The organism is Streptomyces sp. PKU-EA00015 (assembly GCF_013387495.1).
In the GTDB taxonomy this organism is placed as follows: domain Bacteria; phylum Actinomycetota; class Actinomycetes; order Streptomycetales; family Streptomycetaceae; genus Streptomyces.
On the sequence record NZ_JABZEE010000011.1, the window covers coordinates 57,672 to 114,742 of the forward strand.

At 69.1% G+C, this 57,071-nt stretch carries 53 protein-coding genes, 1 pseudogene and 1 riboswitch (1 of these 55 only partly in view); of the genes and pseudogenes, 29 read left to right on the forward strand and 25 right to left on the reverse strand.

Translation table 11 applies throughout. From position 1 onward, the window contains the following. Positions 1-488, reverse strand: partial view of a histidinol-phosphate transaminase gene (gene hisC / locus HW130_RS10880; RefSeq protein ID WP_177149279.1) — the start only. 592 nt of this gene lie to the left of the window's left edge; the window shows 488 of its 1,080 coding nt (coding positions 1-488); the start codon lies at positions 486-488; its stop codon lies off the left edge, out of view. Positions 489-848: 360 nt separating this feature from the next. Here hisC and HW130_RS10885 point away from each other — a divergent pair, with 360 nt between their 5' ends. The 3 genes from HW130_RS10885 (at position 849) to HW130_RS10895 (ending at position 4,190) form a co-directional block, all read left to right on the forward strand. After that, positions 849-1,961: a LacI family DNA-binding transcriptional regulator gene (locus HW130_RS10885; protein ID WP_177149280.1), complete on the forward strand. Its 1,113-nt coding sequence runs from the start codon at positions 849-851 to the stop codon at positions 1,959-1,961. Between the two features lie 158 nt (positions 1,962-2,119). Continuing rightward, positions 2,120-3,217, forward strand: a complete 1,098-nt coding sequence (locus HW130_RS10890) for a metallophosphoesterase (RefSeq protein WP_375256527.1) — start codon at positions 2,120-2,122, stop codon at positions 3,215-3,217. A gap of 148 nt (positions 3,218-3,365) precedes the next feature. After that, complete coding sequence (locus HW130_RS10895; protein ID WP_177149282.1) at positions 3,366-4,190, forward strand: hypothetical protein; 825 nt, start codon at positions 3,366-3,368, stop codon at positions 4,188-4,190. 208 nt (positions 4,191-4,398) lie between these two features. On the opposite strand, the gene thiC is transcribed toward HW130_RS10895, so the two are convergent. After that, the gene (gene thiC, locus HW130_RS10900; protein WP_218183383.1) at positions 4,399-6,174 is read right to left on the reverse strand and encodes a phosphomethylpyrimidine synthase ThiC; all 1,776 of its coding nucleotides are present in this window, start codon (positions 6,172-6,174) and stop codon (positions 4,399-4,401) included. Further along, a riboswitch (TPP riboswitch) is annotated at positions 6,167-6,299 on the reverse strand. (Overlaps the previous gene by 8 nt.) A 71-nt stretch (positions 6,300-6,370) precedes the next feature. On the opposite strand from thiC, the gene HW130_RS10905 reads away from it, so the two are divergent. Then, a complete protein-coding gene (locus HW130_RS10905) occupies positions 6,371-7,699 on the forward strand; it encodes a YibE/F family protein (RefSeq protein ID WP_177149283.1) in 1,329 nt (442 codons plus the stop codon). A gap of 22 nt (positions 7,700-7,721) precedes the next feature. On the opposite strand, the gene HW130_RS10910 is transcribed toward HW130_RS10905, so the two are convergent. From HW130_RS10910 to HW130_RS10925, 4 genes and pseudogenes are all read right to left on the reverse strand, one after another. Then, positions 7,722-8,156, reverse strand: a complete 435-nt coding sequence (locus HW130_RS10910; protein WP_177149284.1) for an SsgA family sporulation/cell division regulator — start codon at positions 8,154-8,156, stop codon at positions 7,722-7,724. Positions 8,157-8,298: 142 nt separating this feature from the next. After that, a pseudogene (locus HW130_RS10915) lies at positions 8,299-9,070 on the reverse strand (IclR family transcriptional regulator). 263 nt (positions 9,071-9,333) lie between these two features. Continuing rightward, on the reverse strand, positions 9,334-9,555 hold the full coding sequence (locus HW130_RS10920) for a DUF5326 family protein (RefSeq protein WP_177149285.1): 222 nt from the start codon (positions 9,553-9,555) through the stop codon (positions 9,334-9,336). Positions 9,556-9,676: 121 nt separating this feature from the next. Beyond that, the gene (locus HW130_RS10925; RefSeq protein WP_177149286.1) at positions 9,677-9,994 is read right to left on the reverse strand and encodes a cupin domain-containing protein; all 318 of its coding nucleotides are present in this window, start codon (positions 9,992-9,994) and stop codon (positions 9,677-9,679) included. A gap of 47 nt (positions 9,995-10,041) precedes the next feature. On the opposite strand from HW130_RS10925, the gene HW130_RS10930 reads away from it, so the two are divergent. From HW130_RS10930 to HW130_RS10945, 4 genes are all read left to right on the forward strand, one after another. Then, entirely contained in the window at positions 10,042-10,419 is a 378-nt protein-coding gene (locus HW130_RS10930; RefSeq protein WP_177149287.1) for a phage holin family protein, read from the forward strand. Positions 10,420-10,470: 51 nt separating this feature from the next. Next, positions 10,471-11,604 (forward strand): cystathionine gamma-lyase, encoded by a 1,134-nt coding sequence (locus HW130_RS10935; RefSeq protein ID WP_177149288.1) that lies wholly within the window; start codon positions 10,471-10,473, stop codon positions 11,602-11,604. 258 nt (positions 11,605-11,862) lie between these two features. Next, positions 11,863-12,753, forward strand: a complete 891-nt coding sequence (locus HW130_RS10940) for a LysR family transcriptional regulator (RefSeq protein WP_177149289.1) — start codon at positions 11,863-11,865, stop codon at positions 12,751-12,753. A gap of 61 nt (positions 12,754-12,814) precedes the next feature. Continuing rightward, positions 12,815-13,294: an NUDIX domain-containing protein gene (locus tag HW130_RS10945; RefSeq protein WP_177149290.1), complete on the forward strand. Its 480-nt coding sequence runs from the start codon at positions 12,815-12,817 to the stop codon at positions 13,292-13,294. A 28-nt stretch (positions 13,295-13,322) separates the two neighbouring features. On the opposite strand, the gene HW130_RS10950 is transcribed toward HW130_RS10945, so the two are convergent. Further along, the gene (locus tag HW130_RS10950) at positions 13,323-15,128 is read right to left on the reverse strand and encodes a globin domain-containing protein (RefSeq protein ID WP_177149291.1); all 1,806 of its coding nucleotides are present in this window, start codon (positions 15,126-15,128) and stop codon (positions 13,323-13,325) included. A gap of 525 nt (positions 15,129-15,653) precedes the next feature. Between HW130_RS10950 and HW130_RS10955 the strand changes: the two genes are divergently transcribed. The 4 genes from HW130_RS10955 (at position 15,654) to HW130_RS10970 (ending at position 18,168) form a co-directional block, all read left to right on the forward strand. Then, a complete protein-coding gene (locus HW130_RS10955; protein WP_177149468.1) occupies positions 15,654-16,199 on the forward strand; it encodes a DUF2269 domain-containing protein in 546 nt (181 codons plus the stop codon). Positions 16,200-16,203: 4 nt separating this feature from the next. Beyond that, positions 16,204-17,058, forward strand: a complete 855-nt coding sequence (locus tag HW130_RS10960) for a GNAT family N-acetyltransferase (RefSeq protein ID WP_177149292.1) — start codon at positions 16,204-16,206, stop codon at positions 17,056-17,058. A gap of 188 nt (positions 17,059-17,246) precedes the next feature. Continuing rightward, complete coding sequence (locus HW130_RS10965; RefSeq protein ID WP_177149293.1) at positions 17,247-17,705, forward strand: MarR family winged helix-turn-helix transcriptional regulator; 459 nt, start codon at positions 17,247-17,249, stop codon at positions 17,703-17,705. A gap of 10 nt (positions 17,706-17,715) precedes the next feature. Beyond that, positions 17,716-18,168 carry a GNAT family N-acetyltransferase gene (locus HW130_RS10970; protein ID WP_177149294.1) on the forward strand — a complete coding sequence of 151 codons (453 nt, stop codon included), beginning with the start codon at positions 17,716-17,718 and terminating at the stop codon, positions 18,166-18,168. 86 nt (positions 18,169-18,254) lie between these two features. Here HW130_RS10970 and HW130_RS10975 read toward each other — a convergent pair whose 3' ends face one another. Beyond that, positions 18,255-19,631 (reverse strand): serine hydrolase, encoded by a 1,377-nt coding sequence (locus HW130_RS10975; RefSeq protein ID WP_177149295.1) that lies wholly within the window; start codon positions 19,629-19,631, stop codon positions 18,255-18,257. A gap of 62 nt (positions 19,632-19,693) precedes the next feature. On the opposite strand from HW130_RS10975, the gene HW130_RS10980 reads away from it, so the two are divergent. Continuing rightward, positions 19,694-20,128: a TetR family transcriptional regulator gene (locus HW130_RS10980; RefSeq protein WP_177149296.1), complete on the forward strand. Its 435-nt coding sequence runs from the start codon at positions 19,694-19,696 to the stop codon at positions 20,126-20,128. 9 nt (positions 20,129-20,137) lie between these two features. Beyond that, positions 20,138-20,503, forward strand: a complete 366-nt coding sequence (locus HW130_RS10985; protein ID WP_177149297.1) for a VOC family protein — start codon at positions 20,138-20,140, stop codon at positions 20,501-20,503. A gap of 63 nt (positions 20,504-20,566) precedes the next feature. Here the strand turns inward: HW130_RS10985 and dnaB are convergent, their stop codons facing one another. Continuing rightward, positions 20,567-22,039 carry a replicative DNA helicase gene (dnaB, locus tag HW130_RS10990; protein WP_177149298.1) on the reverse strand — a complete coding sequence of 491 codons (1,473 nt, stop codon included), beginning with the start codon at positions 22,037-22,039 and terminating at the stop codon, positions 20,567-20,569. Between the two features lie 425 nt (positions 22,040-22,464). Here dnaB and HW130_RS10995 point away from each other — a divergent pair, with 425 nt between their 5' ends. After that, the gene (locus HW130_RS10995) at positions 22,465-23,802 is read left to right on the forward strand and encodes an MATE family efflux transporter (protein ID WP_177149299.1); all 1,338 of its coding nucleotides are present in this window, start codon (positions 22,465-22,467) and stop codon (positions 23,800-23,802) included. A 134-nt stretch (positions 23,803-23,936) separates the two neighbouring features. Here the strand turns inward: HW130_RS10995 and rplI are convergent, their stop codons facing one another. From rplI to rpsF, 4 genes are all read right to left on the reverse strand, one after another. Next, positions 23,937-24,383 (reverse strand): 50S ribosomal protein L9, encoded by a 447-nt coding sequence (gene rplI, locus HW130_RS11000; RefSeq protein ID WP_177149300.1) that lies wholly within the window; start codon positions 24,381-24,383, stop codon positions 23,937-23,939. A gap of 18 nt (positions 24,384-24,401) precedes the next feature. After that, positions 24,402-24,638, reverse strand: a complete 237-nt coding sequence (gene rpsR / locus HW130_RS11005) for a 30S ribosomal protein S18 (RefSeq protein WP_003956534.1) — start codon at positions 24,636-24,638, stop codon at positions 24,402-24,404. 43 nt (positions 24,639-24,681) lie between these two features. Then, a complete protein-coding gene (locus tag HW130_RS11010; RefSeq protein WP_177149301.1) occupies positions 24,682-25,275 on the reverse strand; it encodes a single-stranded DNA-binding protein in 594 nt (197 codons plus the stop codon). 75 nt (positions 25,276-25,350) lie between these two features. After that, positions 25,351-25,641 carry a 30S ribosomal protein S6 gene (rpsF, locus tag HW130_RS11015; protein ID WP_004950685.1) on the reverse strand — a complete coding sequence of 97 codons (291 nt, stop codon included), beginning with the start codon at positions 25,639-25,641 and terminating at the stop codon, positions 25,351-25,353. 271 nt (positions 25,642-25,912) lie between these two features. On the opposite strand from rpsF, the gene HW130_RS11020 reads away from it, so the two are divergent. The 3 genes from HW130_RS11020 (at position 25,913) to HW130_RS11030 (ending at position 28,613) form a co-directional block, all read left to right on the forward strand. Further along, positions 25,913-26,227, forward strand: coding sequence for a hypothetical protein (locus HW130_RS11020; RefSeq protein ID WP_177149302.1), 315 nt, complete (start codon positions 25,913-25,915; stop codon positions 26,225-26,227). A 141-nt stretch (positions 26,228-26,368) separates the two neighbouring features. After that, entirely contained in the window at positions 26,369-27,487 is a 1,119-nt protein-coding gene (locus HW130_RS11025; RefSeq protein WP_177149303.1) for a peptidoglycan bridge formation glycyltransferase FemA/FemB family protein, read from the forward strand. Positions 27,488-27,581: 94 nt separating this feature from the next. Next, a complete protein-coding gene (locus HW130_RS11030; RefSeq protein ID WP_177149304.1) occupies positions 27,582-28,613 on the forward strand; it encodes an alanine racemase in 1,032 nt (343 codons plus the stop codon). Positions 28,614-28,657: 44 nt separating this feature from the next. Here HW130_RS11030 and HW130_RS11035 read toward each other — a convergent pair whose 3' ends face one another. Beyond that, on the reverse strand, positions 28,658-30,226 hold the full coding sequence (locus HW130_RS11035; protein WP_177149305.1) for a glycosyltransferase family 87 protein: 1,569 nt from the start codon (positions 30,224-30,226) through the stop codon (positions 28,658-28,660). A 125-nt stretch (positions 30,227-30,351) separates the two neighbouring features. Further along, complete coding sequence (locus tag HW130_RS11040; RefSeq protein WP_177149306.1) at positions 30,352-33,024, reverse strand: transglycosylase domain-containing protein; 2,673 nt, start codon at positions 33,022-33,024, stop codon at positions 30,352-30,354. A gap of 372 nt (positions 33,025-33,396) precedes the next feature. Between HW130_RS11040 and HW130_RS11045 the strand changes: the two genes are divergently transcribed. The 3 genes from HW130_RS11045 to HW130_RS11055 all read left to right on the forward strand — a co-directional run bounded on the left by HW130_RS11045 (position 33,397) and on the right by HW130_RS11055 (position 36,601). Further along, on the forward strand, positions 33,397-34,113 hold the full coding sequence (locus HW130_RS11045; protein ID WP_177149307.1) for a helix-turn-helix transcriptional regulator: 717 nt from the start codon (positions 33,397-33,399) through the stop codon (positions 34,111-34,113). A 59-nt stretch (positions 34,114-34,172) separates the two neighbouring features. Beyond that, entirely contained in the window at positions 34,173-35,255 is a 1,083-nt protein-coding gene (locus HW130_RS11050; protein WP_177149308.1) for an inositol-3-phosphate synthase, read from the forward strand. A gap of 77 nt (positions 35,256-35,332) precedes the next feature. Then, on the forward strand, positions 35,333-36,601 hold the full coding sequence (locus HW130_RS11055) for an MFS transporter (protein ID WP_177149309.1): 1,269 nt from the start codon (positions 35,333-35,335) through the stop codon (positions 36,599-36,601). Positions 36,602-36,694: 93 nt separating this feature from the next. Here HW130_RS11055 and HW130_RS11060 read toward each other — a convergent pair whose 3' ends face one another. Then, positions 36,695-38,161, reverse strand: a complete 1,467-nt coding sequence (locus HW130_RS11060) for a CCA tRNA nucleotidyltransferase (RefSeq protein ID WP_177149310.1) — start codon at positions 38,159-38,161, stop codon at positions 36,695-36,697. A gap of 182 nt (positions 38,162-38,343) precedes the next feature. Here HW130_RS11060 and HW130_RS11065 point away from each other — a divergent pair, with 182 nt between their 5' ends. From HW130_RS11065 to trxA, 7 genes are all read left to right on the forward strand, one after another. Next, the gene (locus HW130_RS11065; RefSeq protein ID WP_177149311.1) at positions 38,344-40,695 is read left to right on the forward strand and encodes a DUF6049 family protein; all 2,352 of its coding nucleotides are present in this window, start codon (positions 38,344-38,346) and stop codon (positions 40,693-40,695) included. 44 nt (positions 40,696-40,739) lie between these two features. Then, a complete protein-coding gene (gene murJ / locus HW130_RS11070) occupies positions 40,740-42,890 on the forward strand; it encodes a murein biosynthesis integral membrane protein MurJ (protein ID WP_177149312.1) in 2,151 nt (716 codons plus the stop codon). A 120-nt stretch (positions 42,891-43,010) separates the two neighbouring features. After that, a complete protein-coding gene (locus HW130_RS11075) occupies positions 43,011-44,747 on the forward strand; it encodes a protein kinase family protein (protein WP_177149313.1) in 1,737 nt (578 codons plus the stop codon). Positions 44,748-44,771: 24 nt separating this feature from the next. Continuing rightward, positions 44,772-45,476, forward strand: coding sequence for an RNA polymerase sigma factor SigM (gene sigM / locus HW130_RS11080; RefSeq protein ID WP_177149314.1), 705 nt, complete (start codon positions 44,772-44,774; stop codon positions 45,474-45,476). Next, positions 45,473-46,372 (forward strand): zf-HC2 domain-containing protein, encoded by a 900-nt coding sequence (locus tag HW130_RS11085; RefSeq protein WP_177149315.1) that lies wholly within the window; start codon positions 45,473-45,475, stop codon positions 46,370-46,372. The genes sigM and HW130_RS11085 overlap by 4 nt, the downstream gene beginning before the upstream one ends. Positions 46,373-46,496: 124 nt before the next feature. Further along, a complete protein-coding gene (trxB, locus tag HW130_RS11090) occupies positions 46,497-47,471 on the forward strand; it encodes a thioredoxin-disulfide reductase (protein ID WP_177149316.1) in 975 nt (324 codons plus the stop codon). Between the two features lie 51 nt (positions 47,472-47,522). Further along, positions 47,523-47,855, forward strand: coding sequence for a thioredoxin (gene trxA / locus HW130_RS11095; RefSeq protein ID WP_177149317.1), 333 nt, complete (start codon positions 47,523-47,525; stop codon positions 47,853-47,855). A gap of 77 nt (positions 47,856-47,932) precedes the next feature. On the opposite strand, the gene HW130_RS11100 is transcribed toward trxA, so the two are convergent. The 9 genes from HW130_RS11100 to rpmH all read right to left on the reverse strand — a co-directional run bounded on the left by HW130_RS11100 (position 47,933) and on the right by rpmH (position 54,803). Next, positions 47,933-48,550 (reverse strand): GNAT family N-acetyltransferase, encoded by a 618-nt coding sequence (locus HW130_RS11100; RefSeq protein WP_177149318.1) that lies wholly within the window; start codon positions 48,548-48,550, stop codon positions 47,933-47,935. A 309-nt stretch (positions 48,551-48,859) separates the two neighbouring features. Further along, positions 48,860-49,960, reverse strand: a complete 1,101-nt coding sequence (locus tag HW130_RS11105) for a ParB/RepB/Spo0J family partition protein (protein WP_177149319.1) — start codon at positions 49,958-49,960, stop codon at positions 48,860-48,862. Beyond that, a complete protein-coding gene (locus HW130_RS11110) occupies positions 49,957-51,030 on the reverse strand; it encodes a ParA family protein (RefSeq protein WP_177149469.1) in 1,074 nt (357 codons plus the stop codon). The genes HW130_RS11105 and HW130_RS11110 overlap by 4 nt, the downstream gene beginning before the upstream one ends. Positions 51,031-51,278: 248 nt before the next feature. Next, complete coding sequence (gene rsmG / locus HW130_RS11115) at positions 51,279-51,995, reverse strand: 16S rRNA (guanine(527)-N(7))-methyltransferase RsmG (protein ID WP_177149320.1); 717 nt, start codon at positions 51,993-51,995, stop codon at positions 51,279-51,281. Positions 51,996-52,105: 110 nt separating this feature from the next. Further along, positions 52,106-52,618: a R3H domain-containing nucleic acid-binding protein gene (locus tag HW130_RS11120; RefSeq protein WP_177149321.1), complete on the reverse strand. Its 513-nt coding sequence runs from the start codon at positions 52,616-52,618 to the stop codon at positions 52,106-52,108. 14 nt (positions 52,619-52,632) lie between these two features. After that, complete coding sequence (gene yidC, locus HW130_RS11125) at positions 52,633-53,916, reverse strand: membrane protein insertase YidC (RefSeq protein WP_177149322.1); 1,284 nt, start codon at positions 53,914-53,916, stop codon at positions 52,633-52,635. 3 nt (positions 53,917-53,919) lie between these two features. Then, positions 53,920-54,279, reverse strand: a complete 360-nt coding sequence (gene yidD, locus HW130_RS11130; protein ID WP_177149323.1) for a membrane protein insertion efficiency factor YidD — start codon at positions 54,277-54,279, stop codon at positions 53,920-53,922. After that, a complete protein-coding gene (rnpA, locus tag HW130_RS11135) occupies positions 54,276-54,647 on the reverse strand; it encodes a ribonuclease P protein component (RefSeq protein WP_177149324.1) in 372 nt (123 codons plus the stop codon). Before rnpA ends, yidD begins: the two co-directional genes overlap by 4 nt. A gap of 18 nt (positions 54,648-54,665) precedes the next feature. Beyond that, positions 54,666-54,803, reverse strand: coding sequence for a 50S ribosomal protein L34 (gene rpmH / locus HW130_RS11140; protein WP_018846094.1), 138 nt, complete (start codon positions 54,801-54,803; stop codon positions 54,666-54,668). Between the two features lie 360 nt (positions 54,804-55,163). Between rpmH and dnaA the strand changes: the two genes are divergently transcribed. Further along, complete coding sequence (dnaA, locus tag HW130_RS11145) at positions 55,164-56,969, forward strand: chromosomal replication initiator protein DnaA (RefSeq protein ID WP_177149325.1); 1,806 nt, start codon at positions 55,164-55,166, stop codon at positions 56,967-56,969. The last annotated feature ends 102 nt before the right edge of the window (positions 56,970-57,071 follow it).

Below are 57,071 nucleotides of genomic sequence, written 5' to 3' on the forward strand. Positions count from 1 at the left end.
TTGTTGGGGTTGCAGACGAAGATCAGCCGGGTCCGGTCGGTGATCGCGTCCGCCATCGCGTCCAGATCGTGCACCTCACCCGAGGTCAGCGGCACCTGCACGGACGTCGCACCGCTGATCTGCGTGATGATCGGGTACGCCTCGAAGGAGCGCCAGGCGTAGATCACCTCGTCGCCGGGGCCCGAGGTGGACTGCAGCAGCGACTGCGCGACGCCCACCGACCCGGTGCCGGTGGCCAGGTGCGTGGCGGGGACCCCGAACCGCTCGGCCAGCTCACCGATCAGACCGGTACAGGCCATGTCGGGGTAGCGGTTGAAGTTCCGCGCCGCGGCCAGGGCGCTCTCCATGACGCCGGGCAGCGGCGGGTACGGGTTCTCGTTGGAGGAGAGCTTGAAGGCGACCGGGCCGTCGGCCGCCGCCGGCTTGCCGGGCTTGTATGTGGGGATGCCGTCCAGCTCGGCGCGCAGCTTGGGGCTCGTCTCGCTCACCGCAGGTCCTCCTCGATCATGCATGTTCGGTACCGCTCACCAATACTCCTCACCTTATGAGGATTCCTGGCTGCTGCGAATGGCCGCAGGCGAGGAAAAGGGGGGAGCGCGCCACCCTGGCGCACGCCGGTAGCTCACGCCGTGGCGCGCATCCCTCGTAGTGGTGAGTTGAGACCTCTTCGCAACCTGGGCCCCTCAACAGGCCCATGCGGCCGGATACCCGACACATTGAGCCACTCGCCTCCAACTCCCTTGATATTCATTGAATTTGAGCTCTAATGATCATGCAAAAACGTGCCTGTCAACGCCTGCATATGCGACCGGCCAGACCCACCGTGCGAGCCCTACTATCGGCTCGCCATGACAGCAGCAGGGAAGCACCAGGTGAGCCGGACGGACACATCCCGCCGGGGCAGCCGGCAAGGCCGGGCGGGCATCCGGGACGTCGCCGCCGCAGCCGGAGTCTCCATCACAACTGTCTCCGACGCGCTCAACGGCAAGGGGAGGCTCCCGGACGCCACCCGTCGGCACGTCCGCGAGGTCGCCGACCGGCTGGGCTACCGCCCTTCCGCCGCGGCCCGCACACTCAGAACCGGGAAATCGGGCTTAATCGGCCTGACCGTGACGACCTACGGGGATGAACCTTTCACCTTCACGGAATTCGCGTACTTCGCGGAGATGGCCAGAGCCGCCACGTCCGCCGCACTCGCCCGCGGCTACGCGCTCGTCATTCTCCCCGCCACCTCACGCCACGACGTCTGGTCGAACGTCGCCCTCGACGGCACCGTCGTCATCGACCCCTCCGACCACGACCCCGTCGTGACCGAGCTGGCCCGCCAGGGTCTGCCCGTCGTCTCCGACGGCCGCCCGGCCGGCACGCTCCCGGTCACCGCCTGGGTCGACAACGACCACGAAGCCGCCGTACTCGGCCTGCTCGACCACCTCGCCGCCGCCGGCGCCCGCCGGATCGGCCTGCTCACGGGCACCACCACCGACACCTACACCCGGCTGTCGACCACCGCGTACCTCGACTGGTGCCAACGCGTCGGCCAGGACCCGGTCTACGAGTCCTACCCGGCGCACGACCCCTGCGCGGGCGCCGTCGCCGCCGACCGGCTGCTCGCCCGGCCGGACCGGCCCGACGCCGTCTACGGTCTCTTCGACCCCAATGGAACCGACCTGCTGGCCGCGGCCAGGCGGTACGGCCTGCGCGTCCCCGACGACCTGCTGCTCGTGTGCTGCAGCGAGTCGACCGTGTACGCGACCACCGAGCCGCCGATCACGACGCTGTCGCTCAAGCCCCGCCGGATCGGCACGGCCGTGGTCCAGCTGCTGATCGACGCCATCGAGGGGATCGACGAGGACCGGCCGGTCGAGCAGGTGATACCGACCGAACTGATCGTCAGGACGTCCTCGCAGCGCCGCCCCCCGCGCACCACGGTGAGCGCGCCACGGGCCCCGGCGAAGGACTAGACCAACCCAATTCGGGGCGAAAGGGCCGATGAACCAGGAGGTGCGGAAGGATTCACCACCCCTGGTGCGTCACACACCGCCGGGCTCATTCCTATGATGGGCGAACGACACCGCGGACCACCCCGACCAGGCTGGGCCGAGAGGTGAACGGCGCGACGGTGGTGGAGGGGTCGATGACTCAGGGGGCCGGTCAAGGACCCGTGGTGCGGACGGCAACGCTGCGCGATTTCCGCGTACCGCCGTACGCGCAGGTTCCCGTGCAGTCGCAGTCCGTGGACCCCGGCCACGCGGGCCACCCCGGCAACGCGTTCCCCGAGGGCGAGCCGCCGGAGGGCTACACCCCCACCGCGCGCGACCTTCCCGTGATCACCCGCGGCGGACCGGGCGACACCGTCCAGGTGCAGGTCTCCGTGGACGACCGGCCTGCGCCCGACGGTCTCGGCCCGCTCTACGTCGTCGGCGACGTCCACGGCTACCTCGACGAACTCGTCGCCGCCCTCGCCGACAAGGGCCTCATCGACTCCGAGGGCCGCTGGTCCGCGGGCAACGCCCGGCTCTGGTTCCTCGGCGACTTCACCGACCGCGGTCCCGACGGCATCGGCGTCATCGACCTGGTCATGCGGCTCTCCGCAGAGGCCGCGGCCGCCGGCGGCTACTGCAAGGCGCTCATGGGCAACCACGAGCTGCTGCTGATCGGCGCCAAGCGCTTCGGGGACACGCCCGTCAACTCCGGTGCGGGCACCGCCACCTTCCAGGCGGCCTGGCTGCTCAACGGCGGCCAGAAGTACGACATGGACCGGCTGCAGGAGGTCCACCTGCAGTGGATGGCCCGGCTCGACGCCATCGTGGAGGAGGACAGCCATCTGCTGCTCCACTCCGACACCACCGCCTACCTCGAATACGGCTCGACCATCGAGGACGTCAACGACGCGGTGCACGCGATCCTCACCCGTAATGACGCCGATGAGTGCTGGGACCTGTTCCGCAAGTTCACCAAGCGCTTCGCCTTCCGCGACGAAGGCGGCCCGCAGGCCGTGCGCGAGCTGCTGTCCGCGTACGGCGGCACGCGCGTGGTGCACGGCCACAGCCCGATCCCGTACCTCCTCGGCGAGGTCGGCACCGAGGACGGCGAGGACGGCGAGCGTCCCGTCGTCGAGGGCCCCCATGTGTACGCGGACAATCTGGCCATCGCCATGGACGGCGGAGTGACCATGGCCGGAAAGCTTCTTGTCCAGCAACTCCCGCTGCGGGGCTGACCGGGGCGGCGGCCTGCGATTTACGGAAACCCCCTGTCACGCCGTGCCGTAACCGCTCTACCATCGGCTTATCCGTAGCAGGCTCTCCTCCGTTTCCGCCCAACTGCCCGGCACACACGGGCGATCCGGCCCTACGGAGCATCGGGGGATGCACATGAACAGCGCTCCGCACCTGCTGAACGAGGACCGTGCCGCGTACGAGCGGGTCCTCGACGGCGCACTGCGCGACGCCCGCGAACGTCCGGATCCGGCCGCCGTGCGAGCGGGCCTGAGCACCGAACAGCTGCGCACCATGGCCCTGAACGCGACGGCGCTGATCACCGCCTCGGCCGCCGCCGAGTACGAGCACTATGTGAAGGTCCGCGCGGAGACGCGCGCGCCGGCCGCCGCTTCGGTGGACGGCTCCCGACGTACCGCCCCGGCCGGTGAGGCGGCCGAGACCGGTGCCGGATTCGCGGCCGTCATCGCCGTTCTGGCGCCGCTCCTCGCGGGCACGGCGGCCGCGATCTTCCTGATCGTCGGCTACATCCTCAAGATGCTGAGCCCCACCCCGTCCTTCGCCGACACCCTGGTCTTCACCGGCTGGGTCTTCGGGGCGCTCATGGCCGCCGCCATCCTGGTGGCGGCCGTCGCACTGCTGATCACGGCCCTGCGCAACGGCGCCAGCCACGTCGCGGACGGGCGGCGGGAGGACGAGCTGCCGGACGAGGTCCGGCTGGCCAAGGAGGCCTGGTGCGAGGCCCTGCTGGAGCGGGGCATCATGCCCTTCCTCCGCGCGGCCCTAGCCGACCCCGCCGCCACGGCGTCCCCCGCCGATCCCCCGCACCGCGCGAACCGCATCCCCAAGGTCGGCTACAGCGGGCCGGACTTCTCCAGTCCGGCCGAGGGCCGGGTCGCGGGCCGGCGTCCGACCTACACCAGCCCGGACTTCTCCAGCCCCGACTTCGGCGGCCCGGAGCACCAGCCGGACTGACCGCCGACGCGCCGAGCGGTCACAGCCGCCGTACGACCTGGATCTCCGCCCGCTCCACCGACCTCCGCCCGATGCTGGTGCACGAGGGCCGGACGGAACGGGGCCGGCGCCTGCGCAGCCCAGCGCTGCACCCGATCCGGGCACGGGGCGATGCAGGGAGGGCGTCCTCCCGCGGACGGGCGGGAGGACGCCGGGCCGTGACCGTGCGTCAGTCCGCGATGGGCAGGTAGACCCGGTTGCCCGCAGCGGCGAACTCCTTGGACTTCTCCGCCATGCCCGCCTCGATCTCCTCCTGATTGCCGCCGTGCTGTCGGCGGATGTCCTGGGAGATCTTCATCGAGCAGAACTTCGGACCGCACATCGAGCAGAAGTGCGCGGTCTTCGCCGGCTCTGCGGGCAGCGTCTCGTCGTGGAACTCCCGTGCCGTGTCGGGGTCGAGGGCCAGGTTGAACTGGTCCTCCCACCGGAACTCGAAGCGGGCGTCGGACAGCGCGTCGTCCCACTCCTGGGCGCCCGGGTGCCCCTTGGCCAGGTCCGCCGCATGTGCCGCGATCTTGTAGGTGATGACGCCGGTCTTCACGTCGTCGCGGTTCGGCAGGCCCAGGTGCTCCTTGGGCGTCACGTAGCAGAGCATGGCCGTGCCCCACCACGCGATCATCGCCGCTCCGATGCCGGAGGTGATGTGGTCGTAGGCCGGAGCGATGTCCGTGGTCAGCGGGCCGAGCGTGTAGAACGGCGCCTCCTCGCAGATCTCCTGCTGGAGGTCGATGTTCTCCTTGATCTTGTGCATCGGGACGTGGCCCGGGCCCTCGATCATGGTCTGCACGCCCAGTCGCTTGGCGATCGTGTTCAGCTCACCGAGCGTCCTGAGCTCCGCGAACTGCGCCTCGTCGTTGGCGTCCGCGATCGAGCCGGGGCGCAGGCCGTCGCCGAGGGAGTACGTGACGTCGTACGCGGCGAGGATCTCGCACAGCTCCTCGAAGTTCTCGTAGAGGAAGCTCTCCTTGTGGTGCGCCAGGCACCACGCCGCCATGATCGAGCCGCCGCGCGAGACGATCCCGGTCTTGCGGTTGGCCGTGAGCGGCACGTACGGCAGGCGGACGCCGGCGTGGACGGTCATGTAGTCGACGCCCTGCTCGGCCTGCTCGATGACCGTGTCCTTGTAGATCTCCCAGGTCAGTTCCTCGGCCTTGCCGTCGACCTTCTCCAGCGCCTGGTAGAGCGGCACGGTGCCGATCGGCACGGGGGAGTTGCGCAGGACCCACTCGCGCGTGGTGTGGATGTTGCGGCCCGTGGACAGGTCCATGACCGTGTCGGCGCCCCAGCGGGTCGCCCAGGTCATCTTCTCGACCTCCTCCTCGATGGAGGAGGTGACCGCGGAGTTGCCGATGTTGGCGTTGACCTTCACCAGGAATCGCTTGCCGATGATCATCGGCTCGATCTCCGGGTGGTTGACGTTCGCCGGCAGGACGGCGCGGCCCGCCGCGATCTCCTCCCGCACCACCTCGGGCGCGACGTTCTCGCGGACGGCGACGTACTCCATCTCCGGCGTGATCTCGCCGCGGCGGGCGTACGCGAGCTGCGTCACCGCCTGCCCGTCCCGGCCCCGCCGCGGCTGACGCGGACGGCCGGGGAAGACGGCGTCGAGGTTGCGCAGGCCCCCACGCGGCGATGTGTGCTTGATCCCGTCGTCCTCGGGGCGGACCGGGCGTCCCGCGTATTCCTCGGTGTCGCCGCGACCGATGATCCAGTTCTCCCGCAGCGGCGGCAGACCCCGGCGTACGTCCGTCTCGATGTTCGGATCCGTGTACGGCCCCGACGTGTCGTACAGCGTCACGTCCTTGCCGTTGGTGAGGTGCACCCTGCGGACCGGCACGCGGAGGTCGGGACGCGAGCCCTCGACGTATCCCTTGTGCCAGCCGATGGACTTCCCGGCCCCGTCGTTCTGGTTCGAGGCAGGCGTGCGTGCGTCCGATACGGTCATGAGACCTACTCCCTACGCCGGCATTACCCGGTAACAGGTTCGGCGGTCGGCGCAGCTGTCCCGTACGGATGTACGAAGGTCAGCGCCCTCTCAGCCCGGTGCTCCGAGCTCCCGCGTGTGCAAAGGTGACACCACGCTAGCGTCATGTCTGGCGCGCTGAACAGAGGCCCCCTCTCGTTCTTGCGATGATCTGTCCGTGACCTCATCGCCGCAGCATCCCGAACAGCAGGGCCACGACCACGGCCATGTGCACAGTCACGGGCCGGCAGCGCCCGTCTCCCAGCACCTCCGCAAGGTCATCGCCGCGGTGCTGATCCCCTTCGCGACGGCCGTTCTCGTCGGCCTCGCCGTGCTGTGGCCGGGCGGGACGCCCGGCCACGAGCGCTCGGGGGTCGGCTTCGACCGGCAGACCGAGCAGGGCAAGGTGGTGAGCGTCGAGAGAGTCGACTGCAAGGACGTCAACGCCGGCCAGGTCCCGCCGACGGGCGACACGTCGACGCCCCAGGGACGCGAGGCGGTCGCCGCGCAGCAGGGCGACTGCGGAAAGGCCACCGTCGAGGTCACCACCGGCAAGGACAAGGGCCGGAGGTTCGTCGAGATCGTCCAGCCCGACGCGCCGCGGCAGCTGCAGGAGGGCCAGGGCGTGGTGGTGGCGTACGCGCCGGACGCGCCCCGCGATCTGCAGTACTCGGTGACCGATGTGGACCGCGGATTCCCGATGGCCCTGCTGGCGGGCATCTTCGCCGTGGTGGTCGTCCTGGTCGGACGCATGCGCGGCGTGATGGCGCTGATCGCGCTCGCCGTCTCGTTCGCCGTGCTGACACTGTTCATCCTGCCCGCGATCCTGCAAGGTGCGAATCCGCTGATCGTCGCGTTGGTCGGGGCGAGCGCGATCATGCTCATCGCGCTCTACTCGTGCCACGGCATCACCGCGCGGACGTCGGTCGCCGTGCTGGGCACGCTGATCTCGCTGCTGCTGATCGGCCTGCTCGGCTCGCTGTTCATCGGCTGGGCCAGCCTCAGCGGCAACACCGACGACAACACCGGCCTGATCAAGGGCCTCTACCCGAACATCGACATGAGCGGCCTGCTGCTCGCCGGGGTCATCATCGGCTCGCTCGGCGTGCTCGACGACGTCACCGTGACCCAGACGTCGGCGGTGTGGGAACTGCACCGGGCCGACCCGGACATGGGGGCGCGTGCCCTCTACCGCTCCGCCATCCGGATCGGCCGCGACCACATCGCCTCGGTCGTCAACACGCTCGTCCTCGCCTACGCGGGCGCGGCGCTGCCGCTGCTGCTGCTGTTCTCGATCGCCCAGTCCAGCGTGGGCACGGTGGCCACCAGCGAGCTGGTGGCGGAGGAGATCGTACGGACCCTGGTGGGCTCGATCGGTCTGGTCGCCTCCGTGCCCCTGACCACCGCGCTCGCCGCCCTGGTCGTGTCCGCGGACCGCCCGGGCCGGGCGGTCGACAAGGCGGCCGCGCCCGCGCGGGGCGGCAGGGGGCGGCGCCGCAAGAAGTAGCCGGGCGGCCGGTGACCGGCCGTCAACCGGCGTTCTCCTCGGCCAGGATGCGCCCGAGCGCCTCCTCCAGGCTGACCTCGAAATCACCCAGCGCGAGCTCCTGGCCGAGCGGCACCAGCTTGTCCGTACGGTCGAGGAACGCGACGAGCGGCGGCGCACCGACGCGGAACAGCGCGGAATCGCTTCCGACGCGCAGGCGGATGTGGACGTCCGACAGCGCCTCGGGCCGGGTCGGCGCGATGTGCACGTCGCCGTCCCCGCTCGGCGTGTTGATCCCGTCGAGCAGCAGTTCCCGGCCGAAGGCCCAGGTCACAGGCGCGTCACCGGGAAGGTGGAAGGTCATCCGCACCGCGTACGGATCCGACGTGTCGTAGCGCAGCTCCACCGGGATCCGGAAGGACAGCTCCTCGGAAACGAGAAAACTCATCAGAACCTCGGCCTGGACCGACTCGCGCATCACGTACCTCGCAGTAGCTGAAGCAATCAATGAACCGTGCTGACGAAAAGAGGAAAACGGCCAGGAACGATCGCTGCCGGCTCTCTTGACCTTGTCGACGCCATCGTGCTGGAAGCGGCAGCAGATCACAAGGAGTGATATTTCAGATACTGATAGAGAACGCAAGCGACGCCGACAGGCCGCCGATCCTTGCCTGTAGCTGTTCAACTGCCGAGTCCAGCCTGGCCTCTTGGTGCACGGGGAGGGAAAATGGCCATCGTCGCAGCCTTGTCACCCGCTGTGATCGGGATGGCCGTGCAGACGGTGCCCAGCGCGTACTCCTGGCGTTGGACGACCGGTTCCCTGCGCCCGAGGGGTGCGAGCCGCTCCAGGAGCGCGGCCCGGTCGCGCACCGAAGGGGGCGTCACCGGCTGCACGGGGTGGCGGTCGAGGTGGTCGCGGCGGGTGTCCTCGTCGAGCCGGTTGAGCAGGCACTGTCCGATCGCGCGGGCGTGCCCGGTCTCGCGGAAGTCGGCCCGTTCCCGGACGGCCGGGGTGTACGGCGAATCCGCGATCGCGACGAGCGCGATCTCGCCCTCGCGGTAGACGGCCAAGCAGACGGCGACGCCGATCGCGTCCCGCCAGTGCGTCAGTGAGTCCCCGACGGTGCGGCCACGATTCCGCACGCGCCCGCTCCCGGCCAGCCGGCCGATCGCGTCTCCGAGCGTGAACACGCCTTTGTCCCGGCGGAGATACTCCTCGTGCGTCAGGGTGCGCAGCAGGTGATAGGCGGTGGGCAGCGGAATGCCGGCTTCACGCGCGAGCTGCTTGGCGGGGGCTCCGCCCTCGTGCGCCCCCGCCGCCTCCAGCAGCCGGAGCGCACGCTGCACGGAGCCGATCAGGGTAGGGACAGCGGCGTTCGTAGCCCCGGCCACAGGTCACCCCCAGGCGTGGTGACGGGCAGCGTGCCCGCCCGCGGGGGCCGCCCCCGCGCGGCCGCCGCGACCCCGGATCCTGAACAGCCGGCCTGAACAGGCGGTCAGCCCCGGGCCGGCATGGTGGTCCGGCCGGCGCACAGGTGCGCAGAGATATCCGAGGGGGCGGCAGAGACCTGCCACTCTAAGGGCAGCACCCGGCACGGGGCGGGCTTTGTCCGGCCCGTTCCCCCGGCCGGGCTAACGGACGTCCGGCGCCCCGCTCACCAGTCCTCGCGCGACGAACCCGAGGACGCCATGAACTTGCGTACGAGGAAGACCAGTCCGCCGACCAGCGCGACGAAGAGCAGCACCTTGAAGAGGACGCTGATCACGAACCAGACGATGCTCGTGATCAGACCGCCGAACACGGCAAGGGCGATGACAGGCACCGCGATCCACTTCACCCACCAGGGCATCCCCGTGAACATCTCCCGCACGGCCATCGTCCTTACCTCGTTTCTCCGACTGCGTGCCTTCGATGCTAGGCGGCGGGAGGCCGTGTCCGGGGGCCCGCGATCCCTTGAAGTCCCCTGAGTGAACCCCTAGGGACCGTGCGGGTCCGGATCAGCTCTCGGGGGGAGAGAAGACCACCATGACCCGCAGGTCCTCGCTGATGTGATGGAACTTGTGGGGCACCCCCGCCGGCACGTAGACGACACTGCCCCGCCCGACCTGGGTGGTCTCCATGCCCACCGTGATCGAGGCACGGCCGCTGACGACGAAGTAGACCTCGTCCTGGTTGTGGGGCAGTTGCGGATCGACCTGTCCGGCGTCCAGCGCGTAGAGGCCGACCGACATGTTCCGCTCCCGCAGGAACTGCAGATACGCGCCCTCGTTGGCAGCGCGTTCCGCCTCCAGCTCATCCAGTCGGAATGCCTTCATCCGCCCGCCCCTGCCCTTGGCCCGATACGTCTGCCACGATCAGACACATGATGAATTTCCTAGTCAAGACGATCGCCAATGCGGGGGCCCTGCTGGTGGCCATCTGGCTCCTGCAGGACATCACCCTCACCGGTGACAGCACCGGCAAGAAGGCGTGGACCCTCATCCTGGTGGCGCTGATCTTCGGCCTGGTGAACTTCTTCGTCAAGCCTGTGGTGAAGCTGCTCACGCTGCCGCTGTTCATCCTCACCCTCGGCCTGATCACCCTGGTCATCAACGCGCTCATGCTGTTGCTGACCTCGTGGCTCGCCGACGAACTCGATCTGAACTTCCATGTGGAGGGCTTCTGGACCGCCGTGCTGGGCGGCCTGATCATCTCCGTCGTCTCGTGGGCGCTGAACGTCGTCCTGCCCGAGAAGGACTGAGCACGGTATGAGGTCCGGCATCGCACGAGACGCGGCCCAGGAGCGGCCGGCATGACCGGTGCACCCCGGGGAGACGGCACACGAGCGGTACGGGCGGGGCTGCCCGATCCGGTGAAGTACGAACCGCCGCTGCCGGGCCCCGTCTTCGCGGCCCACTTCCATCTGCCGGGCGAGCCCACCGGCCCCTACACCTACGGCCGCGACGAGAACCCGACCTGGACCCGCCTGGAGCAGGCGATCAGCGAACTGGAGGCGCCGGGAGAGGCCGTCGAGACGGTCGCGTTCTCGTCCGGGATGGCGGCGGTCTCCGCCGTTCTCCTGTCCCAGCTGCGGTCCGGCGACGCGGTCGTCCTGCCCTCCGACGGCTACCAGGCACTGCCCCTGGTCCGTGAACAGCTGCAGGCGTACGGCATCGAGGTCCGCACGGCCCCCACCGGCGGCGACGCACAGCTGTCCGTCCTCGACGGGGCACGACTGCTGTGGATCGAGACGCCGTCCAACCCCGGCCTCGACGTGTGCGACGTACGGCGCCTGACCGAGGCCGCGCACGCCGCCGGCGCGCTCGTCGCCGTCGACAACACGCTCGCCACCCCGCTCGGTCAGCGGCCGCTGGATCTCGGCGCCGACTTCTCGGTGGCCAGCGACACCAAGGGCATGACGGGACACGGCGACCTCCTGCTCGGTCATGTGACGTGCCGCGACACCGCCCTGGCGGCAGGCGTGCGGCGCTGGCGGAAGATCGTCGGGGCCATTCCGGGACCGATGGAGGCGTGGCTCGCCCATCGTTCGCTCGCCACCCTGCACCTGCGTGCCGACCGGCAGTGCGCGAACGCCCTGGCGCTCGCGCAGGCCCTCGGGGCACGCCCGGAGGTGACCGGCCTGCGCTACCCGGGACTGGCCACCGACCCCTCGCACGCGGTCGCGTCCCGGCAGATGCGGCGCTTCGGGTGCGTGGTCTCCTTCGTCCTGCCCGACCGGGCGCACGCGGAACGCTTCCTGGACGGGCTGCGACTCGTCGACGACGCCACCAGCTTCGGCGGGGTGCGCTCCACGGCAGAGCGGCGGGGACGCTGGGGCGGCGACGCCGTCCCCGAGGGCTTCGTCCGCTTCTCCGCCGGCGCGGAGGACGCCCAGGACCTGGTGGCCGACGTACTGCGGGCGCTGGACGAGGCGGCCGCCCGCTGACGGCCCTGGCAGGCGCTTAGGGCACAGGGCCCGGCCGGAAGGGCACCGTGGAGGACCGGGCGGCTCTGGCGAACGGTCCGAGCCTCCCCCCTCGCGGCTCGGACCGTTCCGGTTCCTCGCGTTCCTGTGCGCCGAGAACCGTGCGTTCAAGGCTAGTTGACTGTGCGTCAGTGTCCAATCACGCTGACGACAGAGACCTATCGACTTATTTATAGTTGGCCGGGTTCGGGCGCAACGTCGGACAGAGAGGGACATGGCATGGATCTGGCCCTGCTGCGCACATTCGTCACGGTGCACCGGGCCGGCTCCTTCACCCGCGCCGCGGCGCTGCTCGGCCTGTCCCAGCCGGCCGTCACCGGCCAGATACGCACGCTCGAACGACAGCTCGGCCGCCCCCTGTTCCTGCGCCGGGCCCGCGGTGTCACCCCGACCACCATGGGAGACGAACTCGCCCACCGGGCCGCCCCGCATCTGGACGCCCTCCTGGAGATCGCCGAGGCCGGACTCGACGACGAGTCGCCGGTCCGCACGATCCACCTCGCCGGACCGCCCGAGTTCACCGCCCTGCGCGCCCTGCCCGCCCTCGCTCCTCTGATCGGCCGGGGCCTCGCTCTGCGCACCTCGTTCGGCAACGCCGAGGAGACCCTCGAAGGTCTCGCCGCCGGCCACCACGACGTCGCCATCGCCACCACGCGGCCCCGTGGACGGCTGCTCGCCTCGACCGCCCTGTGCGACGAGGAGCACGTCCTCGTCGCCGCGCCCAGGTGGGCGGCCCGCCTGGGGCCGGACGAGCTCCGCGAGGACCATGTCGTCCTCGAGCAGCTGCCGGTCGTGGAGGTGCACGAGTCCCTGCCCCTCGTCTCCCGCTACTGGCACGCCGTCTTCGACTCGCCTCCGGCCGCTGCCGGCGCCGTCATCGCACCCGATCTGCGCGCGGTGCTGGAGGCCGCCGCTGCCGGCGCGGGCCTCGCCGTCCTGCCGCGCTACCTGTGCGAGGACGCGCTCGCACAGGGCCGGGTCGTCACCCTCCTCGAGCCTCCCGTGCCCCCGCTGCGTACGTACTTCCTCGTCATACGCACCGGGACACTGGCCCACCCCCATGTCGCGCAGGCCCACGAGAAGCTGTTGCGCGCGGCCGAGGACTGGTGAGGCGCGGCACGCGAGGGGCCACAGGAGTTTCAGAAGCGGCGACATGGGCCACTCTCTTGCCATGACCGAACGACCAGTGGTCAAGCGCACCGCACGCGCCATTCTGCTCGACGGGAACGACCTCGTCCTGATCAAGCGCACCAAGCCCGGTGTCGACCCCTACTGGCTCACGCCGGGCGGCGGCGTCGAGCCGGAGGACGCCACCGTCGTCGACGCCCTTCACCGTGAGGTCCACGAGGAGCTCGGGGCCAAGATCACCGACGTGGTGCCGTGCTTCGTGGACACGGTCGAGCACATCGCCGACGGCGGCGTGACCGGCGTGAAGGTGCAGCACTTCTTCGTCTGCCGCCTGGAGTCCATGGACCCGTCACTGCGGCACGGTCCGGAGGTCGACGAGCCGTGCGGGGAGTACGAGATCGTACGCGTCCCGTTCAGCAGGGTCGGGATCGCCGCGGTCCACCTGGTGCCGCTCTCCCTGCGCCACTACCTGGACGGCAACATCGAGGGCGTGCGGGCGATGCACGCCCCCGACCTGGGCTGATGCCCACGACGGCGCCGCGCCGCGTCGCCTAGTCGGCCGCCGCCACGAGCTCTTCCAGGGAATCGTGCCGGATCCGGTCGTACGGGATGCCGATGCCGCGGAGCGCGTGTACACCGCTGCGGATCATCCCGGGCGGCCCCGAGAGATAGGCGTCGAAGCCGTGCCACGGTCCGTACCGGCCGAGGTCCCGCACGGCCGAGGGGAACTCCGCGCGGTCGTCGACCACCGGGCGGACCGACAGCCAGGGGTGCGTCTGCTGCAACCGGAGCATGGTGTCGATGTCGTACAGGTCGTGGTCGGAGCGCGCCCCGTAGAAGACCTCGACCGTGCGCCGCTCGCCATGGGTGGCCACGTCCTCGACGAGCGCCTTGATGGGCGCGATGCCGGTGCCGCCGCCCAGACAGAGCAGACCGTTGTCGGTGGTGTGGTCGACGGTCATCGACCCGGCGGGCGGACCGAGCCGCAGTACGTCCCCGGGCCTGGCGTGGTGGACCAGGGCGTTGGAGACCCACCCCGCCGGGACGGCCTTGACGTGGAAGGACAGCAGCCCATCGGGCCGGGGCGCGCCGGCGAAGGAGTAGTGCCGCCAGATCCTGGGCCACCACGGCGTCTCCAGGCTCGTGTACTGCCCGGCGAGGAACTTGTACGGCTGGTCCGGACGGACCGTGATGATCGCGATGTCCGGGGTCCGCAGCTCGTGCGAGACGACCTCGGCATCCCACCAGGCAGGTGCGTTCTGCTCGTCATCGGCCGCCGCGTCGATCATGATCTGGGAGATCGTCGTGTACGTGCGGACCCAGGCCGCCTCGGTCTCGGCGTCCCACGTGGCCGTCGCGTACCGCGTCAGGGCGCCGATCAGGGCCTCGCCCACGGCGGGGTAGTGAGCGGGCTGCGTCCCGTACTTGCGGTGGCCGCGGCCGAGATTGCGGAGGTAGTCCGTCAGCACCGCCGCGTTGTCCATGTGCTCGGCCGCGGTCAGCAGCGCCTTGAGCAGCCGGTCGCGCTGGGTGTCCATGGCGACCGGGAACAGGGACCGCAGCTCGGGATGGCGGACGAAGAGCAGGGCGTAGAAGTACGAGGTGACCTGGTCGGCCACGGGCGCGATCTCGGCCATCGTCCGCCGGATCAGCACGGCGTCGGGGGACGCGGGGGGCTCGGCGGGTGCGGAGGCACGGGGCGGCCCGAACGGGTCGGAGTGGTCCGTGGCGGAGGCCGGGGCGTCGTGGTCCGTGGGGGCGGCGTGAGGTGCGGGGGCCGTGTGGGGCGCGCGCTGGGGCGGGATGCCATGGGCCGTACCGGGCGCCGGCGTGTCGCTCGGGGCGCGGGTGCCGTACGGCGCCTGCCGGACCGGGATGTCACTCGGTTCCGGTGCCCCGTGGGACGGGTCGTGTCCGGCGGCAGGCCGGGAGTGCTCGGGCTCGGCATCGGGTGCGGACGCGCCCGGGGCGCCGGCCTCGGATGCGGTGGCCGGCGCGGCGGCCGGGTCCTGGTCCGGTTCCGCGGCCGCAGTCGGCCGCTCGGTATCGGTCTCTTCGGGGGCGGCTCTCGACGGTACGTCCCGTACGACCGAGAGCTGCGGCCGGTTGCGGCGGGACGAGCCGGAACCGACCGGGCGTATCGCCGACACGGGGCGCGTCGGTACAGCCGCGGGCCGGCTCGGCTCACTCTCCTCCGCCCGGCCGTCCTGCCCTTCCCGACCGGGTCGCGAGGGAGTGGGTGCACCCTCGGCACCGGTCGCCCCACCGGCCGGTTGCCTGCGAGGGGTGAACCAACCGCCTCCGCCGTTGTCGCCTGACGCGCCGTTGTCGGCCGACGTGGTGGCCGGAGCTTCCATGGTGTGCCTCGCCTCGAACATCTTTCGGTCGGTTCGCGCACGTCCGCCAGTCGGAACGTGCCGCACTTACCTGCGCTGTCCAGCACTGCCGCGACTCGTCCTTGCCGCGGCCATGCTCTGTATCAGGACGAGTTCCCTCCGATGAAGACTCTGCCCGGACGTCCGCTGTCGCAGCATGGCAGCCGATTCCCAGAACCGGGACAAAGAGCCGAAAGTCCGGGCACCGGAACCCCTTTTCCCATTAGGCTCCCATGCCACCACGTCCCTGCATCCGGATCGTCCGGAGCTCCTGCACTCCCCCTCCTCGTGCGCCCCGGATGAACTCCCAGGCCCCGCGGAGATGGAACCACCGTATGCAAGACACCCGTCCAGGCCAACCCCGAACTCTGCACAGACCCGGTCCGCGATCTTCACCGTCGCACGGGCCATTCATATGTCCGTGGGCTCGTGTACGCCGACGCGAGTATCGACGCTTACTCCCGCTGTCAGACGACCGACGCCCGGCTGCCCGGCACGGTGTTTCACGTGAAACCACTCAAGCGCCCCGTCCGCCGGGGAATCCTTGTCGTCCATGTCGCCGCATCGGCGGGCTGGCTCGGGCTCACTCTCGGCCTGCTCGCGCTTGCGCTCACTGCCTTCACCACGGGCTCGGTACCGGTGATCGAGGCCTCCTACCGCTCCATGAAGGTCTTCACGGACTGGCTCGTCCTACCCCTCGCCTTCCTCACACTCCTCAGCGGCCTCTTCCTGTCCCTCGGTACCAAGTGGGGTCTCGCCCGCCACTGGTGGGTCTTCATCAAGTTCTGGCTGACGCTGGCGACGACCACTGCTTCGGTCCTCGCCCTGCGACCGGGCGTCAACGAGGCTGCCGGCAGCGTCGCTTCGGGTGTGGTGGTCGCCGATCCGCGTGACCTCGTGATGGGGCCCGCCGTATCGCTGGCCGCCTACCTTTTCATGACGGTGATTTCGGTACTCAAGCCGTGGGGAACCATCCGGCGCGGTCGCCGTTCGCGGGCCTCCGTCACTTCCCCTGAAACGGTGGACGGACGATCAGTGCGTCAGACAGCCTGACCCCATGTCGACTCCGCTCTCCGAACTGCCCATCAGGCGCCTGACCATCGATGACCTCGTCTCTTGTGCCGACCTCTCGGAGGACCGCGGCTGGCCACGCGAGGATCACAAGTGGGGTCTGCTGCTGACGGCCGGCACGGGGTACGGGATCGACGATCCGGCGGGCAAGGGGCTGGTGGCCGCCTGCGTGCTGACGTCGTACGGCCCCGGCCTCGCCGCGATCGGCATGGTGCTCGTCGCCGAGCGATTCGCCCGTCAGGGCATCGGGCGCCGACTGATGAAGCACGTACTGGCAGAGGCCGGGGAGACCCCGCTGACCCTTCACGCCACGCCCAACGGGCAGCCGCTCTACGAGGAACTGGGCTTCGTCACCACCGGCCGGGCGGAGATGGTCCGAGGTCGCTTCACCGCCACCGACCCGGTTGCCACGGTGCCGACCCGCCCGGCGACAGCGGAGGACATGCCTGCCCTGGTGCGCCTGGACGCCGAGATCTTCGGCGTGGACCGCACCCACCTGATCACCCGCCTCCCGGCCTTCGCCGACCAGCTCCGGGTAGCCGAGCAGGACGGCGTGCTGACCGGGTACGCGGCTGCCTGGCCGAACATGGCGACGCACGTCGTCGGCCCCCTGATCGCCAAGGACACCGAGACGGCAAAGGCCCTGCTCACCTCACTCGCGGCGAACACGGACCGCCCGCTGCGCACCGACATCGACGTACGTCACGAGGATCTGCTCACCTGGACGAAGTCACAGGGCCTGGAGCCGATCGCCTTCAACGCGGTGATGACCTATGCCATCCCCGCGCTGCCGGGCGACTGGACCCGGCGGTTCGCACCGCTGACCGTCGCGGCGGGCTGAGGGCCGATCGCCGGCCCACCGCGACGGCGGTACGTCATCCGCCGGGCGAGCAGGAGCGCGAGCGCGGTCAGATATTGCGAGTGCGCCTTGTCGACGATCTTGCATACGCGGGTTAGCTGCAAGCGCGGACTTTTGCGGTCATCGTCTACTCTGATGGAGAGCCCCGAACGGCACCGAGGAGGAGACAGATGACCGCGACCGACCCCGCCCTCACGGCCCTCGCACAGGGCTGGTGCGCCCTCTCGCTGCTGCACGGAAAGATCGAGGCCCACATCGAGCGGGCTCTGGAGTCCCGGCACGGACTGAGCATGCGCGAGTTCTCGCTGCTCGACGTGCTCAGCCGGCAGCACAGCGGGCCGGGCGGGCATCTGCAGATGAAGCAGGTCGCCGACGCTGTCGTCCTCAGCCAGAGCGCCACGACCCGACTGGTCACCCGGCTCGAGGACCGCGGGCTGCTGACCCGGTACCTCTGCGACACGGACCGCCGTGGCATCTACACCGATGTCACCGAAGCCGGCCTGGCACTGCTCGCCGAGGCGCGGCCGACGAACGACACCGCGCTGCGAGAGGCGCTCGACGAAGCCGCCAAGAACCCGGAGCTCGCTCCGCTCGTCAAGACCGTCGAAGAGCTGCGGGTCCCCGCGTAGTCTGCGGATCATGAGTGATCTGGACATACGCCCGGCGGCCGTCGAGGACATCCCGGCGATCGTGGCGCTGCTCGCCGACGACCCGTTGGGCGCCCAGCGCGAATCGCCCGACGACCTCGCTCCGTACACCGCGGCGTTCGAGCGGCTGGCCGCGGACCCCCACCAGCACCCGATCGTCGCCGTCCGGGACGGCCGGGTCGTCGGCACACTCCAACTGACGGTCATCCCCGGTCTCTCCCGGCGCGGCACCACCCGGTCGATCATCGAGGCCGTCCGGATCCATGCCGACGAGCGCGGCAGCGGGCTCGGCACACAGCTCATCGAGTGGGCCGTCGAGAAGTCCCGCGGCTTGGGCTGTCAACTGGTCCAGCTCACGTCCGACGTCACCCGGACCGATGCCCACCGCTTCTATGAGCGCCTCGGTTTCGAGCCCTCCCACATCGGGTTCAAATTGACCCTTTGAGCACAGGAGTCGCCGCGCGCGCGGCGGCGAGAACGGGCCGACCCGTCTGGCACGGGTCGGCCCGTTTCACGTGAAACACCGAGGGTTCAGAGGCCGCGCCACCCGTCCTCGTCCACACCGCCGGGCACCGCGTCGCCCTGTTCATAGGGTTCACGCGTGAACACGAACGATCCCAGGTCCAGGTGGCTCACGGCCCCGTCCTCACGGCGCACCACCGTGAGCGTCTCCCCTGCGAAGTAACCGTCCAGCCCCGTCCACTCGCCCTCGGGCCCGGCCACGAAGCGGGACCGCAGGCCGTCCCCACGCAGAGGCTCCAGCTCGAGACCGCGATCGCCGACAAGGCGTAGCCCGTAGGCGTACGTAGCCCAGTACCAGGGACCCGTGAGGGCCAGCAGATCCTGGTCGACGTCGGGCAGCGGTCGCCACGGCGCGGGCATCCGGGGCTCGGCATCCGCCACGATCCGGACGAGATCGGCGGCTACCGTGCTCGCAAGCGGCCCTGACGTCACATTGGTCAGCGCCACCGCGGCGACGCCGTCGTCCACACTCGTCCACAGCCCTGCGAGAAACCCCGGCAGGGAGCCCGCGTGTCCCACGAGCGTGCGCTCCTCGTTGCGGACGATCTGCATGCCCAGGCCATAGCCGCTGTTCCAGTCTCCCGCCTCCGCGGGCACCGAGGGCGTGCGCATCTCGCGCACGGAAGCGGCGCTCAGCACCCGCTCGTCCCCCTCGGCGAGGAACCAGGCGAACCGGCAGAGGTCCGCCGCGGTCGACCACAACTGTCCGGCGGGGGCCATCAGCCCCAGGTCCTCGACGGGCTCGGGAAGCATGACATCCGCCCACGGATGGACGGCCCAGCCGCCCGCATGCGGCGCCTGCGGCTGCGCACTCGTCCGGGCCAGCCCCAGCGGATCGAGGATCTCCGTCCGAAGGGCCTGCTCCCACGGAACGCCGCGTACGGCTTCCACGAGTGAACCGAGAAGCGTGTAGCCGGGGTTGGAGTAGTGGTGCCGACGGCCTGGAGGGTGCATCCGTGCCTTGTCGCCCAGCACATCGGCGAGTTCGGGGCGCAGGGTGCCGGGAGTCCGTTCCCACCAGGGGGCCGGGGACTCGGCACTCAAACCCGCGCTGTGACCGAGGAGCTGAGCGATGGTCACCTCTCCGACACCCGTGCCCGGCAGATGCTTCTCCAGCGGATCGCTCAGATCCAGCAGCCCCTCGTCACGCAGCCGAATCACGAGAACCGCGGTGAAGGTCTTGGTGATCGAGCCGATGCGGTACTGCGTATCGGCGTCGGGTGCATGGCCGTCGACGCAGGTGCGCGCGCCCGTCCACACCAGACGGCCGTCCCTCAGGACGGCTCCGACGAACGAGGGGGTCCGTCCCTCGCTCTGCGCGACGGCGATGCGGTGCAGGAGAGCCCTGCGGGTGGTGGGGAGCAGCTCTTCCCAGGATGAGGTCATGCGGCAGGTCTATCGGTGCACGGGCGCTCCGTCGACCGAATAAGCCGGTCCCCGTTGACGGAGTGAGTGCTCACTCCGCATGCTGGGACGCCTGCATCGCCGAGGCCATGGACCCGGGCACGTCCCTGGCCGAAATCCGGTCCATCCCACTGGACCAGCCTCTCGCCGCCCGTCTCGCCCAGGCCGCGGAGGCGCTGCGCGCCCATGTGGACCGCATCGGGGCCGTGATGGGCGCCCTGCACGCCACCGAGGGCCGAAGCGGTGCCGCCGGCCGCCCGGGCACGAGGCCACACGACCGGCAGGCGGGCGTGAACGCGGCGACGGACGCCATCGCCGACCTCTTCGCACCCGAAGGGGACTCGCTCCGCCCCCCGCCGCGACAACTGGCCCAGCTCTTCTTCGGCCTGCTCTTCACCACCTCGACCCAGGAAAGCCCACAGGACATCGGCCCGGTCGTCGACGTCTTTCTGCACGGCGCCCTCGCGTCCACCGGCTGAGGAGGTCCCATGCCGATCACGCTGAACCACACCATCGTCCCGGCTGCCCACAACGAGCGCGCCGCCCGCTTCTTCGCGACCGTCATGGGGCTCCCGTACGAGGGTCCCGACCGGCACTTCGCCCCGGTCCGCGTCAACGAGTCCCTGACCCTCGACTACCTCAGCGTCCCGGAGCCGCTGGGCACGCACCTGGCCTTCGACGTGGACCCGGCGACCTTCGACGCGGTTCTCACGCGCCTGCGCGAGGCGGCGGTCCCCTACGGCAACGATCCGTCCACGCCGGACAACGGCCGCACGGACCACCCGCTCGCGGCCCGCGGCCTGTACTTCACCGACGACTCGGGCAACCTCTACGAACTGATGTCGCCGGCCTGACCGGCTCGCGTGCCGCCGGCCGCGGCCCGGGGGCACGCGGGTCACGCCCGCAGGCGCCGCGCGTCACGTCTGGGCCATGTCCACGAAGCGCGAGTAGTGGCCCTGGAACGCCACCGTGATCGTGGCCGTCGGGCCGTTACGGTGCTTCGCCACGATCAGGTCCGCCTCGCCGGCGCGCGGGGACTCCTTCTCGTACGCGTCCTCGCGGTGCAACAGGATGACCATGTCGGCGTCCTGCTCGATCGAACCCGATTCGCGCAGGTCCGAGACCATCGGCTTCTTGTCGGTGCGCTGTTCGGGGCCACGGTTCAGCTGGGAGAGCGCGATCACCGGGATCTCCAGCTCCTTGGCCAGGAGCTTGAGGTTTCGCGACATGTCCGAGACCTCCTGCTGGCGGCTCTCTGCGCGCTTGGAGCCGCCCGACTGCATCAGCTGGAGGTAGTCGATGACCACCAGCTTCAGGTCGTTGCGCTGCTTCAGGCGGCGGCACTTGGCACGGATCTCCATCATCGACAGGTTGGGCGAGTCGTCGATGTAGAGCGGGGCCTGGGAGACGTCGGGCATCCGGCGCGCCAGACGGGTCCAGTCCTCGTCCGTCATCGTCCCGGAGCGCATGTGGTGCAGCGCCACACGCGCCTCCGCCGACAGCAGACGCATCGCGATCTCGTTGCGCCCCATTTCGAGGGAGAAGATCACGCTGGGCAGGTTGTTCTTGATCGAGGCCGCACGCGCGAAGTCCAGGGCCAGAGTCGACTTGCCCATCGCGGGACGGGCGGCGATGACGATCATCTGGCCCGGGTGCAGGCCGTTCGTCAGGGAGTCGAAGTCGGTGAAGCCCGTCGGCACACCGGTCATCTCACCGCTGCGCGAGCCGATCGCCTCGATCTCGTCGAGAGCGCCCTCCATGATGTCGCCGAGCGGCAGGTAGTCCTCACTGGTCCGCTGCTCGGTGACGGCGTAGATCTCGGCCTGGGCGGAGTTGACGATCTCGTCGACGTCGCCGTCGGCCGCGTATCCCATCTGCGTGATCTTGGTGCCGGCCTCCACGAGCCTGCGCAGCACTGCCCGCTCGTGGACGATCTCCGCGTAGTACGACGCGTTGGCGGCGGTCGGCACCGACTGGACCAGCGTGTGCAGATACGGGGCCCCGCCGACGCGGGTGATCTCACCACGCTTGACCAGCTCGGCCGCGACCGTGATCGGGTCGGCCGGCTCACCCTTGGCGTAGAGGTCGAGGATCGCCTGGAAGACGGTCTCGTGTGCCGGCCGGTAGAAGTCGTGACCCTTGATGATCTCGACCACGTCGGCGATGGCGTCCTTCGACAGCAGCATGCCGCCGAGGACGGACTGCTCGGCGTCCAGGTCCTGCGGAGGCACTCGCTCGAAACCTGGACCGCTGTCCCAGCCGGTGCTCTCCCGGCCACGGTCGTGCTGGTCATCACGGCGGGTGTCGCTGCCGCGGCGGCGGGAGGCGGGAAGCCGGTCCCCGGGACTGTCGGCCGCCCACGGGTCGTCCAAGGGCTCGGAAATGCTCACCCGCGGCCACCTCCTCCCGTCCGCTCCGCGGACCTTTGCCGTGGCACTCTTTCTACGGCACGACACTGACAAGACGTGTCGCCTGACTCCGCTTGCGCGCGTCGGGCGACGGTCCACGGTAGGCCCGGCGGCACCGTCAGCCAATCTGGTTATCCACAGGCCCTGTGGACGAGGGACCAGATGCTGTGGAGAAGTCTTCGGAACCTGTGCACGGACCGGGGGACAGCACTGTGGACAAACTCGTAGCCGCCTCACCACATGGCCTCTGAGCTGCTCGTTTTCCATCCACCGGCTGTGGGGGAGAAAAACTTTCCGCACCGGTCCAAGATCAGAACAAAGCGTGCACCGGGTGATGCCCAAGCCCTGGCGAAGTAAGGGCCACTCTGGCATTGCATCTCTTACCTGTGGAAGATTAGATTGTGCCCATGCCCCAGGCCTCCGTGACCCCCAAGGCGCGCCGTCGACGCCACGACCGAGAGATCATCGCGCTCGCCGTCCCCGCCTTCGGCGCACTGGTCGCCGAGCCCCTGTTCGTGATCGTCGACAGCGCCATCGTGGGCCACCTCGGCACGCCCCAGCTCGCCGGTCTCGGCGTCGCGGCAGCCCTGCTCATGACGGCCGTCAGTGTCTTCGTGTTCCTGGCCTACGCCACCACCGCCGCCGTGGCCCGCCGTGTCGGCGCAGGCGACCTCCCCTCGGCCATCCGCCAGGGGATGGACGGCATCTGGCTCGCGCTCTTCCTCGGTGTCGCCGTCATCGCGGTGACCCTCCCGACCGCCCCCTGGCTCGTGGATCTCTTCGGCGCATCCGAGACGGCGGCACCGCATGCGATCACCTATCTGCGCATCTCCAGCCTCGGCATACCGGCCATGCTGATCGTCCTCGCGGCGACCGGCGTCCTGCGAGGTCTCCAGGACACGCGGACACCGCTCTACGTGGCCATCGGCGGATTCACGGCCAACGCAGCACTGAACGCAGGGCTGGTGTACGGCGCCGGGCTGGGCATTGCCGGCTCCGCATGGGGCACCGTCGCCGCCCAGTGCGGCATGGCCGCCGCCTATCTCGTCGTCGTCGTGCGCGGAGCCCGCAAGCACGGTTCCTCACTGCGCCCCGACGCGGCCGGGATCAGGGCGAGTGCCCAGGCCGGCGTCCCTCTCCTGGTCCGCACCCTCTCGCTGCGTGCGGTCCTGATGATCGCCACCGCTGTGGCTGCTCGCCTCGGCGACACGGACATCGCCGCACACCAGATCGTTCTGTCCCTCTGGAGCCTGCTGGCCTTCGCCCTCGATGCCATCGCGATCGCCGGGCAGGCCATCATCGGGCGCTACCTCGGTGCGAACGATGCCGAGGGAGCACGGCAGGCCTGCCGCCGCATGGTGGAGTGGGGAATCGCCGCGGGCGTGGTCCTGGGCGTCCTGGTCGTGGTCTCACGCCCGCTGTTCATCCCTCTGTTCACCGGGGATCAGGCAGTCCGGGACACGCTTCTTCCCGCGCTTCTCGTCGTAGCCGTGTCCCAGCCGATCGCGGGAGTCGTCTTCGTCCTGGATGGAGTGCTCATGGGTGCGGGGGACGGCCCGTATCTCGCCTGGGCCATGCTCGTGACCCTCGCGGTGTTCGCGCCGGTCGCCCTGCTGGTGCCCTCCGTCGGCGGTGGCCTGACCGCGCTGTGGTGCGCCATGACACTGATGATGACCGTGCGGCTCCTGACACTGTGGTGGCGAGCCCGGTCCGGACGCTGGATCGTGACCGGCGCGACGCGCTGACGTTTCACGTGAAACGTCCGGTAGAGCACGCAGCACCGTGCAGCGGACGAACCGTGATCGCAGCGCGCCGGACCAACAGAAGGACCGCACCCCGAGGGGTGCGGCCCTTCCTACCGCTCAGTCGAGCGCGCTGATCAGGCGGCGACAACCTCGACGCCGAGCTGCGCGGCAACCTCGGGGTGCAGACGCACGGACACCTGGTGCGAGCCCAGGGTCTTGATCGGCGCACCGAGCTCGACGCGACGCTTGTCGACCTCCGGACCACCGGCAGCCTTGATCGCCGAAGCGATGTCGGCCGGGGTGACGGAACCGAACAGGCGGCCGGCCTCGCCGGAGCGAACGGCCAGGCGCACCTTCACGGCCTCGAGCTGACCCTTGACGGAGTTCGCCTGCTCGATGGTCGCGATCTCGTGGATCTTGCGGGCGCGGCGGATCTGCGCCACGTCCTTCTCGCCACCCTTGGTCCAGCGGATCGCGAAACCGCGCGGGACCAGGTAGTTGCGAGCGTAGCCGTCCTTGACGTCTACGACGTCGCCGGCGGCACCGAGGCCGGAGACCTCGTGGGTGAGGATGATCTTCATATCTCGGTCACCCTTCCCTTATCGCGCGGTGGACGTGTAGGGCAGCAGCGCCATCTCACGGCTGTTCTTGACGGCCGTGGCGACGTCACGCTGGTGCTGCGTGCAGTTGCCGGTCACGCGGCGGGCACGGATCTTGCCGCGGTCGGAAATGAACTTCCGCAGCATGTTCGTGTCCTTGTAGTCCACGTACACGGTCTTGTCCTTGCAGAACGCGCAGACCTTCTTCTTAGGCTTGCGCACAGGCGGCTTCGCCATGGTGATTCTCCTGTGTGATCAAGAAGTGGGGGTACGAGCTGCCCTAGAAGGGAGGCTCGTCCGAGTAGCCGCCGCCGGAACCGCCGGAACCGCCGGAGCTTCCGCCCCAGCCGCCGCCCCCGCCCTGCTGGCCGCCGCCGGCCGGCGCGCTGGTGGCCCAGGGGTCGTCGGCGGGTGCACCGCCGCCGCCCTGCTGCTGACCACCACTGGGGCCGCCGCCCCAGCTGCCGCCGCCCTGCTGACCGCCGCCGTAACCGCCCTGGCCGCCGCGACCGGTGGTCTTGGTGACCTTGGCCGTGGCGTTCTTGAGGCTGGGGCCGACTTCCTCGACGTCCAGCTCGAAGACCGTGCGCTTGACGCCCTCGCGGTCCTCGTAGGACCGCTGCTTCAGGCGGCCCTGCACGACGACGCGCATGCCGCGCTGGAGCGACTCGGCGACGTTCTCCGCCGCCTGCCGCCAGACCGAGCAGGTCAGGAACAGGCTCTCGCCGTCCTTCCACTCGTTGGTCTGCCGGTCGAAGGTGCGGGGAGTGGACGCGACGCGGAACTTCGCGACCGCCGCACCGGACGGGGTGAAGCGCAGCTCGGGGTCGTCGACGAGATTGCCGACGACCGTGATGACGGTCTCGCCTGCCATTGGGGGAACCTCTCGGCGGGGATTGCTTCTGGCTGCTTGCTGCTACTCGAACCCGATGACCTCTGAGCTAGGTGCTCAGTGGGTCTCGGGACGGAGGACCTTGGTCCGGAGGACCGACTCGTTCAGGTTCATCTGGCGGTCGAGCTCCTTGACGACCGCAGGCTCGGCCTGCAGGTCGATGACCGAGTAGATGCCCTCGGGCTTCTTCTTGATCTCGTAAGCGAGACGACGACGGCCCCAGGTGTCGACCTTCTCCACCTTTCCGTTGCCCTCACGGACGACGGAGAGGAAGTTCTCGATCAGCGGGGAGACAGCGCGCTCCTCGAGATCGGGGTCGAGGATGACCATCACCTCGTAGTGACGCATGTGGAACCCACCTCCTTTGGACTCAGCGGCCACGGTCGTTCCGTGGCAGGAGGGTCGTGATGCGTGAGCAACGGTATCGGCCGCCACTGACAATCCCCGCTCGACGAGAGGCGATCGTGTCCTGGCCAGGGCAGACACCGGTGCAGACCGTACAGAGTACCTGCACACCGGCTTCCGGTTGAAATCCGGTGGCGGATGGCCCCAATCTGTACGCATCGGGTGCGCGCGGCGCTACGATGCGCCGCCTTCCGGCACAGCCAGGAGGTGCCTCATGGCACATGCAATGCGACGTCAGTCCCCCGCCTCTCTCCTCGCCACGGACGGCAAGCCACATCCGCTTCAGGACACCCTGATGGCGGTGACGCTGGTGCTCGGTGCCATCGCGTTCATCACGGCGATGTTCCACCACCTCCACCTGCTGAGTTCGTGGACGGGCCTTGTCGGAATCGTCACGGGCGCGTACGGCCAGTTCATCTCGGCGACCACGCGCGAGCGGTTCCTGCTGATCATCGGTCTCGGAGCGTCGGCCGTGGGCTTCTTCCTCGGCATGGCGCACGGCGGCCTCTTCGGCGGAGTCCTCGGCTGACGCACAGCGCATCGGGAGCGGGCCGCGACCGGCCCGCTCTTGCGTACAGCCATTCGGAGCGCCTCCTCGGACCAGTAGGCTTCGGCGCGAGAGCCGGAGCCCCTGTACCCATGGGGACACACCTGCCGAGGAGCGCCCCGCATGAGCCTGACCCTGAGGACCATCAGCCGTGAGCAGCATCTGGCCTACATCCAGAGCCTGCCCTCGGCGAGTCACTGCCAGGTCCCGGCGTGGGCGGACGTGAAGACCGAGTGGCGCTCGGAGAACCTGGGCTGGTTCGACAAGAACGGCGACCTTGTCGGCGTCGGCCTGGTGCTCTACCGCCAGCTGCCCAAGATCAAGCGGTATCTCGCGTACCTCCCCGAGGGCCCGGTCATCAACTGGTACGCCCCGAACCTGGACGACTGGCTGCAGCCGATGCTGGCGCACCTCAAGAACCAGGGCGCCTTCTCCGTCAAGATGGGGCCGCCCGTCGTCATCCGCCGCTGGGACGCTCCCGCGATCAAGGCCGGCATCCAGGACCCCGACGTCAAGCGCCTGCGTGATGTCGAGGCCACGCACATCGAGCCCCGGGCCTTCGAGGTCGCCGACCGGCTGCGCAAGATGGGCTGGCAGCAGGGCGAGGACGGCGGAGCCGGCTTCGGTGACGTGCAGCCGCGGTACGTCTATCAGGTGCCCCTGGCCAACCGGTCGCTGGACGACGTCCTCAAGGGCTTCAACCAGCTGTGGCGCCGCAACATCAAGAAGGCCGAGAAGGCCGGTGTCGAGGTGGTCCAGGGCCGCTACGAGGACCTCGCCGAGTGGCAGCGCCTGTACGAGATCACCGCCGAGCGCGACCGTTTCCGGCCGCGGCCGCTGTCGTACTTCCAGCGCATGTGGACCGTTCTCAACAACGAGGACCCCAACCGCATGCGTCTGTACTTCGCGCGGCACAACGGCGTGAACCTGTCCGCGGCGACCATGCTCGTCGTCGGCGGACACGTCTGGTACTCCTACGGAGCGTCCGACAACATCGGGCGCGAGGTCCGGCCCTCGAACGCGATGCAGTGGCGGATGCTGCGCGACGCCTACGCCATGGGTGCCACCGTCTACGACCTCCGGGGCATCAGCGACTCGCTCGACGAGACGGACCACCTCTTCGGCCTGATCCAGTTCAAGGTCGGCACCGGTGGCGAGGCCGTCGAGTACGTCGGCGAGTGGGACTTCCCGCTGAACAAGCTGCTCCACAAGGCGCTGGACATCTACATGTCGCGCCGCTGAGGACGCCGCCGACCGCTCCGGCGGCGCGAAGGACTCCGTAGTCTCGTACATGTCTTTGCTACACCGCAGCCACCAGAAAGGTTCCGGGCCGGTCATGGCGCTCTCCCTCTACGTCGACATCGCGCGCTGGCGGGCGCACCAGAAGTCCGTGATCGACCAGTTCCCGGGACTGGTCCCGGTCTGCAAGGGCAACGGCTACGGCTTCGGCCACGAGCGCCTCTCCGACGAGGCGGCCCGCTTCGGCGCCGACATGCTCGCGGTCGGCACGACGTACGAGGCTGCGCGGATCAAGGACTGGTTCGGCGGCGACCTGCTGGTCCTCACACCGTTCCGGCGCGGTGAGGAGCCGGTGCCGCTGCCCGACCGGGTGATCCGTTCGGTGTCCTCGGTGGACGGTGTGCACGCCCTGGTCGGGGCGCGGGTCGTCATCGAGTGCATGAGCTCGATGAAGCGTCACGGCATCACCGAGCAGGAGCTCGGCCAACTGCACGCCGCGATCGAGGACGTGCGGCTCGAGGGCTTCGCGCTCCACCTGCCGCTGGACCGCACGGACGGCTCCGACGCCGTCGAGGAGGTCATCGGCTGGATGGACCGGCTGCGTGCCGCCCGTCTGCCGTTGCACACGATGTTCGTCAGCCACCTGCGGTCGGACGAACAGGCGCGGCTGCAGCAGCAGTTCCCGCAGACCCGGTTCCGCGCCCGGATCGGCACCCGTCTGTGGCTCGGCGACCACGAGGCGACGGAGTACCGCGGGGCGGTCCTGGACGTGACCCGCGTGTCCAAGGGGGACCGTTTCGGCTACCGGCAGCAGAAGGCCGCGTCCGACGGCTGGCTCGTCGTCGTCGCCGGCGGCACGTCGCACGGCGTGGGGCTGGAGGCGCCCAAGGCGATGCACGGCGTGATGCCGCGCGCCAAGGGCGTGGCCCGTGCCGGTCTCGCGACGGTCAACCGCAATCTGTCGCCGTTCGTGTGGGCGGGCAAGCAGCGCTGGTTCGCCGAACCGCCGCACATGCAGGTGTCGATCCTGTTCGTGCCCGCTGACGCCGACGAACCCAGGGTCGGTGACGAGCTCGTCGCCCACCTGCGGCACACGACCACGCAGTTCGACCGCCTCGTCGACCGGTAGGACGCGCGGCACTGTCCTGGCCGCCCGCGGATCCCGCGAGGCCGTCAGGCGGACGGCTGGGCCTCTGTGCCCTGCCCCGTCCCGGCGGGCTGCGTCCCCCATTCCACCCGGGGCCCCGCCACGGTCTGCGCGGCATGTCGCCGCCGGGCCGCACGCCTCAGGGCGAAAACATCCTCGGCCCCGTCGAGCACTCCGCCGGACGGGTCGTCCGAGCCGTCCGTCCGCACCCCGTCGCGTTCGGGCATGAGGATGTCCCGCACGATCACCGCGCACAGATACAGCGTGCCCAGCAGGTGCAGGGTGATCGCGAGCTGGTAGCCCTCGGGCGGCAGCCCCTGGTGCTTCTCGCTGGTGGTGTACGCGAGGTACATCCAGATGCCGAGGAAGTACATGACCTCGCAGGCCTGCCAGACGAGGAAGTCCCGCCAGCGCGGACGGGCGAGCGCCGCGAGCGGGATCAGCCACAGCACGTACTGCGGCGAGTAGACCTTGTTGGTGAGGACGAACACGGCGACGACCAGGAACGCCAGTTGCGCGAACCGGGGCCTGCGCGGTGCGGTGAGAGTCAGCAGAGCGATACCGGCGCACGCCACGATCGTCAGGAGCATCGCGTACGTGTTGACCGTCTCCGCCTCGATCGAGCGGCCTGTGCGCTGGGTGATGATCAGCCAGAACGAGCCGAAGTCGACGGGCCGCTCCTGGCTGAAGCTGTAGAACTTCTTCCAGCCCTCCGGCGCCAGCAGCATGACGGGGACGTTGACCACGAGCCACGCCGCCACGGCCCCGAAAGCCGCCGTGAGGAACTCGCGCCACTTGCCCGCACGCCAGCACAGCACCAGCAGCGGCCCGAGGAGCAGGAACGGGTAGAACTTGGCGGCCGTCGCCAGGCCGATGAGGACGCCTGCGGCGAGCACCCGGCTGCGCGACCACATCAGCATCGCCGAAGCCGTCAGGGCCACCGCGAGCAGGTCCCAGTTGATCGTCGCCGTCAGCGCGAACGCGGGTGCCAGGGCCACCAGCAGCGCGTCCCACGGGCGGCGGCGGTGGGTGCGGGCGACGCAGACGGCGATGACGGCGGCGCAGATCAGCAGCATGCCCGCGTTGATCATCCAGTACAGCTGCTCGCGCTGCATCATGTCGTCGCCCGACAGCCCGAGCCAGGAGGCGGCGTCGGCGACCCAGGAGGCGACCTGCATGAACAGCCCGGTGAGTACGGGGTATTCGAGGTACTCCATGTCACCGGGCAGCCGGTCGAAGTACGGAATGCGCCCATCGGCGAAGCCGCGGCCGAGATACAGGTGCGGGATGTCCGAGTAGCAGGCGTGGGTGTACTGCGAACTGGTGCCCCTGAACCAGGCCCAGTTGTAGCAGGGCAGCTTCTGCACCATGCCGAGCGCGAACATGCCGATCGCCACCAGGGCGATGACACGCACGGGTGTGAGCGGACCGTTGCCCGCGCGCCGTGCCCAGCGGCCTGCGGGGCCACCGATCAGCTCGCTGCCGGCCGCGGCCACCCTGTCGCGCCGTGTGGGGCGCACGTCAGGACTGTCCCGCCGTGCGGGCAGGACACCGCGGCGGTCCTCGTACACGCTCGTCTCCTCTGCGCTGGGCATGGTGCACATCCTGCCGCAAGGGGCCGGGTGCACGACGAGGGCCGCCGTGTCCGGCGGGCACAGGCACGAAGCGCTGCGCCTGCCGGTACGGCGGCCCTCCGGCGGTGCCGGCCTACGGGCGGCGGCTACTCGGTTCCGTCGGAGCCTCCGATGAAGCCTCCGCCGTTGCCTCCGCCGTTGTTGCCGTTGCCTCCGCCGCTGTCCGTACCCGGCGACGTCGTCGGACTCGTGGTGACCCCGCCGTTGTCTCCGCCCTGGTCGGTGCCGGCATCGGTGCCGCCGGTGGGCTCGCAGGTCCAGTCCTCCCACGGGTTGCACGACTCCGAGGGGCGGCCGGGGCTCTTCGACGGGCTCTCCGACGGGCTCGAGGACGGCGACTCGGACGGGCTCGAGGACGGGCTGCTGCTCGGTGTCGGCTTGGGGCTGACCGCGCCACCGCCCCAGACGGCCTCAGCGTCGAGCTCCTCCGGCTCGTCGAACTCCACGATCTTGGCGTTCTTGAGCGCCTTGGACATGTACGTCTGCCAGATCTCGGAGGGGAACGACGAACCGTGGATCGTGTCCCGGTCACCGGTGCCGTACATCTTCAGGAACTCGCGCTTCTTGCCGCTCTTCTCGTCGTCGTCGAGGCGGTACATGTCGATGGCGGTCGACAGCTGCGGGGTGTAGCCGACGAACCACGCGGACTTGTTGTCGTCGGTGGTACCCGTCTTGCCGGCGACCTGACGGCCGGGAAGGCGCGCGTTCTTACCCGTGCCCTCCTCGTCGTCGACGACGTCCCTGAGCACGTCCGTGACGTTGGTGGCGACGGCCTTGGTGAAGGCCGTCTTGGCCTTGTCCTCGTGCGTGTAGATCGTCTTGCCCTGGTACTCGACGGACGTCACGGAGTACGGGTCGCGCTGCTTTCCGTTGGCCGCGAAGGTGCCGTAGGCGCCGGCCATACGGATGGCGCTGGGGTCCGAGATACCGAGGGAGAACGAGGGGACGTTCGCCTCGACCAGGCTGGTTTCGAGCAGACCGGCGTCGACGGCCGCCTTCCGCACCTGCGGAATGCCGATGTCCATGCCGAGCTGCACGAACGGCGAGTTTGCCGAGTGGATCATGGCTTCGCGCAGGCTGATGTTCTTGAACGACTCGTCACCGTCGTTGCGCTGCAGCCACTCCTTGCCCTCCTCGTTGCGCCAGATCGAGCCGTTGTAGTTCTTGATCTTGAGCTTGTTGGCTCCGTTGTACCGGCTCTTGTCGGGGTCGACGATGGTGCGCTCACTGGGCCCCTGCTCCGGACCGAGCTCGGGGTTGCGCACGCCGTCCCGCATCGCGGCGGCCAGCACGAAGGGCTTGAACGTCGATCCGACCTGGGCACCGGTCGCGTCCGCGTTGTTCGTGAAGTGCTTCGTCGCGTCCTGACCGCCGTAGATCGCGACGATCTTCCCGGTCTCCGGCTCCACGGAGGCGCCGCCGAACTGAACGTGGGTGTCCTCCGGCCGCTCCTCCGGTTTGATGTGCTTCTTGTAGATGTTCTTGATGGAGGCCTCGAGCGCGTTGACCTTCTTCTTGTCGAAGGTCGTGTGGATCTCGTAGCCGCCCTGCGCCAGCTTCTTCTCGGTCATCCCCTCGTAGTTGTTCATGAAGTTGGCCTTGGCCAGGTCCACCAGATAGCCGATCTGCCCGCTCAGCTGCGCGTCCTTCTTCGGCTTCTGCGGTGTGGGGAACTCCGTGTACTTGGCGCGCTCCTCGGCGGGGAGCCGGTTGTCCTTGACCATCTCGTCGAGGATCCAGCGCCAGCGCTCCTCGGCTCGCGCCCTGTTGGCCGCCGCCGTCGCCCTGGAGTCGATCTCCGTGGCGCCGGCCGGGTCGAAGTACGTCGCGCCCTTGAGGAGCGAGGCGAGGAACGCACACTCGCTCGCGTTCAGGTCCTCGGCGTCCTTGTTGTAGTACGTCCGGGCCGCGGCCTGGATGCCGTAGGCACCGCGGCCGTAGTACGAGGTGTTCAGGTAGCCCGCCATGATGTCGGGCTTGTCCATCGTGCTGTCGATCTTGATGGAGATGAACAGCTCCTGGAACTTGCGGCTCAGGGTCTGGTCCTGGTCGTCGAGCCGCGCGTTCTTCACGTACTGCTGGGTGATGGTCGAGCCACCCTGCGTCTGCTGGCCCCGGGCCATGTTGAACACGGCGCGGGAGATGCCCATCGGGTCGATGCCCGAGTCCTTCTCGAAGGTCTTGTTCTCCGCGGAGATGACGGCGTCCTGCATCTCCCTCGGAATCTGGTCGATACCGATGATCTGGCGGTTGACCTCACCGCCCGTGGCGGCCATCTGGGAGCCGTCGGCCCAGTAGTACACGTTGTTCTGGGCCGTGGCCGCCTCCGCCACCTTCGGGACGACGACCATGCTGTACGCGAGGGCGGCGGCCACCATCAGCAGCCCTATGAAGCCGATGCACAGTCCCGCGACGAGCTTCCAGGAGGGCATCCAGCGACGCCATCCGTACTTGTCGTGTCGCGGGTAGTCGATCAGCCGCTTCTTACCGGCCGCGGCTCCGGCGGCGCCGCGGCGCGCGGCCCTGCCACCTGTTCCCGACTCGTCCACGCGCCGGCGACCACCGCCCCGCTGGGCGGCGCGCCGGGCCTCGGCTCTGCCACCGTACGGACGCTCCTCCCCATGAGAAGCGGAAGGGGAGGCTGACGTGGCACCCCTCCCGGGTGCTGCACGTCGCCCAGAGGACTGTTGGGCGGCGCGTCGGGCCGCGGCGCGCCCGCCACCCTGCGGCTGCGGCGGTTTGCGTCGGTGCTCGCTCATCGAACGACTACTCCTCGGGCAGGCGAGACGCCTGGAAGCGGCAGTTGAGTTCCGGTCCCCCCGAAATGGATACGGCCGAGCTCTGGGGAGAGCTCATCCGCTGTGCATCCACGGCGATGACGCACAGGGGCGTCACATGGTTCCCGGTGGTCTGCATGCCGCACAGACTACGCACGGTCAAAACCCACCGAGGGTCGAAGTTCACCCCATTTCAGGCAACTCACCGCCGACGAATTGACGATGTGATGCCGCTCACGAAGGCCCCCCTTGTCGCATGCGCAGCACCGCTCTATCGTGCTGATGTATCGAGTCGATACATCAGCACGACACATCGGACCGGCATACGGGCACCGACGGGCGAGGGAGGCGGCAGTGAGCAGACGCTCAGGCATCCTCGAGTTCGCCGTCCTCGGCCTGCTCCGCGAAGCCCCGATGCACGGGTACGAGCTGCGCAAGCGGCTCAACACCTCGCTGGGAATCTTCCGGGCCTTCAGCTACGGAACCCTCTACCCCTGCCTCAAGACGCTCGTCGCCAACGGCTGGTTGATCGAGGAACCGGGAAACGCACCCGAGGACGCCCTCGCCGCATCGCTGGCGGGGCGCCGCGCCAAGATCGTCTACCGGCTGACGGCGGAAGGTAAGGAGCACTTCGAAGAGCTGCTCTCGCACACCGGTCCCGACACCTGGGAGGACGAGCACTTCGCAGCCCGTTTCGCCTTCTTCGGCCAGACGGAGCGCGAGGTGCGGATGCGGGTCCTGGAGGGCCGCCGCAGCCGGCTGGAGGAGCGCCTGGAGAAGATGCGCGCCTCTCTCGCCCGCACCCGCGAGCGCCTCGACGACTACACGCTCGAACTGCAGCGGCACGGCATGGAGTCCGTGGAGCGGGAAGTGCGCTGGCTGAACGAGCTCATCGAGAGCGAGCGGGCGGGGCGGGAGCAGCGACGGCCCTCCCCCGAAAGCACCGCTCAGCAGGACAACACATCTGGAGCGACGGGCGGCCTGCCCCGGCACCAGGGCGACGAGTCACCCGGAGGGACACCTCCCGACGGCTCCACCCCGCCGGATCCGTCCGACGACACCGCCAAGTGAGGCCCTGCGCTCCGCAGGGTTTCATCCGGAATACCGAGATCACACAGGGAGCAACCGGAATGGGTTCGGTTCGCGTAGCCATCGTCGGCGTGGGCAACTGCGCCGCCTCGCTGGTGCAGGGCGTCGAGTACTACAAGGACGCCGACCCGGCAGCCAAGGTGCCGGGTCTGATGCACGTCCAGTTCGGCGAGTATCACGTTCGTGACGTCGAGTTCGTGGCCGCCTTCGACGTGGACGCCAAGAAGGTCGGCCTCGACCTCGCCGACGCCATCGGCGCCAGCGAGAACAACACCATCAAGATCTGCGACGTGCCGTCGACCGGCGTCACCGTGCAGCGCGGCCACACCCTGGACGGTCTGGGCAAGTACTACCGCCAGACCATCGAGGAGTCCCCCGAGGCCCCGGTCGACGTCGTCCAGGTCCTCAAGGACAAGCAGGTCGACGTCCTGGTCTGCTACCTGCCCGTCGGTTCCGAGGACGCTGCGAAGTTCTACGCGCAGTGCGCCATCGACGCCAAGGTCGCGTTCGTCAACGCCCTCCCGGTCTTCATCGCCGGCACCAAGGAGTGGGCGGACAAGTTCACCGAGGCCGGTGTCCCGATCGTCGGTGACGACATCAAGTCGCAGGTCGGCGCCACCATCACGCACCGCGTGATGGCGAAGCTCTTCGAGGACCGGGGCGTCATCCTGGACCGCACGATGCAGCTGAACGTCGGCGGCAACATGGACTTCAAGAACATGCTCGAGCGCGAGCGCCTGGAGTCCAAGAAGATCTCGAAGACGCAGGCCGTCACCTCGCAGATCCCGGACCGCGAGCTGGGCGAGAAGAACGTCCACATCGGCCCGTCGGACTACGTGGCCTGGCTGGACGACCGCAAGTGGGCGTACGTGCGTCTCGAGGGCCGCGCCTTCGGTGACGTCCCGCTGAACCTCGAGTACAAACTCGAGGTGTGGGACTCCCCGAACTCCGCGGGTGTCATCATCGACGCCCTGCGCGCCGCGAAGATCGCCAAGGACCGGGGCATCGGCGGCCCGATCCTCTCCGCGTCCTCGTACTTCATGAAGTCCCCGCCGGTCCAGTACTTCGACGACCAGGCTCGTGAGAGCGTCGAGAAGTTCATCAAGGGCGAGGTCGAGCGCTAAGCGTTCGTCCCGTCCGATCGAGGAGGGTCCCCGGGTCATCGGCTCGGGGACCCTCCTCGTATGTGACCCTTGCTCGCATGCCCGCTGTACGTGATCTGCGCGTACTACTGCGCCTGACCGACTTCCGCCGACTGCTGACCGTCCGGCTGCTCTCCCAGTCGGCCGACGGCGTCTACCAGGTCGCTCTCGCCACGCATGTGGTGTTCTCCCCGGAGAAGCAGACCTCGCCGGCCGCGATCGCCTCCGCCATGGCCGTCCTGTTGCTTCCGTACTCCTTCGTGGGCCCCTTCGCCGGCGTGCTCCTCGATCGCTGGCAGCGCCGACAGGTCTTCCTCTACGGCAATCTCCTGCGCGCCCTGCTCGCAGGCTGCACGGCGCTGCTCATTCTGGCCTCGGTGCCGGACTGGCTCTTCTACGCCTCCGCGCTGTCCGTCACGGCCGTCAACCGGTTCGTACTGGCGGGGCTCTCGGCCGCGCTGCCTCGTGTCGTCGACGCCGACCGGCTCGTCATGGCCAACTCCGTGTCGCCCACCGCCGGAACGCTCGCCGCCACCGCGGGCGGCGGGCTGGCCTTCCTGGTCCGCCTCGCCGTCGCCGATTCCGATGCTGTGGTGGTACTGGTCGGGGCCGCGCTCTACCTCTCTTCCGCTCTGGCGTCGCTGCGCATGGGGCGCGAACTTCTCGGTCCTGATCCGGAGCTCGTCCAGCCGCGTCTGCTCACGGCGATCGCGTCCACGGCTCGCGGGCTGCTGGACGGCCTGCGGCATCTGACTCAGCGACCGCCCGCTGCCCACGCTTTGGCGGCGATGACCCTCATGCGGTTCTGCTACGGCGCGTTCACCGTGATGGTGCTCATGCTCTGCCGCTACGCGTGGACCGATACCGACTCCGACGGACTCGCCCTCCTCGGCCTGGCACTCGCGGTCTCGGGTGCGGGGTTCTTCGCCGCCGCCGTGCTGTCGCCCTGGGCGATCGGGCGCCTCGGGCGGTACGGCTGGATGGTCGGATGCGCCGCGGCGGCAGCCGTCCTCGAACCGGCGCTGGGGCTGCCGTTCGCTCCCGGGCCGATACTGGTCGCGGCTTTCGCTCTGGGCCTTGTCACCCAAGGAGCGAAGATCGCGACGGACACGGTCGTCCAGACCGCCACGGACGACGCCTTCCGTGGCCGGATCTTCGCTCTCTACGACATGTTGTTCAACGCGAGCTTCGTCGGAGCGGCCGGCATCGCGGCCCTCATGCTGCCGCCGGGCGGCAGGTCGGCTCCGCTCATCGGCCTGGTCGCGGTCATCTATGCAGGGGTCGCCGTGATGCTGGCGCGCTGGAGGCGTACGGGGGAGCTGGTCTAGCGAAAAGCGCTCGGGGCGGTGTTTCACGTGAAACACCGCCCCGACCGTCATGAGGGCGCGATGTTTCACGTGAAACATCGCGCCGTTTCACGCTCAGCCCTGCGTCGCCCACCACTCCTTGAGTGCGGCAACCGCGGCATCGTGCTCCATCGGTCCGTTCTCGAGACGCAGATCGAGAAGGAAGGCGTACGCCTTGCCGATCACCGGGCCGGGGCCGACGCCCAGGATCTCCTGGATCTGGTTGCCGTTGAGGTCCGGCCGAATCGCGTCCAGCTCCTCCTGCTCCTGCAGCTGAGCAATGCGCTCCTCGAGACCGTCGTAGGCCCGGGAGAGCGCAGTCGCCTTCTTCTTGTTCCGGGTCGTGCAGTCCGAGCGGGTCAGCTTGTGCAGCCGCGACAGCAGCGGCCCGGCGTCCCGCACGTAGCGCCGCACCGCCGAGTCGGTCCATTCGCCGGTCCCGTAGCCGTGGAAGCGCAGGTGCAGCTCGACCAGCCGCGCGACGTCCTTGACCATCTCGTTCGAGTACTTGAGCGCCGCCATCCGCTTCTTGGTCATCTTCGCGCCCACCACTTCGTGGTGGTGGAAGGAGACGCGCCCGTCCTTCTCGAACCGCCGCGTCCGCGGCTTCCCGATGTCATGGAGCAGCGCCGCCAGCCTCAGTACGAGGTCCGGTCCCTCGTCCTCGAGGCCGACCGCCTGGTCGAGCACGGTGAGTGAATGCTCGTACACATCCTTGTGCCGGTGATGCTCGTCGCTCTCGAGGCGGAGTGCCGGCAGCTCGGGCAGTACGTAGTCCGCGAGCCCGGTGTCGACGAGCAGCCCCAGTCCCTTCCGGGGGTGCGCGGACAGCAGCAACTTGTTCAGTTCGTCACGCACACGTTCAGCGGAAACGATCTCGATGCGTTGCGCCATCGACTTCATGGCGGCCACCACGTCGGGCGCCACCTCGAAATCGAGCTGGGCTGCGAACCGGGCGGCGCGCATCATCCGCAGCGGATCGTCCGAGAAGGACTCCTCAGGAGTGCCGGGCGTTCGCAGCACACGGGCCGCAAGGTCCTCGAGACCGCCGTGCGGGTCGATGAACGCCTTCTCGGGAAGGGCGACGGCCATGGCGTTCACCGTGAAGTCCCGACGGACAAGGTCTTCCTCGATGGAGTCGCCGTAGGACACCTCGGGCTTGCGCGACGTCCGGTCGTAGGACTCCGACCGGTAGGTGGTCACCTCGATCTGGAAGTGCTGCACGTCGTCACCGACGCGGCCCTCCTTCTGGGATCCGACCGTGCCGAAGGCGATGCCTACGTCCCAGACCGAGTCCGCCCACGGGCGGATGATCTTGAGTACATCCTCTGGCCGAGCGTCCGTCGTGAAGTCGAGGTCGTTGCCGAGCCGACCGAGAAGCGCGTCACGTACCGAGCCGCCGACCAGGGCGAGGCTGAACCCGGCCTCCTGGAAACGGCGGGCAAGGTCGTCGGCGACCGGGGACACCCGCAGCAGTTCGCTCACCGCGCGGCGTTGCACCTGGCTCAGGGCAGTGGGGTTGTCTTCATTGGCGTTCGGCACAACAGAAAAGGGTACGTGCCCCGGCCGACCGGAGCGCCCCCGTTTACGGCGGCCCGCGAAGCCCCTTGCGATCTTGTGATGCAGTCCGCGGCACTTCGACCCAGCGCGCATCGTTACCATGCCTGGACGCAAGAACCAGAGAACCACCACCGGCAAGCAGACGACGAGGGACGGGCGAGCGCGTGGCCGAGGCGGCAGACTTCCAGGAGATGCGTACTTCTCCTGCCCGCCGGTGGCTGCGTCGCTCAGCCTCGCTGCTCACCGGCGCACCACTCGTGGCCGGGCTGCTGTGCGGCCCCGCGGCGCCGACGGCGCATGCCGCGGAGGACGCCACCGGGTCACGGACCGTCGATGTGTCTCTCGACACGTTCACGCCGGCGACGCCGGGCGAGAAGGACAAGATCACCATCTCCGGCACGGTGATCAACGAGGGCAGGCAGACGATCACCGACGCGCACGTCGATCTGCGTGTCGGGCAGAAGCTCTTCGGCAGGACCGCCATCGATCGCGCCGCCGAGCGCACCGGCTACGACCCGGGCCTCGACGGTGCGGAGGTCGACGACAAGTACTCGCTCGAGATCCCACGCCTCGCCTCAGGCATCAGCCATGACTTCCGGCTCTCCGTGCCGGCCGACGAACTCGACCTCGACGAGGAAGGTGGCGTCTACCAGCTCGGCGTCTCGCTCTCGGGGCAGACCGCGAACCTGCCGTACGACCAGGTGCTGGGCATCGAGCGGACCTTCCTGCCGTGGCAGCCGGAGGCGCCGGAGAAGAAGACCCGCCTCACGTATCTGTGGCCGCTCATCTCCTCCACGCATCTCACCTCCGAGACGGGCTCCGACGAGCAGCAGACACCCGTCTTCGAGGACGAGTCGCTGGCGGCCGAGCTGTCCACCGGCGGGCGGCTCGACCAGCTCGTCTCCCTCGGCAAGGAGCTGCCGGTCACCTGGGTCATCGATCCGGACCTGCTGGCCACCGTGGACGCCATGACCCGGAATTACCAGGTCAAGAGGGGGAACACCACGGTCCAGGGCAAGAACCAGGCCGTGGCCAAGCGCTGGCTGAGCGATCTCCAAGCCGCGGTCCGGGACCGCAAGGTCGTCGCCCTGCCGTTCGCCGATCCCGACCTGGCCTCACTGGCGCACCGCGGCAAGTCCGTCTCCGGATCGCTCAGCCATCTCCAGCCGGCCACCGAGGTCGCCGCGACCACGGTCGAGACGGTCCTCCACGTGAACGCGTCGACCGACTTCGCCTGGCCCGTGGAGGGCGCGATCGACTCGTCGATCGTCGATGTGGCCACATCGGCCGGTGCGCACAACGTGATCGCCCGCAGCGACAGCCTCCAGGACAACCTGGGCTACACGCCCACCGCGGCGCGGCCCATCGGCGGTGGCACGACCGCGGTCGTCGCCGACTCACGGCTCTCCAAGGCCTTCCAGGGCGACATGAGCCGGTCGGACACCTCGACGCTCGCCGTCCAGGAGTTCCTCGCCCAGTCGCTCGCCGTGACGCACCAGGCCCCGGACAAGCAGCGCAGCATCGTCGTCGCCCCGCAACGTGTGCCCACGGCAGCCCAGGCCCAGTCCATGGCGCGAGCCCTGCATGCCCTCGGCCAGCGCTGGACCCAGCCGCTCGACCTCGTGGCGGCCGCGGACTCCAAGCCGGACGCCGACGCCAACACCAAGGTGCCCGGCACCTCCCAGTACCCGGGCAAGCTCCGTAAGCAGGAGCTGCCCGTCGAGGCCTTCCAGGACGTCCGGGGCACCCAGGAGACCCTCGACATGTTCGAGGGCATCCTCACCCTGGCGGACCGGGTGAACACGCCCTTCGGCAGGGCGATCGACCGCGAGCTGTCGGTTTCCTGGCGGGGAAACCCCGTGGCGGCCCAGCACTACCGCGACGAGGTGCGAAGCTATCTGCGGGACCTCACCGAAGAGGTCCAGCTGATCGAGAAGTCGGACGTGACCCTCTCGGGCCGGAGCGCCACGATTCCGGTCACCGTGCAGAACGAGCTGGTCCAGGGCATCGACCATCTGGTGCTCCGGCTCACGTCGCACAACCCCACGCGTCTGAACCTCGACGGCGACAAGGGCGTCACCGAGCAGCAGGTCCGGATCGACGGCGGCCACAGCCAGACGGTGAAGTTCCCCGCCTCGGCCAATGCCAACGGCCAGGTCCAGATGACGGCGCAGCTCTACACGCAGGACGGCAAGCTGTACGGCAAAGCCATGAACTTCACGGTGAAGGTCTCCGAGATCACACCGACGGTCATGCTCGTCATCGCCGGCGGCGTTCTGCTTCTGGTCCTCGCAGGCATCAGGATGTACACCCAGCGCAGGCGCGCTGCCGCTCGCGAGGCGGCGGGCGCGGAGTCCGAGGACGTGTCGACGGACGACGACACCACCTCGGAGGAGGAAGAGAGCACGCGGGGCGACATCGACAGCCCGGATCCCGGGCAGGCGAGTGACCCGGGACCGGACACCCGACCCGAAAGCGGCGACCCGTCGGGCGCTGGTGAGAAAGTGGACCGTTGAGCGATGTGTGGCCGGTCGGCCGGGGACGATGAGGTGGGGTAGTCATGAACGCGCCGTACGACGGTGACCGTGGCCAAGGCTCGGGTGGGAACCCGGCCGGCCAGGTCCCGCCGCCGCATCAGCCCGCCCCTGAGCCCTACCAGGACCCCTACGTCCAGGACGCGTACGCTCCCGACCCCTTCCAGGCCCAGGATCTGTCGTCCCAGGACCCGGTGGCCGAAGCGCTCTACGACCGGTCTGCGCACCCTCCGCCGCCCCCCGGCACGTACCCGGAACCGCAGCCGCTCTATCAGCAGCCTCCGTCGTCCGAGTACGCCCCCGACCCCCGCGTCTGGGCACAGACGCCCCCGCCCGAGCCGGAGGGTCCCTCCCGCCACCTGCCGTACGGGGACGCCGCCGGAACCACCCAGTTCACGGGCGTGGACGACCTCGTCACCCGCGCCGGCGACAAGGAACCGGAACCCGACGCGTTTGCTCACCTCTTCCGGGACCAGCAGGCCTCCGGCCGCCCGGCCCCGGCACCCGAACCCGCCCCGGCGGCGCCCGCACCCCCCAAGAAGCCGGCGGGGCGGGCCTCCGGTCTGCTGAAGTCCAGCGCCGTGATGGCGGCCGGCACGCTGGTCTCCCGCCTGACCGGGTTCGTGCGCAGCCTGGTGATCACCGCCGCCCTGGGCGCCGCTCTTCTCGGTGACACGTTCACCGTCGCGTACACCCTGCCGACGATGATCTACATCCTCACCGTCGGTGGCGGACTCAACTCGGTCTTCGTGCCGCAGCTGGTGCGAGCGATGAAGAACGACGAGGACGGCGGCGAGGCCTACGCCAACCGCCTGCTCACCCTGGTGATGGTGGCGCTCGGCGCCATCGTCGCCATCGCGGTGTTCGCCGCACCGCTGCTGATCCAGCTGATGTCGGACACGATCGCCGGCGATCCGGCGGCGAACAGCGTCGCCGTCACCTTCGCCCGGTACTGCCTGCCCACGATCTTCTTCATGGGCATCCATGTCGTCATGGGCCAAATCCTCAACGCTCGCGGCCGGTTCGGCGCGATGATGTGGACCCCGGTCCTCAACAACATCGTCATGATCACGACGTTCGGCCTCTTCATCTGGGTGTACGGAACCTCGGCCGAATCGCAGATGGGTGTGCAGACGATTCCGCCGGAGGGTGTCCGCCTGCTCGGCATCGGAACGCTCCTCGGCCTGGTCGTCCAGGCGCTGGCGATGATTCCGTACCTGCGAGAGACCGGCTTCCGCTTCCGTCCGCGCTTCGACTGGAAGGGCCACGGTCTCGGCAAGACCGTGAAGCTGGCCAAGTGGACGGTGCTCTTCGTCCTCGCGAACCAGGCCGGTGTCCTCGTCGTCACCCAGCTCGCCACCGCGGCGGGCGAGGCCTCGGGCAAGCAGGGCGCGGGCTTCATCGCCTACACCAACGCCCAGCTCATCTGGGGCATGCCGCAGGCCATCATCACGGTCTCCGTGATGGCTGCCCTGCTGCCGCGCATCTCGCGCGCCGCCCACGACGACGACCCGGGCGCCGTGCGCGACGACATCTCACAGGGTCTGCGCAACAGCGCGGTCGCCATCGTCCCGGTCTCCTTCGCCTTCCTCGCGCTGGGCGTCCCGATGTCCACGCTGCTGTTCGCGTCCACCGGCCAGGAGGCCGCACGGGGCATGGGCTTCATCCTGATGGCCTTCGGCCTCGGCCTCATCCCCTACTCCGTTCAGTACGTCGTCCTGCGCGGCTTCTACGCCTACGAGGACACCAGGACGCCCTTCTACAACACGGTCATCGTCGCGGCTGTCAACGCCGGGGCGTCCGCCCTGTGTTATGCGCTGCTGCCCGCGCAGTGGGCGGTCGTCGGCATGGGCGCCTCCTACGGTCTCGCCTACGTGGTGGGCGTCGGGGTCGCCTGGCGGCGGCTCAAGAAGCGCCTCGGCGGCGACCTGGACGGCTCTCACGTGATGCGGACCTATGCACGCCTCTCCATGGCGTCGGCGCCGGCCGCGATCGCGGGCGGTGCGGCAGCCTTCGGCGTCATGACGGGACTGGGCAGCGGCGCGGGCGGCTCGTTGGTGGCGCTGGTCGCCGGTGGAGCCGTACTGATGGGCGTCTTCCTCGTCGCAGCGAAGAGGATGCACATCGAGGAGCTCAACGCCATGGTCGGCATGGTCCGCGGACGTCTCGGCCGCTAGGACGGACCGGCTCTGGCACAACCTTCGTCGGACGCCGCGTGTCGTGCATAGCGTCCGACTGTGGGCACAATTGGCATGGCGTTTGGATATGGCGCAACGGATGGGGAGGCAGGAACGACGGTGGCGGAACGTAGCACGGCTGCCGTCGACGTGGCCGACAACGGCGGGGACGAACCGCTGACCGCGCAGGCGGGCAAGGCCACGACCGACGGGGCGGCAGAATCCCAGAAGACTGCGGAGACGACCGCACCGGAGACGGACGGCGAGGCGAAGACCGGGACGAAGGGCAAAGACCTCTCCCTGTCGACGCCTGAACTGCACAGTGGCCACAAACTCGCCAGACGCTACCGCCTGGAGGAGTGCGTCACCCGTCTGGACGGTTTCAGCAGCTGGCGTGCCGTCGACGAGAAACTGCGCCGAGCCGTCGGCGTCCACCTCCTGCCCGCGGACCATCCCAGGGCCCGTTCCGTTCTCGCTGCCGCCCGTTCATCGGCTCTCCTCGGCGATCCGCGCTTCGTCCAGGTGCTCGACGCCGTCGAGGAGAACGACCTGGTCTACGTCGTCCACGAATGGCTCCCCGACGCCGTCGAGCTGACCACGCTGCTGGCTTCCGGACCTCTCGAACCGCACGACGCGTACCAGCTCGTCGAGCAGGTGTCGTTGGCCATGGCCGCGGCCCACCGCGAGGGGCTCGCCCATCTGCGGCTGACCCCTGGTGCGGTTCTTCGGACCTCCACCGGCCAGTACCGCATCCGTGGCCTCGCGGTGAACGCCGCGCTGCGCGGCATCTCCGCCGACCGCCCCCAGCGCACCGACACGGAGGCGATCGGCGCCCTGCTGTACGCCGCGCTCACCCAGCGCTGGCCCTACGAGAACGATGCCTACGGTCTCTCCGGGCTTCCCAAGGGCGTCGGCCTCGTCGCACCCGACCAGGTGCGTGCCGGCGTCCATCGGGGACTGTCCGAACTCGCCATGCGCGCTCTCGTCAACGACGGTGCCACCGCCTCCCGCCAGGAGCCGCCGTGCACCACGCCCGACGAACTGGCGAAGGCGGTCGCCGCGATGCCGCGCATCCGCCCGCCGGAGCCGGCCTTCACCGCGCCCCCGGAGTACCAGCGCACCACCTATCAGCAGGGCAACTACGGGCGCACCGCCGTCCGGCCGGGCATGGGTGTCACGCAGGTGTCGCCCACACCGCCCGCCCCACTGGAGAGCCGCACGGGCAAGGCGCTGAAGTGGGCCGTGTCCGCCCTCCTCATCGCGGCCTTGGGGCTAGGAAGCTGGCAGGTGGCCGACAAGCTGCTGGGCCAGGAGCAGGGCACCCAGGAGCCCAAGACCTCGGAGACGTCCGTCACGGGCGGCGACAACGAAAAGCCCAAGGCTCCTGTCCCCCTGAGGATTCAGGCGGCCCAGGAGTACGCCCCGGACGGATCCCCCCAGAACGCGGGGAATGTGGGAGCGACGCACGACGGCGACAGCACCACCTACTGGCGGACCAAGAGCTACTTCGACGGACCGGAGTTCGCTCCGTCGGTGAAGCAGGGTGTGGGCATCGTCTTCGACCTGGGTGCGGAAAAGGACGTCTCCAGCGCGTCCATAGCGTTGCGCTACGGCGGAGATCACACCACGATCAGCCTCTACGCAGCCGATTCCCTGTCCCCGTCCGGCCCGGTGAGCTCCATGACGCAGATCGCCTCCGGACAGACCAGCGGATCGGCACTGAAGTTGACGGCCAAGAAGCCGGTGGCGAGCCGCTATGTCCTGCTCTGGATGACCGCGATGCCGTACTCGTCGAAGGACGAGTTCAGCGGCACCGGTTACAAGCAAGGCGTCACGGACGTCACGTTCACCGGCTGACAGAAGCGGGGAGGGGGCTCACCGTTGGACGACGCCACACTCGGCGACGCGAGCGACCAGGATCTGCTGGCCCGCCATGTCTCCGGTGACCCCGACGCCTTCGGCGAGCTCGTGCGGCGCCACCGCGACCGGCTGTGGGCGGTGGCGCTGCGCACGCTGGGAGACAGGGAGGAGGCTGCGGACGCGGTCCAGGACGCTCTCGTTTCCGCCTTCCGCGCCGCGCACACCTTCCGCGGCCAGTCCGCTGTCACCACGTGGCTGCACCGCATCACCGTGAACGCCTGCCTCGACCGCGCCCGCAAGGCGGCATCCCGCAAGACCTCTCCGGTCGACGACACGGAGCGCCTGGAACAGCTGCTGGAGCCTCACGAGTCCGCCGAAGCTCCAGCCGAGCGCCAGGACCTCCATCGCCAGCTCCTGGCCGCGCTGGCCACCCTGCCACCGGACCAGCGAGCCGCGCTCGTCCTGGTGGACATGCAGGGATACCCCGTCGCGGAAGCCGCACGGGTCCTCGACGTACCCACCGGGACGATCAAGAGCCGGTGCGCCCGGGGCCGCGCCCGGCTGCTGCCCATGCTCACCCACCTCCGTGCGGAGCGCGGGGATAACCCCGACGTCAGCGGGGGAAGGAACCGGACGCCGGGGACATCCGTCCCACCGGAGTCGGGAGCACGAGACACAGGGCCGAACGGGCCTGCGGCTGTGAAGGGTGGAGGTGGGCGCGCGTGACATCCTCGACCGACAGGGCCGGCACAACACAGCACCCGGATGTCTCGGAGATCTCCGACCTCACCGAAGGTCTCCTTTCCCCCTCCCGTGCCGCTGAGATCCGCCGTCACCTCGACGACTGCTCCCTGTGCGCAGATGTCCGCAGCTCACTCGAAGAGATCCGCGGCTTGCTGGGGACGCTGCCGGGCGGCGGTCGGATGCCGGTCGACATCGCCGGCCGGATCGACGCCGCCCTCGCTGCCGAGGCGCTCCTGGCCGCCGGCGCCCCCTCCGATCCCGCGAATGTTTCACGTGAAACAGCGCCGCCCCCGTCTCCGGCTGAGGCGACCGCCCCCGCCGCCGACCGCCCCGCAGGCCACTCGCGTGCCGCGACCGGCCCCGGCCGTAACCGTCGGACCCGCCGTCGGCGTGTGGCCGTGTTCGGCGCCGTGTTCGGCGCTGCCGCCGTCGGGGTCAGCGTCATGCTCCTCCAGTCGGTGCAGACGCAATCGGGGAGCGACTCCAGCACCAAGGAGGCCAGCGTCAGCGCCGACACCGGGGAGTTCTCCGGGGCGCCCATCCAGGACCGCGTGCACACGCTGCTCGCTGCGGACACCCATGCCGAGCCGAGGATCGAGAAGGTGCCGCCGCTCGACACCGAGTCCTCCACCGTCTCGCCCAAGAGCTCACCCGAGACCTCGGTGCCGGCGTGCATCCAGCAGGGGACCGGCCGGTCCGATCGCCCCCTCGCCTTCGAGCAGGGCCGCTATGCGGGGGTCGACGCCTACCTCGTCGTGATGGCGCATCCCACCGACGAGACGCGGGTGCAGGCGTACGTCGTCGATGCCGCCTGCGTCGGCAGGGCAGCCGCCGGACCGGGAAACCTGCTGCATTCGGAGACCTACCCTCGCAACTGAGACCTTGCCTGTGCCGCTCCGACGCCCCGGGAATGCAAGCCCCGTAGGATCCGTTGGGTGGGGTGAGATCCTGTAACCCGCCCCCGTAGGCAGTAGGCAGTCTGCAGAGACGAGGAAGAAACCCGTGAGCGACGTCCGTAACGTGATCATCATCGGCTCCGGGCCCGCGGGCTACACGGCCGCGCTCTACACCGCGCGCGCGTCGTTGCAGCCGCTGGTGTTCGAGGGGGCCGTCACCGCCGGTGGCGCGCTGATGAACACGACCGATGTGGAGAACTTCCCCGGCTTCCGCGACGGCATCATGGGTCCGGACCTGATGGACAACATGCGCGCCCAGGCCGAGCGCTTCGGCGCCGAGCTCGTCCCCGACGATGTCGTGGCCGTCGACCTCACCGGCGAGATCAAGACCGTCACCGACACCGCCGGAACCGTGCACCGCGCGAAGGCCGTGATCGTCACCACCGGCTCGCAGCACCGCAAGCTGGGCCTGCCGAAGGAGGACGCCCTCTCCGGACGCGGCGTCTCCTGGTGCGCCACCTGTGACGGGTTCTTCTTCAAGGACCAGGACATCGCCGTCATCGGTGGTGGCGACACCGCCATGGAGGAGGCCACCTTCCTCTCCCGCTTCGCCAAGTCCGTCACGATCGTCCACCGCCGTGACACGCTGCGCGCCTCCAAGGCGATGCAGGAGCGCGCCTTCGCCGACCCGAAGATCTCCTTCGCCTGGGACAGCGAAGTCGCGGAGATCCACGGGGACCAGAAGCTTTCCGGTCTGACCCTGCGCAACACCAAGACGGGTGAGACCTCGCAGCTCGCCGTCACCGGCCTGTTCATCGCCGTGGGTCACGACCCCCGTACCGAGCTCTTCAAGGGCCAGCTCGAGCTCGACGACGAGGGCTACCTCCAGGTCGACGCGCCGTCCACGCGCACCAACCTGCCCGGTGTCTTCGGCGCCGGTGACGTCGTCGACCACACCTACCGTCAGGCCATCACGGCCGCCGGCACCGGCTGCTCCGCCGCCCTGGACGCCGAGCGCTTCCTCGCCGCCCTCTCGGACAGCGAGAAGGTCGCCGAGCCCGAGAAGACCCCTGTGGTCTGACCCTCGCACCGCACTCCCCTACACCCCGCAAAAAGAAGTAAGGAGGACGCCGTGGCCGGCGACCTGAAGAACGTGACCGACGACTCCTTCGAAGAGGACGTCCTCAAGAGCGACAAGCCCGTCCTGGTGGACTTCTGGGCTGCCTGGTGCGGCCCCTGCCGCCAGATCGCGCCGTCCCTCGAGGCCATCGCGGCCGAGCACGGCGACAAGATCCAGGTCGTGAAGCTCAACATCGACGAGAACCCGGCCACCGCTGCGAAGTACGGCGTCATGTCCATCCCGACGCTGAACGTCTACCAGAACGGTGAGGTCGCCAAGACCATCGTCGGGGCCAAGCCGAAGGCCGCAATCGTCCGCGACCTCGAGAGCTTCCTCGGCGAGTAGTCGTCGCCTCGTCGTTTCACGTGAAACATCGAAATGGGCTCACCCCCGACGGGGGTGAGCCCATTCTCGTGTCGGCCTCACAGCGGCCGGAGCGCCGGCTCCTTCTGCACCGCGCCCAACAGCCGATCGAGGGCCAGCTCCACGTCTTCCTTCCAGGAGAGCGTCGTCCGCAGCTCGAGCCGTAGCCGGGGGTGCGTCGGATGCGGACGCACCGTCTTGAACCCCACCGCGAGCAGATGGTCGGCCGGCAGGACGCACGCGGGCCCCTTCCACCGCGCATCGCCGAACGCCTCGATGGCCCGGAATCCCCGCCGCAACAGGTCCTTGGCGACGGTCTGGACGATCACCCGCCCCAGTCCCTGTCCCTGATACCCGGGCATGACCCAGGCGGTGATGAGCTGCACGGCGTCCGCGGAGACGGGACTCGTGGGAAAGGCCATCGACCGGGGCACATAAGCCGGCGGTGCGTAGAGAACGAAACCGACCGGAGCGTCGTCGACATAGACGACACGGCCGCACGAGCCCCAGTCGAGAAGGACCGCCGAAATCCAGGCCTCCTTCTCGAGCTGCGGAGTCCCCGCCTTTACCGCTGCTTCGCCGCTGACCGGGTCAAGCTCCCAGAAGACACACGAACGACAGCGCTGGGGAAGGTCCGAAAGGTTGTCGAGCGTGAGCGGTACGAGTCGGCGCCCCATGGAGACTCACCCTCTCTTCCCTGATCTGCCGCGCTCCGCGCGGCTGCCAGCGCGCTCCTCTCCCGAAGCAGGCTGCTGACGAATCCGCCTACTGCCCCAAGTCCCAAACCGGCTGTCACCAGTTGGCTGCGGCTCACCGCTCGCATGGCCCCCGCCCTCCCTCTGAGGTGGCTCAAGGTGGATGCGTCATACCAGAACGCATCGTATCCACCCAGCCCCGACACGGATACCGCAATACGGCAAGAGGCGGGTCGTGTCTCGTGAAACCGAACACGACCCGCCCTTGGCGGCAGTGGGGATCGAAGAGCCTCAGGCGTCCTCGTCCTCGGCGAGTTCCTCACCGAGCCCCTTCTCCAGCACGCGGCCCTCTCCGGGGGCCAGGGTGCCGAGGATCCTCTCGAGGTCGTCTATCGACGCGAACTCGACGACGATCTTTCCCTTCTTCAGCCCGAGGTCGACCTTCACCCGCGTCTCGAAGCGGTCCGAGAGTCGGGAGGCGAGATCGGTGAGCGCCGGGGACAGCCGGGACCCGGCTCGCGGGCTCTTGGCCTTGGGCGTGCTCTTGGGACCGGAGTTGAGCAGAGTGACGATCTCCTCGACCGCCCGTACCGAGAGGCCCTCGGCCACGATGCGGTGGGCCAGCCTGTCCTGCTCCTCCGAGTCGTCCACGGAGAGCAGCGCCCGCGCGTGCCCCGCGGAGAGGACGCCGGCAGCGACCCTGCGCTGCACGGGCGGTGAGAGCTTGAGAAGGCGCAGCGTGTTGGAAACCTGCGGACGCGAGCGCCCGATGCGGTCGGCCAACTGGTCATGGGTGCAGTCGAAGTCCTTGAGAAGCTGGTCGTAGGCAGCCGCCTCTTCCAGCGGGTTCAACTGTGCCCGGTGGAGGTTCTCCAGCAGGGCGTCCAGGAGAAGCTTCTCGTCCTCGGTGTGCCGGACGATCGCAGGGATCCGCTCCAGACCGGCCTCGCGGCACGCCCGCCAGCGTCGCTCGCCCATGATGAGCTCGTAGCGGTCCGGACCCAACTGCCGTACGACGACGGGCTGGAGCAGGCCGACCTCCTTGATGGAGGTGATCAGCTCGGCGAGAGCGTCCTCGTCGAAGACCTCACGCGGCTGTCGCGGATTGGGGGTGATCGCACCGAGCGGCACCTCCGCGAAATGCGCTCCTGCCGGCTCGCTCGGCTGCGGTGCGGCGTCAATGTCCACGGCGGAAGCGATACCGTCCGGCGCGGTGGCGGCCGCGGGGAGGGTGGCGACCTTGGCCGCCGCCACCCCACGGTCTGTGGTCAGCACCGGAACCGCCGCCGGAGAGGGCGCGGCACCCGCCGAGGGGGGCGCCTGCTGCTCCTGGGGAGCCGCGGGGATCAGCGCACCGAGCCCACGCCCCAATCCTCTACGTCGCTCGCTCACTGGATCCCCTCCGACACATTCTGCTGATTGTTCTGAGCCGCGTGGGCGTGCTGCGGGTCGTAGTGGACCCCCACGCCACGGAGCGCGATCTCCCGGGCGGCTTCAAGGTACGACAGGGAACCGCTGGAACCCGGATCGTAGGTCAGGACTGTCTGTCCGTAGCTCGGAGCCTCTGAGATGCGCACCGACCGGGGGATGCTCGTCCGCAGGACCTCATCCCCGAAGTGGCTGCGCACCTCGTCCGCCACCTGGGAGGCGAGCCGCGTGCGGCCGTCGTACATGGTGAGCAGGATCGTCGATACATGAAGCGAGGGATTGAGGTGTCCTCGCACCAGATCGACGTTCCGCAGCAACTGGCCCAGCCCCTCCAGCGCGTAGTACTCGCACTGGATGGGGATGAGAACCTCCGCACCCGCGACGAGTGCATTGACGGTCAGCAGGCCGAGCGACGGCGGGCAGTCGATCAGGATGTAGTCCAGCGGCTGCTCGTACGCCTGGATGGCGCGCTGAAGTCTGCTCTCCCGCGCCACCAGCGACACCAGCTCGATCTCCGCACCGGCGAGATCGATGGTGGCGGGAGCGCAGAAGAGTCCTTCGACGTCGGGGACGGGCTGGACCACCTCGGCGAGGGGCCTGCTCTCCACCAGGACGTCATAAATCGAGGGAACTTCCGCATGGTGATCGATTCCCAGCGCCGTGGAGGCGTTGCCCTGGGGATCGAGGTCCACCACCAGAACGCGCGCACCGTGCAGGGCGAGCGAGGCGGCGAGGTTGACCGTGGTGGTGGTCTTCCCTACGCCGCCCTTCTGATTGGCGACAACCATGACGCGTGTCTGCTCAGGTCGGGGCAGCCCCTCACCGGCACGCCCCAGCGCCTCCACAGCCAGCTGAGCAGCACGGCCGATGGGGGTGTCGTCCATGGGCGGCGGTGTTTCACGTGAAACATCCTCCCCCGGGGACTCGGTACGGGGACCGGGGACCGGATCGGTCATCGGTCCCGCGATGTTGGCGTCGGACCGCACGGATTCACTCTCCTCGACTTCAGGCTCGCGATGAGGAGAGCCTGCCATGCTTTCGGGGTCGTGAACCAGCGAGGCCCGTGGTTCTGTGGAGGAATCCACCTCTGTGGACAACTCGATAGCCCTCACGAGGGGCTTGCGACCCCTCGTCGGCGCGGCAGCACGGCCGCGGCTGATGATTCCCTGCAGCAGTGAGCGACGTTTCACGTGAAACACGATGCCTGCGCCGCATCACCGAACCGGGACGACACTCCGAAATGCGTACGTATGGAAGCTTGTATGGCTCAGCGTGCTGAGGGTCAGCGACGACGACGAGTTCGGCTCGTCCTTGCGGCCTTCGCGCGCTTGGCGGCGAACCTCACACCGCCCGGACTTTCACCCACCTCGACCCGTACGACGGTGGACAACGGGTCGACGATGCCTTCGCCGACATGGAGGACCGAGGTCTCCACGACTCCGAGCTTGCTCAGCGCAGCCCGGGCGCTCTGGATCTCCTCCTCGGCGGTGTCGCCCTTGAGCGCCAGCATCTCGCCGTAGGGACGGAGCAGAGGGACGCCCCAGCCCGCCAGGCGGTCCAGCGGTGCCACGGCTCGTGCCGTCACCACATGCACCGGAGGAACCTTCCCCAGCATCTCCTCGGCCCGGCCCCTGACCACGGTCACATGGTCCAGGCCCAGCAGTTCGACGACCTCCTGCAGAAAGTTCGTACGCCGCAGCAAGGGTTCGAGAAGGGTGATCTTGAGGTCCGGCCGGACGAGGGCGAGCGGGATGCCCGGCAGACCGGCACCCGAGCCGACGTCGCACACCGTCACCCCCTCCGGGACGACCTCGGAGAGGACAGCGCAGTTCAGCAGGTGACGCTCCCACAACCGGGGAACCTCACGCGGGCCGATCAGACCGCGCTTGACCCCGGCATCCGCGAGCAGCTCCGCATACCGCACGGCCTCCGGAAAAAGCTCTCCGAACACCGTCCGCGCCGCCTCGGGCGCCTGGGGAAGCTCCGCTGCCTCCGTCACGGGAACCGTCCTTCCGTACCGCACTGCCGCACAGGGCTGTGGTGGCTGACTATCAGGCTGACAAAGATCGGCCCCGCCTGCGAACAGACGGGGCCGAGGGAACACGTGGGTCAGGCAGGGAGTACGACGACGAAGCGCTGGGGCTCCTCGCCCTCGGACTCGCTGCGCAGGCCGGCGGCCGCGACCGCGTCGTGGACGACCTTGCGCTCGAAGGGCGTCATGGGGTCGAGCTTCACCGGCTGGCCGGTGGTCTTGACCTCGTTGGCCGCCTTGGCGCCGAGCTCGGCCAGCTCGGTGCGCTTCTTCGCACGGAATCCGGCGATGTCGAGCATGAGACGGCTGCGGTCACCGGTCTCACGGTGCACAGCCAGGCGCGTCAGCTCCTGGAGGGCCTCGAGGACTTCGCCGTCCCGGCCCACGAGCTTCTGCAGATCCCGGCTGCCCGCGTCACTGATGATCGAGACCGCGGCGCGGTCCGCCTCGACGTCCATGTCGATGTCACCGTCGAGGTCGGCGATGTCGAGCAGGCCCTCGAGGTAATCAGCCGCGATCTCCCCTTCCTGCTCGAGGCGGGTCAGGGTGTCGCCACCCTCGGCGGCGGCGGAGATGGTGCCTTCCGTCACGGATGGACTCCTTCTTACTTCTTGGACGACGGGTGCTTGGGGCGCTGCTGGCCCTTGCGCTGCCCGGACTTTGCCTGTCCGGGCTTGGTCTGGCGGGATCCGGTGGCCTTGCCACCGCCGGCCTTGGGCTGGACGCCCTCGGCGGGCTCGTCCTTCTGCAGCGACGTCTTGGACACGGAGTCGGCCGGGCCTTCCTCGCCCTTGGCCGCACCCACGGTGCCGGTGGCGGACTGACGCCGCGCCTTGCTCTGCCGCTTGGGCTGCTGGCGCCGCTGGGCGCCGCCGCCCTCGGCCTCGGCCACCGCCGTCTCGCTCTTCGTCACGGTGCCGTCCGCCTGGGCGGCCAGGCCGGCCTTGGCCAGCCCGGTGATGAACCGGCGCTCGTTCTCGTTGCGGTCCGACCCCTTGGCCACGATCGCCTGGACGACCGAACGCTTGCGGCGCGAGCGGACCTCGCCGTGCGCGACGACGCCCTTGAGGAGGCGCTGCAGGTAGTGGTCCTGCGCCTTGCTGCCCGGCGTCGGGTTCTGGTTGATGACGTACATCTGCTGGCCCATGGTCCACACGTTGGTGGTCAGCCAGTAGACGAGGACACCGACCGGGAAGTTGATGCCCATGACGGCGAAGATCACCGGGAAGATGTACATCAGCATCTTCTGCTGCTGCATGTACGGCGTCTTGACGGTGAGGTCGACGTTCTTCTGCATCAGCTGGCGCTGCGTGTAGAACTGCGACGCCGACATCATGATGATCATGATCGCGGTGACGATGCGGACGTCGGTGAGGGAGGCGTTGAGTGCCTCGACCTTGGCCGGGTCGTCCATGAACTTCGCAGCGATCGGAGCTCCGAAGATGTGCGCCTCACGCGCACTGTTCACGAGGCTCTGGTTGAGGACACCGATCTCGTCACCCGAGGCGATCTTGCTGAGCACGTGGTACAGAGCGAAGAAGAACGGCGACTGCGCGAGGATGGGCAGGCACGAGGAGAGGGGGTTGGTCCCCGTCTCCTTGTACAGCTTCATCATCTCTTCGGACTGACGCTGTCGGTCGTTCTTGTAGCGCTCCTGGATCGCCTTCATCTTCGGCTGGAGCGCCTGCATGTTCCGGGTCGACTTGATCTGCTTCACGAAGAGCGGGATCAGGCAGATCCGGATGAGGATCACCAGCGACACGATGGACAGTCCCCAGGCCCAGCCCGTGTCCGGGCCGAAGATCGCCCCGTAGAGCTTGTGGAACTGGACGATGATCCACGAGACAGGTGTGGTGATAAAACTGAAGAGACTGGCAATCGTGTCCACTAATCAGGCTCCTTGAGCATTGGGCGAGGTCTCTGCGGCCGGGCTCGGGGTTCCGGGGGCCGACCCCGGGGCAGGCACATCAGCGGCGGAGTGCCCGCCCTTGCTGCCGCGCAAGGCATCGCGCAGCATTTCGTGCCACCGTGGACGCTTGCGCGGGGGCACATGATCCACGCCGCCCGGCGACCACGGATTGCACCGCAGGATCCGCCAGGCGGTCAGGGCCGTGCCTTTCACCGCACCGTGCCGGTCGATGGCCGTAAATCCATAGTGGGAACACGACGGGTAGTACCTGCAGACAGGTCCCAGCAGCGGGCTGATCGTCCACTGATAGATCTTGATCAGTGCCAGCAGTGGGTACTTCATCGCGCGCCCCCTCCCAGCAGCCGCTGCAGGGCGGCGTCCAGGTCTCGGGCCAGCTGTGCATGTTCGGCGTCGCCCGCACCGGGCAGCGCCCGTACGACCACCAGGCTACCGGGGGGCAGCTCGGAGAGCCGATCGCGTATGAGGTGGCGCAGTCTCCGCTTGACCTTGTTGCGTACGACGGCACCGCCCACGGCCTTGCTCACGACGAAACCCGCACACGTCGGGGGAGCGCTCTCCCCAGGCGCGTGCGGGTCCGTTGCACCGCTGCGTAGATGGACGACGAGAAGCGGGCGTCCGGCCCGGCGTCCTCGGCGTACCGCAGTCGCGAAGTCCTCGCGCCGCCTCAGCCGATTCTCGGAAGGCAGCACGTCATGACCTGTACGCGATCAGGCGGACAGGTTGGCGCGACCCTTGCTGCGACGGTTCGCCAGGATGGCGCGACCGGCACGGGTACGCATGCGCAGGCGGAAACCGTGGGTCTTCGCACGACGACGGTTGTTCGGCTGGAAGGTGCGCTTGCTCACTCGGGGGCTCCAGAAATGATTCGTTGATGGCGGGACATCGCCTGGCTGTCACCGTGCGCCCACGAGTAGCTCGCGATTACGCCCGAGTGCACCGCTTCACAATCACAGACCGTGATCTTTGCCCATCGGAGGCAGGCGGCAGCAGCCATCGACAACTCGACCTGGTTACGGTACGCGCGGCTACGCCATCCGGTCAAACCAGGTCGTTGGCGGCCCCCGCTGTACACAGGCTGTGGACAACAACTTGAACCGCATGGCTCGGCCTGACTACCGTGGCTGAACTCGGATTCCTTTCCTGCCTGTCTTCCCATCCCGTCCCGAGAACCACATATTCGTGGGACCTGTGAGAGAGCGTGCTTCGTGGCTGACGTACCTGCCGATCTTGCCGCAGTGTGGCCACGAGTCCTGGACCAGCTCCTCGATGAGGGCCAGCAGGGCGTCGAGCCCAAGGACAAGCAGTGGATCGAACGCTGCCAGCCCCTCGCGCTCGTCGCCGACACCGCGCTGCTCGCCGTCCCCAATGAGTGGGGCAAGCGGGTGCTCGAGGGCCGCCTCGCCCCGCTGATCAGCGAGACGCTGAGCCGCGAGTGCGGCCGTCCGATCCGGATCGCGATCACCGTCGACGACTCCGTGGGTGAGCCGGCCGCCCCCCAGGCACCGCACGCGCACCAGCAGCCGCGCTACCAAGGGCCTCAGCGCGACGATTCCCGCCCGACCGACGCGTACGACGGCCCTCGCCAGGGCGGTGACGCCTACGAGACCGGGCGCCAGAGCGACCCCTACGACGGCGGCTACGGCCACCGCCCGTCCCCCGACGACGGCCTGCCGGACGTGCGCCCGTCGTACCCCGAGTACCAGCAGCAGCGCCCCGAGCCCGGCGCCTGGCCGCGTACCCAGGAGGACCTCTCCTGGCAGCAGCCGCGCCTCGGCGGCTTCCAGGAGCGCGACCCGTACGCCTCCGCCCCGCCGAGCCGGCCCCAGCACGACTACCGGCAGCCGCCGGAGCGCCAGCAGTACGACCCGCGTGCCGAACGCCAGCTGCCCGAGCCGCAGGCCCCGCACCGCGGCGGCCCCCCGGGCGCGCCCGGACCGCTCGGCGCCAAGCCCGCGCCCGCTCCCGGTCCCGGCGAACCGCACGCCCGCCTGAACCCCAAGTACCTCTTCGACACGTTCGTCATCGGCGCGTCCAACCGCTTCGCACACGCCGCTGCCGTCGCGGTCGCCGAGGCGCCGGCCAAGGCGTACAACCCCCTGTTCATCTATGGGGAGTCGGGGCTCGGCAAGACGCACCTGCTGCACGCCATCGGGCACTACGCGCGCAGCCTCTATCCCGGCACCCGCGTGCGGTACGTGAGCTCCGAGGAGTTCACCAACGAGTTCATCAACTCGATCCGCGACGGCAAGGGCGACACCTTCCGCAAGCGCTATCGCGACGTGGACATCCTCCTGGTCGACGACATCCAGTTCCTCGCGAGCAAGGAGTCGACGCAGGAGGAGTTCTTCCACACCTTCAATACGCTGCACAACGCCAACAAGCAGATCGTGCTGTCCTCGGACCGGCCGCCCAAGCAGCTGATGACGCTGGAGGACCGGCTGCGGAACCGTTTCGAGTGGGGACTGACCACCGACGTGCAGCCGCCCGAGCTGGAGACGCGTATCGCGATCCTGCGCAAGAAGGCCGTGCAGGAGCAGCTCAACGCCCCGCCGGAGGTACTGGAGTTCATCGCGTCCCGCATCTCCCGGAACATCCGTGAGCTCGAAGGCGCGCTGATCCGGGTCACCGCGTTCGCCTCGCTCAACCGTCAGCCGGTGGACCTCGGTCTCACCGAGATCGTGCTCAAGGACCTGATCCCAGGCGGCGAGGACGCCGCTCCCGAGATCACCGCGACCGCGATCATGGCGGCCACGGCCGACTACTTCGGCCTCACGGTGGAGGATCTGTGCGGATCCTCGCGCAGCCGCGTGCTGGTGACGGCACGCCAGATCGCGATGTACCTGTGCAGGGAGCTCACGGATCTGTCGCTGCCGAAGATCGGCGCGCAGTTCGGCGGACGCGACCACACGACCGTGATGCACGCGGACCGCAAGATCCGCGCGCTGATGGCGGAGCGGCGGTCGATCTACAACCAGGTCACCGAGCTCACCAACCGCATCAAGAACGGCTGACCCAGCCGCCGGCACGGCCCGAGAAGGCGCCCACGGGAGGAGATCCCGGGGCGCCTTCTCGGCGTTCCAGGGGCCTCTCGCGGAGCGCCGGGGCCGCTCGGC

Coding starts and splice junctions, on each gene's coding strand:
- HW130_RS10950 (WP_177149291.1), bottom strand. CDS start 15,128: ATGGAAGCTCCGGCCACCACGTCGGCCGACAACGGCGCGTCAGGCGAC.
- HW130_RS10895 (WP_177149282.1), top strand. CDS start 3,366: ATGCACATGAACAGCGCTCCGCACCTGCTGAACGAGGACCGTGCCGCG.
- murJ (WP_177149312.1), top strand. CDS start 40,740: ATGAACGCGCCGTACGACGGTGACCGTGGCCAAGGCTCGGGTGGGAAC.
- HW130_RS10965 (WP_177149293.1), top strand. CDS start 17,247: ATGACCGCGACCGACCCCGCCCTCACGGCCCTCGCACAGGGCTGGTGC.
- HW130_RS11110 (WP_177149469.1), bottom strand. CDS start 51,030: ATGGCAGGCTCTCCTCATCGCGAGCCTGAAGTCGAGGAGAGTGAATCC.
- rpsR (WP_003956534.1), bottom strand. CDS start 24,638: ATGGCGAAGCCGCCTGTGCGCAAGCCTAAGAAGAAGGTCTGCGCGTTC.
- rplI (WP_177149300.1), bottom strand. CDS start 24,383: ATGAAGATCATCCTCACCCACGAGGTCTCCGGCCTCGGTGCCGCCGGC.
- HW130_RS11030 (WP_177149304.1), top strand. CDS start 27,582: ATGGCGCTCTCCCTCTACGTCGACATCGCGCGCTGGCGGGCGCACCAG.
- HW130_RS10885 (WP_177149280.1), top strand. CDS start 849: ATGACAGCAGCAGGGAAGCACCAGGTGAGCCGGACGGACACATCCCGC.
- HW130_RS11025 (WP_177149303.1), top strand. CDS start 26,369: ATGAGCCTGACCCTGAGGACCATCAGCCGTGAGCAGCATCTGGCCTAC.
- HW130_RS10945 (WP_177149290.1), top strand. CDS start 12,815: ATGACCGAACGACCAGTGGTCAAGCGCACCGCACGCGCCATTCTGCTC.
- HW130_RS11055 (WP_177149309.1), top strand. CDS start 35,333: ATGCCCGCTGTACGTGATCTGCGCGTACTACTGCGCCTGACCGACTTC.
- HW130_RS10925 (WP_177149286.1), bottom strand. CDS start 9,994: ATGAAGGCATTCCGACTGGATGAGCTGGAGGCGGAACGCGCTGCCAAC.
- HW130_RS10930 (WP_177149287.1), top strand. CDS start 10,042: ATGATGAATTTCCTAGTCAAGACGATCGCCAATGCGGGGGCCCTGCTG.
- HW130_RS10940 (WP_177149289.1), top strand. CDS start 11,863: ATGGATCTGGCCCTGCTGCGCACATTCGTCACGGTGCACCGGGCCGGC.
- HW130_RS10960 (WP_177149292.1), top strand. CDS start 16,204: ATGTCGACTCCGCTCTCCGAACTGCCCATCAGGCGCCTGACCATCGAT.
- HW130_RS10970 (WP_177149294.1), top strand. CDS start 17,716: ATGAGTGATCTGGACATACGCCCGGCGGCCGTCGAGGACATCCCGGCG.
- HW130_RS11020 (WP_177149302.1), top strand. CDS start 25,913: ATGGCACATGCAATGCGACGTCAGTCCCCCGCCTCTCTCCTCGCCACG.
- HW130_RS11040 (WP_177149306.1), bottom strand. CDS start 33,024: ATGAGCGAGCACCGACGCAAACCGCCGCAGCCGCAGGGTGGCGGGCGC.
- rpsF (WP_004950685.1), bottom strand. CDS start 25,641: ATGCGTCACTACGAGGTGATGGTCATCCTCGACCCCGATCTCGAGGAG.
- HW130_RS11035 (WP_177149305.1), bottom strand. CDS start 30,226: ATGCCCAGCGCAGAGGAGACGAGCGTGTACGAGGACCGCCGCGGTGTC.
- HW130_RS11050 (WP_177149308.1), top strand. CDS start 34,173: ATGGGTTCGGTTCGCGTAGCCATCGTCGGCGTGGGCAACTGCGCCGCC.
- yidD (WP_177149323.1), bottom strand. CDS start 54,279: ATGAAGTACCCACTGCTGGCACTGATCAAGATCTATCAGTGGACGATC.
- HW130_RS10910 (WP_177149284.1), bottom strand. CDS start 8,156: ATGCGCGAGTCGGTCCAGGCCGAGGTTCTGATGAGTTTTCTCGTTTCC.
- HW130_RS11100 (WP_177149318.1), bottom strand. CDS start 48,550: ATGGGGCGCCGACTCGTACCGCTCACGCTCGACAACCTTTCGGACCTT.
- thiC (WP_218183383.1), bottom strand. CDS start 6,174: ATGACCGTATCGGACGCACGCACGCCTGCCTCGAACCAGAACGACGGG.
- HW130_RS10995 (WP_177149299.1), top strand. CDS start 22,465: ATGCCCCAGGCCTCCGTGACCCCCAAGGCGCGCCGTCGACGCCACGAC.
- HW130_RS10935 (WP_177149288.1), top strand. CDS start 10,471: ATGACCGGTGCACCCCGGGGAGACGGCACACGAGCGGTACGGGCGGGG.
- HW130_RS11010 (WP_177149301.1), bottom strand. CDS start 25,275: ATGGCAGGCGAGACCGTCATCACGGTCGTCGGCAATCTCGTCGACGAC.
- HW130_RS10975 (WP_177149295.1), bottom strand. CDS start 19,631: ATGACCTCATCCTGGGAAGAGCTGCTCCCCACCACCCGCAGGGCTCTC.
- HW130_RS10920 (WP_177149285.1), bottom strand. CDS start 9,555: ATGGCCGTGCGGGAGATGTTCACGGGGATGCCCTGGTGGGTGAAGTGG.
- HW130_RS10985 (WP_177149297.1), top strand. CDS start 20,138: ATGCCGATCACGCTGAACCACACCATCGTCCCGGCTGCCCACAACGAG.